We start from the raw sequence: 46,269 nt of genomic DNA, 5'->3' as shown, positions 1-46,269 counted from the left end.
TAATCATAGCGCTCGCCGGTCGCCTGTGCCTGGGCCGCAACACCATAGAGGGCCTTGATGCCCGGGATGGAGGTCTGCACCCGGATGGATTTATACCCCTCCTCCAGATGCTGGCGGATCGAGTCGAACAACTCCGGCAAATCCCGGCCGGAGGCATGCCCGTAGGTGCGCAGGGCCGTCCGGGAGGCGCCGCCGAGCAGCTGATACACCGGCAAACCCGCGACCTTGCCCTTAATATCCCACAACGCCATATCCACCGCCGCGATCGCCGCCATCGTCACCGGCCCCCGACGCCAGTAGGCGCTCCGGTACAGGAACTGCCAGGTGTCCTCGATCCGGTGCGGATCCCGCCCCACCAACAACGGCACCACATGCTCGGTCAGGTACGCTGCAACGGCGAGCTCACGCCCATTCAACGTCGCATCCCCCAACCCCGTAAAACCCTCATCCGTGGTGATCTTCAACGTCACAAAATTCCTCGACGGACTACTAACAACCACATCAGCAGCGGTGATTTTCATGGAGATTCCTTTCAACGAAAGCGGGTGGGGAAATGCAGGGTCGACGCTTCCGGTTGCAGCAACACTGCCTGAAACCACCGGTCACGGTTTGTTTGGACTTAGGGGGCCGCGGGGCCAGGGACAGCGTTGGACAATCTTTCGGCTAGTTTCTGCACGCGATTCCGCACTTCGACGTTGGCCGCAAGAGTTGGATCCAGCAGCTCCAGCAGCCCGCCGATGTCCTCCCCCGCAGGCAATGCCAGCGCCGCTTCAAGCTCGGCGGTCTTGGTGTCCTCCACTGCGGTTCCGGCGGCCCGGGAGGCGCGCAGGAAAGCGATCCAGGAACCGATCATCCGGGCCGCGGCCTCCCCGGAACGGCCCGCAGTCAACTCGGCTTTAAGGACCGGAAAGGCACGCATTCGCAATTTGCTGGAACCGTCCATGGCAATCTGCGCCAGATAATGTGTTATCCGGCTGTTACTGAAGCGTTTCAACAGGGCCTCCCGGTAATCCGGAATGCCCAGACCCGCCACCGGCAAGTCGTCCTGCGCCTCGTCCCAGAAGGCCGTCATCCATGCCCGGCAATCCGGATCAGCCAGCGCCTGAGCGACGGTGCTGTGTCCGCGCAACTGACCGGCGTAGGCCAGCAGCGAATGGGCACCATTGAGCAGCCACAGCTTGCGGTTCTCAAACGGTTCAATGTCGTCCACAAAAACAGCCCCGGCACGCTCCCACTCCGGGCGGCCTGCGGGGAAGTCTCCGCTGAGCACCCAGTTCCTGAACGGCTCGGTGACCACCGGGGCAGCATCGCGCAGTCCCGACGACGCCGCCACCAGCTCCAGCTCGGCATCCGTGGTACGAGGCGTAATCCGGTCCACCGAGGTACTGACAAAGCTCACATTTTCGTCAATCCAAGCGGTCAACTCCGGATCAGCCGCAGCGGCGAGGCCCTGCACGGCCGTGCGTGCAGCGGCGCCGTTGTGTGCCAAATTGTCGCAGGAGACGATTGCGATGGGCCCCGCGCCGGAGCGTCGCCGGGCGTCCAGCGCCTGCACCAGCCGTCCCGTCGCTGTCCTCGCCCACCGGCGGGACTCGCCGCCGTCATCGTTCACATCGTCGTCATTCATTTCGTCGTCGTTCACGAAAGGGCCGCCGGCAGCCGTCCGCGCCGCGAGCAATTTGATGTCAGCTGCTACGGCCGGATCGCCGGCATCCAATTCGCCGTCCGCGCCGAGATGGTAGGCCGCCTCGGTTATTGTCAGGGTCACCAGTGCCGTCGACGGTGCTGCCACCAGTTCGAGCAGCCGGGCTACATCGGCACCGTCATTGGCCTCGACAATGCTCGTGATGACTTCGAAGCTGTCACCACTATCCGCGCGTTCGATTAGCGTGTAGAGCCCATCTTGGGCAGCCAGGGTTAGCGCGGCGTCCGGCCTACGTCCGGTGAAAGCCGCAATTCCCCACTCGCCTTTCGGATCGGCGTGCTGGGTGTACCAGGCCTGGTGGGCGCGATGAAAGGCACCGAGCCCCAGGTGCACGATCCGCACCGGGGCGGGCGGCGGCGCATCGAAGGTTTTGCGACTCAGCAACGGGCCGCTCACGTCCGGGACACTGACGGGTGCGTCGCTCACAGCTTGAACGCCCTGCGCGGCGCGCCGTCCACCACGTCGACAATGATCTTTCGGGCGCGTTCCTGCGAGACCCGGTGCTCCACCACCAGCCGCGCCAGGAAGCTCGCCTCGATCCGGCGGGAGGTATTGTGCCGCGCCGGGATGGAACAAAACGCGCGGGTGTCGTCAATGAACCCGGAGGACCGGGAGAAACCGGCGGTCTCCGTCACGGCGGAGCGGAACCGCAGCATGGCGTCCGGGGCGTCCAGGAACCACCACGGAGCTCCGATGAATACGGAAGGGTAAAAGCCGGCCAGGGGTGCGATTTCCCGGGAAAATACGGTCTCGTCAATAGTGAACGGAATGAAGTGGAAACCGTGGGCCGTGCCAAAGTCCTCCAGCATCGGCCGCAATGCCTCCGTGTAGCTGACCGGGACGGGAATGTCGTGTCCCATGTCGGCGCCGAAGGCTTCGAAGGTGGGAGTGTGGTGATTGCGGAAGACGCCGGGGTGCATTGTCATCACGAGCCCGTCGGCCACGGACATCCGGGCCATTTCGTACATCATGTGGGCCTCGAAGACGTCCGCGTCGGCGGCGGTTGCCTTTCCAAGCCGGGCCTTGTCAAATAGCTCCTGGGCTTGGGCCGCGGACAGCTTCAGCGTCAGGGCCGTCTTCGAGCCGTGGTCTGCTGACACGGCGCCGTGCTCCACAAAGTACTGGCGACGGTTTTCCAGGGCGCGAATGTAACCGGCGTAACCGCTCTGCCCGTCTCCCGCGGCGGAAATCAGCAGCTCCACCCGTGCCGCCCAGTCCGGAGTGTGAAATTTAAGATATGCATCCGGCCGGAAAGTCGGAAGGACGCGGGAAGAGAACGTCGGATCCGCTGCGAGGGCCGCGTGCGCGGCCAAATCATCCAGCGGATCATCGGTGGTGGCCAGCACCTCGATGTTGAAGTCCCTAAACAGCCGACGCGGGCGGAAGTCCGGATCCGAAAGGCGCGCATTGAGCTCGTCATAGATTGCATCGGCAGTCGCCTCGCCGGGCTGCTGGTCAAGCCTGGAAATATCGACGTGGAAAACGTGCTCAAACTCCTGACGGAACCAGTAACCGGACGCTGTTCCCTCAAACAGCGGCCAGGCCTTAATGAACTCGCGCCAGGTGTCCCGCGGCGTGGTGCCGTGTGCTCCGGGGGTGCCGCTGCCGGCGGCACCCAGCCGGTCCAGTGGAATTCCGCTGGAATGAATCAGACGCGTCACGTAATGGTCCGGCGTCACGAGCAGCGTGGCCGGATCAGGAAACGGTGTGTCCTGTTCAATCATGGCCGCGTCCACGTGCCCGTGCGGGGACAGGATCGGCAGCTCCTCGACCAAGCTCAGGAGATTGCGCGCGATGCTCCGCGTGCCTGGATCGGCCGGCAGAAGCCGGTTCGGGTCAGCTGCAATGGATTGTGACATAGGTCAATAGTCAAACAGGGTGTTGGTTTTGTCAACCGGTTGCCAAAGTTTGCCGCACCGACGTTCCGTGACTGTGCTGTCTATCCCTGCAAGGCCACGCTTGGCTCAAAGAGCGGCCGGTGAGTGCTGGCCGCTGGAACCCCGGATCACCAGCTCGGTCGCCAGCTTCGCGGCTTCGGCCCGAAGCGCAGAGTCATCTGCTCTACCGGGCTCGATGGAGGCAGCCAGTTCCGCCAAGATCAAAGTCAGCGCCGTCGCCCCGGTTTCCCGTAGCGGTGATTTAACCGTAGACAACGGCGGAGTCGTAAAATCGGAGCCAAAGATGTTGTCGAAGCCGACGATGCTGAATTCGGCAGGTATCCGGACGCCGGCTGACTGCAATTCCTGCATTAAACCGATTGCCATCAAGTCGTTGTAGCAGATGATCCCGGTTGCGCCGCTTTCCCGGATAGCCGCGGCCATCTCACGGCCGCCATCGACGGTGGGCGTACCGGGGCCAAATTTGCGCACCCGCAGTCCGGACCATTCACAGCGGCCACGGATACTGTCCCAGCGGTGCCCGGACATCCAGGATCTATCCGGTCCGGCGACATAGGCCAAGGATTCGTGTCCCAACGTGGCCAGATGCCGTACCGCTTCCGTCACGCCAGGCTGCACGTCAGCGACGACGCAGCCCACCTCTTCGACCATGCGGTTAATAACGACGACGGGCTTCTTCTTCGCTAATTCACGGATCTGTTCATCGGCCAGACGGGGGCTTGCGAGGATGATGCCATCCACCGTGGTCATGATGCGTTTAGCGGCCAGCAGCTCCGTCTGGGCTGATTCGGCCGATTCAGCCAGCAATAGGGTGTAGTCCCGCGCGGAGGCCGCGCCCTCCGCGCCCCGAATGACATCAAAATATGCCGGGTTGGTGATGTCGGAGACGATCAGCCCGACGGTGTTGGTCTTTCCCGTGGGCAAGGCCCTCGCGAACGGGTTGGCTTGGTAGTTCAGTTGGGCGGCCGCATCCTCGATCTTCTTTTGCGTCTTGGCACTGACTCGTCCCGGTTTGGTCAGTGCACGGGACACCGTCGAAGCATTAACTCCAGCGAGCGCGGCAATATCGTAAATCGTGGCAGGGCTTTGGGCTGTTCGCTGTTTCGCTGCGCGTTGAAGCATGCGCCCGGCTGGAGGCATGGGGCCACTGTCAGGCATAGGGCCACTGTCAGGCATGGGGCACCGTGTCTGGGTAGGACTGCGCATAAAGGGACTTCACGATCCGCAGGGATTTGAGCGCCTCGGCGGGCGAAATCCAGAACGGGCCCGGCCTGTTCAGTGCTGAATAGAAATCCTGGATGAGAAGTTCGTGTGAGAATCCCCAATAGGCGCGGCCAGTCGAGTGGGACGCACGTTCCGGGACCACATCCACGCGACCATCCGGATAGGTCACGGTTAGCCCATTGCGAAGGCTCAGCACGGCCTTCTCTGCCACGATATCCAGCGTTACCGGAGCGTTTACGGTGTTCGCCAATGTTGCGTAAAAAACACTCCGGGCACCGTTGACGTGCGTCAACGCAAGTTCCGCTGTGTCTTCGACCTCGATCACGTCGCCAAGCAGATGGCTCGCCGCGTGACCGCTAACCTCTGCTACTTCCCCCACAAGCCATTGCAGCAGGTCCAACGTGTGGATCGCCTGATTCATCATCAGTCCCCCCCCGCTGCCGGACCAGGTACCGCGCCATGGGCGGTCCTGATAGTAGGCAGCTGACCGGGACCACATCACCGTCGCGGCGCCGCCGGTCACCGCGCCCAGTTCCCCGCTGGAGAGCAGTGCATGCATCGCCTGCACCGGCTCGTTGTAGCGATTTTGAAAACAGACGCCGATTCTCGCTGAGCTGCGGGAGGCGGCCTGCACCAGCCTTTCGCCTCCGATCAGGGTGTGGGCCAGCGGCTTTTCCATCAGGACGTTGACGCCGCGTTCAAGGGCGTCAACGGCCATCGACGCATGTTGACTGTGCGGGGTGCAGATGTGCACCACATCCACGCGGACCTCATCCAACAAGGTCTGATGGTCCGCGTAGCCTTTAACCCCGTGGAACGCGGCAGCAGCGGCCAAACGCGACGGGTCGGCATCGCAGACAGCCACCAGCTCAATATCGGGGTTGGCGGCAATTGCCTCGAAGTGCACGGCCGAGACGTCCCCGCACCCAATCACCGCCGCTGTACGCATATTGCTCCTCTATCACTGGCTGCTGCTTTTTGCCCGGCCGCTGCCATAGCTCAGCTGCGGCCCGGTGTGAGGCGGGAATCCAACGTTTGCCGTGCCCACTCATAGGACATCCGGTGCGACTCAAAGAGCGAGTCGACGCTGGGCTGATCAACCTCAATCATGTAGTCGCCGTCGTAGTCCTCCGGCATCGCGGCAATCACCGCCGGCAGATCGAGCACACCGAGTCCAGGTTCCGCCCATAGCCGTTTGGTTGCCGACACTTCAAAGTACCCCATCCCCTCCCGGGACTGCGGATCCAGGTAGTCCGCAAAGACGTCCTTGAGGTGGATTCCGCCGATCCTGTCCGCGTAGCGGCCGATCATTGCCACCGGGTCAATGCCGGCCCAGCGGAGGTGTCCCGTATCCGGCCCGAAGCCGATAATGTCTTTGCCCAAGGTGTCCAGCAGCCGGGTAATCTCATCTTCTGTCTCAAAAACCCCGCCGATATGGGAGTGATGCAATGGCCGCAGACCTTCGGACTGCAAGGTCCTGCATACCGTCCCCACATTCTCTATGGCCAACTGCAGCCTGTCTTCACTGAAATCCGCGCCCACGGCGGGCTTGGCCAGGCGGGCGGGGAGCGACATGGAGGAGATCATGGTGCGATCCAGTCCCAGCGCCAGCTGGTCCGCCGCGAATGTCTTCGCCCGCTCCACCTCGTCGCCGATCCGGATGGTCTCGTCGAAGGCCGAGTTAAACAGGCTCAACGACGGGGACAGCCCGTAACCGCCGATCCATTCCGAGTAGTCCCCGGCACTCATCCCCTCCGGGACATCGGCTTTGACGGCCGTAAACCCGATTCGCTGGAAGTCCTTGAACGCCTGTTCAAAGACCCCTTTGGACTTATCCACCGACCCGCCCCTGGACCAGTACGGAATGGGGTTCGCTGCCACCTGCGGAACGTGCCGGCGCGGTGTCCCGGTCATGGGTGTCCCGGTCATCGCTGACCTCCCTTGTCCGCAGATGCATCCTTAACCAGGCTTACGGGCTTACCGGTACGTGCTGATTCGTAAACTCCCATGATGACGCTGACGGATTGCCGGTTTTCGGCCAGCCCGACCCGGATCTCCTCTTCGCCTCTCAGCGCGGCCAGGAAGTTGCGGTATTGGTGCCGGTGGGCGTCCGAGAGCTGCCCCGGGTCCGCCCCGGCCGCAGGGGCGGAACTGTCCTGCAGTTGGTAACGATCCAGCTGATTGCTCGGCTCGTTTGAACCGAAAAACTTCTCATCCTTCGCCGAGCCGGCCGCCGTCGTATGAATGTAGGTCAACTTGTCGTTGTCGATCACGGCCGAGCCCTTGTCACCGTGAACCTGCAGACGCGCACTCAGCCCCGGGAAGGCCGCAGTGGACCCGTGCAGAACGCCCAGCGCGCCGCTTTCAAATTTCACCACACCCGCCGCGACGTCCTCGACCTCAATGCGCTCGTGTGCCAGGCACGCCGTGTAGGCAAAGACTTCCACTGGTCTACCCATCGCGGCCACCAGGAGATCCACTGTGTGAACGCCTTGGTTCATCAAGGCGCCTCCACCGTCCATGGCCCAGGTTCCGCGCCAATCGCCGGAATCGTAATAGCTTTGTCCCCGCCACCAGTCAATGGATGCGATCCCCGATGTCAGTCTGCCAAGCTCGCCATTGGCGATTGCGGCAAGCACAATTTCGGTGGACGGATCGAAGCGGTGCTGGGAAATAACGGTGACCTTGGTCCCGGCCTTCTGTTGAGCGGCAATGATTTCGTCGGTCTTTTCCAGCGTCACTTCCGCGGGCTTCTCAATGATTACGTGCTTGCCGGCCTGTAGTGCTTCAATGGCGACCTCCGCGTGCGCTCCGGTCGGCGTGCAAACGGCGACGGCGTCGAACTCGCTCGCCGCGAGCGCATCCGTCAGCGAGGTATAAACGGTCCCACCGTACTGGGCGGAAATAGTTTCCGCCTTGGAACGTTCGACATCGACGACGGCCACCAGCTCCAACTCATCAGCGAGCTCACGCATGACCGTCCCGTGCTGATTGCCGATGATCCCCGCGCCAACGAGAGCGAACCGAATTTTCCTACTGCTGTCCTTAATGGTGTTTGTGCTCATGAAAGTGCCACTCCAATCTTGTTTGTCAGCTCCGCGAATGCGCGGGCGGCTTCGCCGAAGGCAAGCGGTCCGGAAAATCCTCCCAGGGCGTTGGTATCGGCCAGGTGCGGCTCCAGCGACGCATATCCGCGGTAGCCGTCGTCGCGCAGGGCCGTGAGCGTCTCAAGCAGCTGTCCGTCACCACGGCCGGCGGGAACTACCTGTCCGGTGGCCAGCAGCGCGTCTTTGACCTGCAGGTATTCCAAGTGCGGGCGCAGCATGGCATAGGCCTGGCTAAAGGGCCGCACGCCGACCTGGACAAAGTTCGCGGAATCCCAAGCCACTTTGAGGGCGTCCGAGCCTACCGATTCGATGATGTCCAGGACCCGTTCCGGGGTATCTCCATAGATTTCTTTTTCGTTTTCGTGCAGCAGAACGACGTTGGACTGCTCCGCCTCGTCGGCGAGCAGGCGCATCCGTACAAGCACGTCGTCACGAACACTCGCCGCTGCAATACCTGCTGCCCGATAAAAGGAAAAAACACGGACATACTTGCTGTCCAGCGCCTTGGCCACGTGGATGACCTTGCGCAGGCGCTCGACTTCGTGATCCGGGTCAAGGGAAACATCCACTTTGCCAATCGGCGAGGCGACGGCGGAGACTGCAAGCCCCCTGGCGTCCAATGTCTTTCGCAACGCTGCCGTCTGCTCCGCGTCCAAATCCACCACGTTGATGCCCCAGGCGCTGCGCACCTCAATGTTCCTTGCCCCCAAGGCCAGCAGCACGCAGGCCTGCAGCTCCGGGTCCGGATCGATCTCGTCGCCAAATCCGGAGAGCTTCCACTTCACAGCCACGTCGGTGTGCATCTATTTCTCCACTTCGAATGGATGGTTCCCCGTCTTCCGGACGGACAAGGTTAGTGCCGTCCCGTTCGGGCCGCGCACCGTTCGTGATGCAGAACACGTGGCGGGCTTCTGGCTGGAAGTCTACCGGTCGCTGGACAGTTTGACAACCGATTGCCAAAAGCAGCGAAAAGCCATTTTTAGCTGGGCATCGAATCGGTCCTGCCAGCTCCATGGGCTCGCCAGCCCAAGCGCGCCGCCTATTCGGGGCGGACGCCGGTGGACTCCCGGACCGTCAGATGCGTCGGCAACCGGGTCATCTGGTGTCCAGCGGGCGAGCCTCCGGCGATCCTGGCGAGCAGCATGCTGGTGGCTACCCGGCCCGCCTGCTCGATCGGCGCGGTAATGGTCGTCAACGGGGGATTGCAGAAATTCGCACCGAAAATGTCATCACAGCCTACAATGCTGATATCCGCGGGGACGTTAACCCCCCGGGCAATAAAGCGCTGCAGCATTCCGATGGCCAGCAGATCGTTGAAGGCCACACACGCTGTGGCACCGGTGATCAGCACGGCATCGGCCGCGGCCGCCCCGGACGTCGGTTTCGGCGCATAGGGTCCGATCCGCAGCGCCTGGACACCGTGCCGGGCCGCCGCTGCTTCGAACGCCTGCCAGCGCCACTGGTTAGTCCAGGATTTAGCCGGTCCGGAGATGAAGGCAAGCCGGGCGTGATTGAGCGACACCAGATGCTCCACCGCCTGCTGGACACCCATGGTGGTATCGATAAGCACGGTGGGGACGACGGCGTCGTTGCGGTTAACCGTCACTAAAGGGATCCGTGTCGCGGCCTCGGCCAGAATCGCGTCCGGGAGCCGGGAGGCCGCGAGAATCACACCGTCGGCAGCCGTCATCATGGACTCCAACGCGGAGCGTTCGACGTCGGCCGATTCCTCCGTGTCAACGAGCAGCTGGGTATAGCCGGCGGCCTTGAGCTGTTCCTGCGTCCCGTGGATGATGTCGAAATAGAACGGATTGGTGATGTCCGGAACCAGCAGGGCCACCGCTCCGGTTCTCGCACCCGGTGCCGGACGATTACGCGAATTGGGCACGTACCCCAGCTCCCCCGCAGCAGCCAGGACCAGTGCCCTGGTGCCGGCACTGATCCGTCCCGGATCCGACAGGGCGCGGGAAACGGTGGACGTCGCCACGCCCGCACGGGCTGCGACGTCATGAATAGTTGCCCGCTTCTGCGTCCGATCTATGCTCACGCCGATGCCCTCTCCGGGCGGAAAAGTATCCGCTGTAGGACCTTATCCAATACCTTTGGCAAATTTTTGGCAACTCCTTGCGCACTATTTGCCGCACTGGGTAGAGTCTGGCTCATTACCCGCATCGATGTGGCCGGGATCACTCCGAGCCACAGGGCCAGTTAGAGGAGGAACACGGTGGAAATAACCAGAAAGAAGTTTCTTACCGCGGTAGGAGGGGCCGGAGCGTTGTCCCTGGCCCTGGCAGCCTGCGGCGGGAACAGCACGAGCTCCAGCACCGGCAGTAACGGCAAGGTCGATGGCACGGGCAAGACACTGACCGTTCTGTTCAGTACCAAACCGCAGTACCCGCAGGAACAGCAGGCCTGGTTCAAGAAGACCGCCGATAAGTTCAAACAGGAAACCGGAGCTACGCTCCAGTGGGAAACCTTCCCTACTGCCAACGACGAAATGACCCGCATTCAGACCTCGGTGGTTTCGGGAACGGGGCCGGATGTCTACGGTCTGGGCACAACATTCACTCCCACCGCGTACTCGACGGGCGCGTTCGTAAAGCTCGGCGATGCCGAGTGGAACATGATCGGCGGCAAGGACAAGTTCGTTCCCGCGTCGCTGGGTATCTCCGGACCCGATGATAAGAATCAAATCGGTATCCCGTTCGTCAGCCGTCCCTTCGTAATGGCCTACAACACCGAGCTCCTGCAGAACGCCGGCATCGACAAGCCGGCGACAACGTGGGACGAATTCTCCGAGCACGGCAAAAAACTGACGTCCGGCGATCAATTCGGCCTGGCTATCGCCTACAAGGACAACTTCGACCCCTGGAAGTTCATCTGGGGCATGTCTATCCAGGCCGGAAACAAGCTGATCGACGGCAAGAGTGTGAAGATCGATGATCCAACCGTCAAAAAGGCCTACGAAACCTACTTCGGCTGGCTGACGAATGATCACTCGGTGGACCCGGCGTCCGTCGGTTGGGGCAACGCGCAGGCACTGGCCGCGTTCGCCGCGGGTAAGGCCGCTTATTTCCCGATGACCTCTCCACTGAGTATCCCCACCTTGGATAAATCCGCGGTGAAAGGCAAGTACAAGTACGCACTGATGCCCATGATCCCCCCCGGAGCCACCAGCCGGCCTCCCAACGGCGTTGAAGCCGCCAGCATCCTCTCCGGCGACAATCTGGTGGTCGCCGACTACTCCAAGCAAAAGGACCTGGCCTTTGCGTTCATCAAAATGATCACGGAAAAGGATGCCCAGTCCGACTACTACTCGATTTTTGGGGAACTGCCGACGAACGCGGACGCCGCCAAGGCTCTGAACAACGATCCGATGGTTGCTCCCGCCCTGGAGTCCGCTGCCAAATCGGTGGCGACGCCGTTCAGCGGCGCCTGGGGCGATGTGCAGCTGGCCCTGACCAACGTCGCCGTCCAGTCCATTCCGGATCTGGCCGCTGGTTCCGTCAGCGATTCTGATCTCTCCTCCCGACTCAAGGACGCCCAGTCCAAGTCCCAAGCGGCCCTGGACCGGGCAAAGTAAACCAGCCAGCGAAGCATCGGAAATAACTGCAGGCGTAAGGAAGCACAGTGTCGATTGAGGCAACACGCAAGAACCGGCGGACCGCCCCCGGGCGGTCCGCCGGTGACGGCCCTTCGCGGAAGAGTAGGAAACGTAAGGGCGTAACCGAACGGAACCGGCCGCTCTGGCTGCTGGCGCCCGGCGGATTGCTGATGACGCTGGTCATCCTCATCCCGCTGGCACTAGGCATCTACATGTCGGTTATTGATCTCGATCAATACACCCTGCGCAAGTGGCTCAGCACGCCGTTCATCGGAGTCGAAAACTTCATTGAGGCGATCACCAAGACCGAACTGCTGCGCGCGATTTGGATCAGTGTCTCGTTCGCCATCATTTCCACCGTGGTAACCGTCCCCCTCGGGGTGGCCGCCGCGGTGGTGACGCAGAACGCGTATCGGGGACGCGCCGTCGTCCGGGCAGTCTTCCTGATTCCATACGTCCTGCCGTCCTTCGTGGTAGCCACCGTTTGGAAGACCATGCTGCAGCCGGACGGAATCGTTAATACGGTGCTGCATAATGTCGGGATCGAGGGCGGTTTGTGGCTGAACGGGCCGCAGTCGTACTGGACGCTGATCCTGGTGGAGATCTGGGCGGCGTGGCCTTTCATCTATCTGCTCGCGCTCGCAGGCCTGCAATCGGTGGACCACGAGGTCCATGAGGCCGCGGCCCTGGACGGCGCCCTTTGGTGGCGCAAGCTGCGCTACGTGATCTTCCCGTATCTGAAGGGCCCGGTTTCACTGGCTTTCCTGCTGGGCACCCTGAACCACATTAACAACTTCACCCTGCCGTTCGTGCTGTTCGGCGCACCAGCTCCGGCGGACGTCAATGTACTGCCGATTCTGGTCTATGTGACCAGCTTCCAGAGCTTCCGGTTCGGTCTCAGTGCCGCGATGGCAGTGGTATCCCTGATCCTGATTCTCATTCCGCTGTTTATTTATCTGCGGGCGGTCAAGCTGGACGTCCACGAGGATGGAGTCAAAAAATGAGCACGCGCTTAAGCGAGAAACAACTCCGCAGTAAAAAACAACGCGTATCCGCGCGAACCGGCCGCAGCGCCCAAGTCACCCGGCTGATGCCAACACCGCTGATCGCTGTTCTGACGACGTTGCTGTGCCTGCTGGTGCTGGTTCCGATCGCTTACATTTTCCTGGCCTCCCTTAATACGGACGCCGGCGTAGCGGGCGGGGAATTTTGGCCGAGCCAGTTTTCCTTCGAAAGCTACACGAAGATCTGGACCACCGTTGGGTTGGGCCGGGGCATCACGAACAGCCTAATTGTTGCCGGGTCCGTGGCAGTTGTTTCGGCCGTCATCGCCATCGGGACGGCCTACGTCCTGGTCCGCTTTACCTTCTTCGGCCGCCTGACCGTGCTGCGCGGGCTCCTCGGTCTGCAAAGCATTCCGGGAACGCTGATGGTGCTGCCGGTCTTCGTGCTCTTCTCCTCCGCGGGAACGTACTTCGGCATTTCCGTGATCGGCAGCCGCTGGGGGCTGTTCATCGCATACCTGACTTTTGCCTTGCCGTTCTCCACCTGGGTCATGGTCACCTATCTGCGCGGGCTTCCACGGGAATTGGAAGAAGCAGCACGCATTGACGGCGCATCCAATCTGGGCATTCTGTTCAAGATCATCATTCCGCTCAGTTGGCCGGGCATTGTGGTGTCCGGTATCTTCGCCTTTTTGCTCGGCTGGAATGACGTACTGTTCGCCTCCGTCCTTACCCGGCCCGATACGGCGACGGCGGCCATCGCCTTGCAGGTGTTCAGCGCCGGTCAGGAGGGCGGAGCAATTCCGGTCTACAGCCAGATGATGGCCGCTGCCTTGGTGTGTGCGGTGCCCGTGGTGCTGCTGTACCTGATCTTCCAGCGGTATCTGGTCGGCGGGCTCACCGCGGGGGGCGTGAAATAGGCCCGTCGGCAGGAAAACCATACAGTTAACGATAAAGAAAACCACATGAGCACGGCCGCTGGTGACGCCGTGCAGCGCGGCGGGGCTCCACAACGGCGGGCCACGATCAACGACATTGCGGCGGTATGCGGCGTGGCGGCCTTCACCGTATCCCGGGCATTTTCCACGCCCTGGCGGGTCAACGTCCACACCCGGGAGCGGATCGATGCGGCCGCCGCGCAGCGGCGCTACATTCCAGGTTCCCGGGACAAGGTGTCTGGTCCCGGCCGGGCGAACGCCGTCGCCGGTTATACCCAGTTGCTGGTGGACACCGAGGAGTCCGAAGAAGTTGAGGCACGTACCTTGGAACAGGTGCGCAGAACGGCCGACGGCGCCATCCTCACAGCGCCAGCTACGCGGGGAGGTGCTTTGGGCAGCTGCCGGCAAGCTGCCGATGGTCACAATTAACCGCCAGGTGGAAGGGATCCCGTCTGTCATTCTGGACACCCCCGCGGCCACCACGCAGGCTTTGGACCATCTGATTTCACTGGGCCATTCCAAAATCGCCTTCATCGCCGGCCCCGATGCCGCGCGTTCTGGCCAGCCCCGCTGGCAGACGCTGGGCGCCGCTGCGCAGGATCGTGCAGTTGACGTCCGCAGACTTGGACCCTTTGCACCACGCACCTATTCCGGTCCCGCCGCTGCCGACGCTCGAAGCCGCCGGCTTCAGCCCTTGGTCCGGGGACCGCTGACGTGGGCTGCCGCACCGGCCGGCAGACGTACGGTATCGATACTGCACAGCAATACCAGAACCGCCATGGCCAGGAACGCGACACGATATTTCATCAGGGGGTCGGAGCCGAATGCGAACACCGTTCCCGCCGCTCCCCCATTGCCCAGCCCCGCTCCCACCCGCACCGCCAGTGCGCCCACCGCAATACCCAGTCCCGCTCCGAGCTGGCTGATCGTGGCGGAAAGCGCATTGGCAGAGTTCATCTTCTCCGGTCCGATGTCGGCAAACTGTATGGAGTTGTAGGCTGTGAATCCGATCGAGCGGAACGCGCCGCTGACCACCAACAGGATAAAAATCAGCGGCTCCGCCGTCACCGCGGGCATCACGGCACAAACCACAAAGGTCGCAGCGGAACCAAAGATGGCCAGCAGCAGCACGCTTTTGAAACCCAGCCGACGAATCAGCGGGGTAGTCGCCGGCTTGATCCCGATGTTTCCCACAAAGACCGCGGCCACCATCAGCCCGGAGCGCACCGGATCCCAGCCGTAACCATCCTGGAACAGCAGCGGCAGCAGGAACGGGGCCGAGCTGATGGCGATCCGGAAGATGAAACCACCGGCGTTGGAGGCCCGGAACGTGCGCACGGTAAAGGTGGAGAGGTCAAAGAGCGACCGCGGCCTATGTCGCATCCAGCGGATCCCAAGACCGCCAATGACGGCGGCGAAAACCAGCAGGCCGACGGCGGCACTGAGCAGGGCGCCCCCGGTACCGTCTGCACCGCCACCACTTGCACCGGCGCCGGCACCGGCCGAGAGAAGCTCCAGCCCGATCACCAAGGCGCCGATCGCCGCGCTGGAACAGCCGAAGCCAACCCAGTCCAGACCGGTATGTGCCGCCGGTGCCCGCAGCGGCACCATCCGTGCCGCTGCCCGGAATGCGACCGCACCGAGAGGAATATTGATCAGGAAGATCCAGTGCCAGGACAAATAAGCGGTCAACACGCCGCCGACCAACGGCGCAATCACCGGGGCCAGCAGCGCCGGCCAGGTGAGGAAGGCAATCGCCCGCAGCAGGTCCTTCTTCTCTGTGCTTCGCAACACCACAAGCCGGCCCACCGGCACCATCATGGCCCCGCCGATCCCCTGCAGGATCCGGCTCATTGTGAGCAGCGTCAGGTCCGGGCTCAGCGCGCACAACCCGGACGCGAGTGTAAACACCGCAATGGCAGTGCAGAAGATCCTGCGGTCACCGAACCGCTCGGTCAACCACCCGCTCAGCGGGATGCACATCGCAACGGTCACCAAATACGCCGTCATGGTGATGTTCACATCGGCGGAGGCCACGTTGAAATCCCCGGCAATGCTGGGCACGGCGGTGACCAGGACCGTTCCGTCCAGATTCTCCATAAAGAACGTCGCCGCCGCCAGCAAGGCCAGCCCCCGGCCCGGGACTGAACGGCCAGTCGGATCTGCAGAATCCCCGGCCGGGGTCCAATCAGCGCGCACCGTACCTGCCGTGCCTGCCGGCTACCAACTCGTTCGCAGCGGGCGACCTTCGTCGTACCCGGCAGCGGACTGCACGCCCACTATGGCGTTGCGGTGGAATTCGGCCAGGTTCCGGGCGCCCGCGTACGTCATCGAGCTGCGCAGACCGGAGGTGATCAGGTCCAGCAGGTCCTCCACCCCGGGGCGTGCCGGGTCCAGGTACATCCGCGAGGACGAGATCCCCTCCTCGAACAAGCCCTTTCGGGCCCGGTCAAAGGCACCGTCGCGCTGCGTTCGGTGCTGCACGGCCCGCGCCGAGGCCATCCCGAAGCTTTCCTTATAGCGTCGACCTTCGCTGTCCGTATTCAGGTCTCCGGGGCTTTCATAGGTGCCGGCAAACCACGAGCCGATCATGACCTGGCTTGCGCCTGCGGCAAGGGCCAATGCGACGTCACGCGGATACCGCACCCCGCCATCGGCCCAAACCGAGGCACCCAGCTCCGCGGCGGCGGCGGCACACTCGTGGACGGCAGAAAACTGCGGGCGGCCGACGGCGGTCTGCATCCGGGTAGTGCACATGGCACCGGGCCCGACCCCTACCTTGATGATGTCGGCTCCCGCCGCCACCAGATCACGGACACCGTCGGCACTGACCACGTTGCCCGCCACGATCCGGGCATCACCGGCCACCCGGCGCACGGCCTGGACCGCCTCGATCATCTTCCGCTGGTGACCATGGGCCGTATCCACCACCAACGTATCGACGCCGGCTTCGAGCAGCGCACTGGCCTTCGCCTGCACATCACCGTTAATGCCGACGGCGGCCGCCACCCGAAGCGCGCCGGTGTTGTCCACCGCGGGCCGGTAAATCGTCGAACGCAGGGCCCCCGTGCGGGTCAGCGCACCAATCACCTTGCCCTCCCGGAGCACCGGGGCAAAATCGGAGCCGGCAGCGTCCAGCAGTTCAAAAGCATCCCGAAGGGCACCAGCTTGCTTGTCGGCCACCGCGGTGTTGTCAAAGGGACCGGCATGATCAAAGGGAGTCGCGTGATCAAAGGGAGCGGCATCAAGGGTCACGACGTTGCTGTGCAGCACTGACCGGAGGGAGGAAAAACGGTCCACGTCCACGCAGTCGGCGGCCCGGACCAGCCCCACAAAGGTGCCCGCGTCGCCGTCGTCCCCCTCGGGCCCTGCAATTATCAGCACGGCATTATGCGGTCGCTTGCTCATCAGGTGCAGCGCGTCGATCACCGTATCCTGCGGCGTTAAAGTCAGCGGAGTTTCGAACAACAGGTCCCGCTGTTTCACCCAACTCGTCACGTCGCGGACCACCGGCAGCGGAATGTCCTGTGGCAGAACCGCCAGACCACCCCGCCGCGCAACGGTCTCCATCATGCGCTTACCCGTCACGGCAGTCATATTGGCCACCACCAGTGGAATGGTGGTTCCGGTTCCATCACTGCTGGACAGGTCCACGTCCAGGCGGGAAGCCACTTCCGAACGGGACGGGACGAGGAAGACGTCCGAGTACGTCAGGTCTGTGCTGGGAGTGTTCAGGAACCGCATGGGCACTACCTTCGATCGAACGGAAAAAGAGAGAACGGAACACACTGCGAAAATTCTGCTGCGGCCAGAACGCCGTTACTGCAGATAAAAAGACCGTTGCTGACGGGCCCAGGGGCCCGTTCACGCCAACATGACGAGTCTAGCCAGAAACTCCCCGCAGGCCGGAGCCAGATTGGCCTGCGCCTTGTTCTTCTCACTAGACTGTCATGGGGCGAAGGTTTGAAAGACCCGGTCCGGGCAAGGCAGAACATGGCAGAAACCGCACGGCAGAACGCAGGAGCAGCTCCCGCGTGCGGCCAGGTCCTGTCAGCGGGCAACTAGAACTCACGGAAGAGGCGTATTCCACGTGCCAGATCAACCAATCCACCGTCTACCCGAGGACTTTGGCGGAAACGAGTGGCTCGTTGACGAGCTGTATGAGCGGTATCAGGAGAACAAAAAATCTGTCGATGCCAAGTGGTGGCCGCTCTTCGAATCCTTCGATTCAGACGGCGGAAATACGGCTGACGGACGCCAATCGTCAAATTCAGGCACCGGGAATCCGGTAACCCGGGAACTTCCCATCGTGCCGGCAGCAGCCGGTGCAGCGGCGGCGGTGCCCGCGAAGCCGCCCGCGACAACCAAACCTGCGGCCGCAGCTGCCCCTGCCAAGCCCACGAACACGCCGGGGGCAACCAAACCTGCCCCCACAGCCGGCAAGACCACAGCTGCCGCTGCCCCCGCAGCTGCCACTTCCCCTTCCGCGGCTTCAGCCGGCGGCGCCCGTGCCGCGGCTGCCGGGCCGTCGACTCGGCCGGCTCCGGCGAAGGATGCGGCCCGCAACAACTCGACGCCTATACCTGCCCAGCTCCCCCGCACCGCGAAGGACAACTCGATCCCCGAAGAGGACACGAAGACCGTTCTGCGTGGACCGGCGAAGGCCATCGCCACGAACATGATTACCAGTTTGGAGGTCCCCACTGCCACCAGTGTGCGGGCAATCCCTGCCAAGCTGCTCATTGACAACCGCTTGGTGCTGAACTCAAATCTCGCCCGGGCCAAGGGCGGGAAGGTTTCGTTCACCCACCTGATCGGCTATGCCGTGATCCGGGCGCTGGCCCAGTTCCCGTCCATGAACGTCCACTACGACGAGGCGGACGGCAAGCCCGTTGCGGTGCAGCCTGCACATGTAAACTTCGGCATCGCCATCGACATGCCCAAGCCCGATGGTTCCCGCCTTTTGGTAGTACCGAATATCAAGAAGGCGGAGACGCTGAACTTCTCCGAGTTCTGGCAGACCTACGAGGCCCTTATTAAGCGGGCCCGTAACGGTAAGCTGACCGCCGATGACTATTCCGGCACCACGGTCTCCCTGACCAACCCCGGGGGCATCGGCACCGTACACTCGGTGCCGCGTTTGTCCAAGGGGCAGGCCGCCATCATCGGGGTTGGTGCCCTCGACTACCCCGCCGAGTTCCAGGGCACCAGCGCTAAGATCCTTGCGCGGAACGCGATCAGCAAGGTCCTCACGCTGACCTCCACTTACGACCACCGGGTGATTCAGGGAGCCGGCAGCGGTGAGTTCCTGCGGCTGGTCCAGCAGCTTCTCCTCGGTGCGCAGAACTTCTACGACGAGATCTTCGAATCTTTGCGGATCCCCTACGAGCCGGTCCGCTGGAGCCCCGACCTGCAGGTTGACCCTGCGGAAGAGATCAACAAGGTGGCCCGGATCCAACAGCTGATCCACTCCTACCGTGTCCGCGGACACCTCATGGCGGACACGGATCCGCTGGAATATGTCCAGCGCAAGCACCCGGATCTGGACGTGCTGACCTACGGACTGACACTATGGGACCTGGACCGCGAATGGCCCACCGGCGGCTTTGGCGGCAAACCGATGCTGAAATTCCGCGACATCCTCGGCGTGCTCCGCGATGCCTACTGCCGTACGACCGGCATCGAGTACATGCACATTCAGGATCCCGAACAGCGCCACTGGTTCCAGGACCAGCTGGAACACCCGTACTCCAAGCCCAGCCGTGAAGAACAGCTGAGGATTGTTTCCAGGTTAAATGCGGCAGAGGCCTTTGAGACTTTCCTGCAGACCAAGTTCGTCGGCCAGAAGCGTTTTTCCCTCGAGGGCGGAGAATCGCTGATCCCGCTGCTGGACAACATCATCTCCGACGCTGCGGACGACGGTCTGGACGAGGTGGCGATCGCCATGGCACACCGCGGCCGCCTGAACGTGCTCACCAACATTGCCGGCAAAACCTACGCGCAGGTGTTCCGCGAATTTGAAGGAACCCAGGATCCGCGCAGTGTGCAGGGCTCCGGTGACGTGAAATATCATCTGGGCACCGAAGGCACCTTCACCTCGGACAAGGGCAATATAACCAAGGTCTACTTGGCTGCGAACCCGTCCCACTTGGAAGCCGCAGACGGAGTCATTGAAGGCATTGTCCGCGCCAAGCAGGACCGTCTCGATCAGGGCGAAGAGTTCCCCGTGCTGCCGATCATGGTGCACGGAGACGCCGCGTTCGCCGGGCAGGGCGTTGTCGCCGAAACGCTGAACCTGTCCCAGCTGCGCGGCTACCGCACCGGTGGAACCATTCACGTCGTAGTGAATAACCAAGTCGGATTCACCACGGCGCCGTCGTCCTCCCGCTCTTCTGTGTACTCCACCGATGTAGCGAAGATGATCCAGGCGCCGGTTTTCCATGTCAACGGCGATGACCCGGAAGCCGTTGTCCGGGTGGCTCAGCTGGCCTATCATTTCCAGCAGAAATTCCGCAAGGATGTTGTCATTGATCTGGTCTGTTACCGCCGTCGCGGCCACAACGAGGGCGATGACCCGTCGATGACGCAGCCGCTGATGTACAACCTGATCGAAGCCAAGCGTTCGGTCCGCCGGTTGTACACCGAGGCCCTGATCGGCCGCGGCGATATTTCCGAGGAAGAGGCCGAGCAGTTATTGCGGGACTACCAGGAGCGTCTGGAACGCGTCTTCGCGGAAACGCACGCCGCGCAGACGTCCCCTATTCCGGTCGTCCCCACCGATTCGCAGGCAGTATCGGATCTGGAGCGGCCGGCCGCGCAGCAGGCCGACGGCGGTGTGAACGAACCGACGTCCACAGCCATCACGGCGGAGGTACTGGCGCAGATCGGCCACGCGCACGTTAGCGTGCCGGAGGGCTTTACGGTCCACCCAAAGCTCAAGGCGCTGCTGGAAAAGCGCGATTTGATGTCCCGTGAAGGCAATATCGACTGGGGCTTTGGCGAGCTCGTCGCCCTTGGCTCGCTGCTGATGGAGGGCGTGCCGGTCAGAATGGCCGGTCAGGACACTCGCCGCGGCACGTTCGTCCAACGCCACGCGGTCTTCCACGACCGCGCCAACGGCAATGAGTGGACGCCGCTGACCGAGCTCAGTGATTCACAGGCGAAACTGTGGATCTACGATTCGCTATTGTCCGAATACGCAGCCATGGCCTTTGAATACGGCTACTCGGTGGAGCGCCCGGATGCCCTCGTGATCTGGGAGGCCCAGTTCGGCGACTTCGCCAACGGCGCCCAGACGGTAGTGGACGAATTCATTTCCTCGGCCGAGCAGAAGTGGGGGCAGCGTTCCTCCCTGGTACTGCTATTGCCGCACGGCTATGAAGGTCAGGGCCCGGACCACTCGTCCGCCCGGATCGAGCGCTACCTGCAGATGTGTGCGGAGGAAAACATGATCGTCGCCAACCCGACGACTCCCGCTTCGCACTTCCATCTGTTGCGCCGTCAGGCATACAGCAAGCCGCGCAAACCGCTGATTGTCTTTACGCCCAAACAGCTGCTGCGCCTGAAGGCAGCCGCATCGGCCGTCGAGGACTTCACGTCGGGTAGCTTCCGCCCGGTTATTGGTGACGAGGCAGTGCAGGATGGAAACGCCGTCGAACGCGTGGTTCTGGTCTCCGGCCGGCTCTACTACGATCTGCTGGCGGCCCGGCAGAAAGCACAGGACAGCAAATCTGCCATTATCCGGGTGGAGCAGCTGTATCCCCTGCCGCTGGCGGAGATTAGTGCCGAGCTCGCCAAGTACCCGAACGCGGACATTGTCTGGGCGCAGGATGAGCCTGCCAACCAGGGACCCTGGCCGTTCATGGGCCTGAATCTGGCGCCGAAACTGGACCGTGCGCTGCGTCTGATATCCAGGCCGGCCTCGGCCTCAACGGCCACCGGCTCGGCAAAGCGACATGCCGTTGAGCAGGCTCTGCTGCTGAAAAAAGCATTCGAACGCCAGTAGCAGCAGCGGATGTCCGGCCTGCACGGCAGGGAGGGCATCCGTTACGGCAGTAACATCCAGCACCGGGGCATTTAACCGTCACGGCAGTTCCTAACGCAGTACACGAGAGGTCAATAGTGGAGGACAGGAAACTGCGGATTGCCGCGGTTGGAGATGAGCTCATTGCGGGCGTGGGCGACCCGCGCGCACTGGGTTGGCTCGGCCGTGTACTGGCCCGGACCCCGCAGGAGGGGATGTCCTTGGAGGCGTACCCGCTACCGAGCCCGCAGGAAGGCACCGAGGCACTCGCCGGGCGCTGGCTGCAGGAGTGCGGCCGGCGCTTTGGCGACTTCCACGAAAATCGGCTGGTCATCGGGCTCTCCGGCCGCGACATAGATTTTGGTCTATCCACGGCCCGCAGCCGGCTGAACCTGGCTAACATCCTCGACGGCGCCGCCCAACTGAGCATCCCGGCCTTTGTCGTCGGCCCTCCGCCCAGCCTCGACCCGGCCTTGAACAAGAAGCTCGCGGACCTGAACACGGCCTTCGCAGACGTCACCACGCGGCGCAAGCACCGGTACGTGGATACTTTCTCCCCGCTGCAGAATCACGAGCAGTGGCGCACCGATCTGGCTGCGAATGGCGGCACACCGGGGCAGGCCGGCTACGGTCTCATGGCGTGGCTGGTCCTGCACCGCGGCTGGTATCAGTGGCTCAACATCCCCGAAGCTCTCTAGCCGGTCCTGGCAGAAAGTTCTCTAACCGGCACCCGGCAGGCAGACTTCCACGGTGCCGTCGATGATGCGTGTCTGGAAGACTGGTTGGGGTGAGGTTGCCGGGCCGTGCACGACCTCGCCGGTAAGAAGGGAAAAAACGCTTTCGTGCCAGGGACACATAACGCAGGCTGTGCCGTCGGCGGTCTGCAGCGTCCCCTGGCTCAATGGCCCGGAGAGGTGGCTGCAGGTGTCGGAGAGGACGTGCACTCCGTCGTGCTTTGTCCGCAGGACCAGCAGCGGAACCGTATTAAGCATCCGGCGCTCCATTTTGCCCTCGGTGAGTTCGTCCAGCGGCACCAGCTGCTGCCATCCGGGCCGGACCAGGTGCGGAACATCCTCGGTGTGATTGGCACCGGCTGCCTGCCGGTAGGCCAAATGCCCGCCCAGCCAGCCGCCGGCCATCACCACGGCAAGACCGGAATATCCGAGCACCTTCCCGCTACGTGATCTACCGCGCAGACGCTGCAGCAAAGATCCCGTGTACAGGCCGACGGCGGCCAGGTTGGCAGCCGAATGCAGCACGCCAACACGCTGCTGCTGTTCATGGAGCTCGGAAAAGTCCACATAGCCGGCAAGCGCTGACGGCCCGGCGGTACCCAGCCCGACCGCTACCAGAGCGGTAGCCGCAGGAGCCCCACCGGGCAGGGAATCAAGCACCGCCGCGCTGATCCATGCACCAAGGGGAACCTGCACCAGCAATGGATGCAGCGGGTGTCCCAGTGGTACTCCGTGCAGTACGTCCCGCAACCAACGCGGGCGGACGGCCCTGTTCACCACATCACGGACGGCACCGGCCACCGGGTCCAGCGCCTTTAAGTTCTCCAGACGGTCGACGGCGTTCAACAGCGGAAGCGTTTTCACGGTTTCTCCTGCTCTTACTGCTCTCGGGTACTTACTGGTCCTGCTGCTTGAGCTTCTCCTGCAACCTGTCGATGTGCTCGGAGGCATCCGCCTTACTGATGTCAGCAGGTATTTCTTCGCCCGCCTGACGCGCCAAATTGTCAAGGTAACTGCGCTGCGCCCCGGTCATAGGCTCATCCCCGGTAACCCAGTCCTGCGGATCTTTCGCAGCGCTGTCGCTGGGCTCCGGCGTAGGACTGCCAAGCATTTCCTCACTCATTGCTCTCTCCCGAACGGCTCTGCCGGGTCTTGCGTTCACGGGCCTTCTGCAACGCGTCGACCAGTTCGCCCTTGCCCATGCCCGAACGTCCCGGCACGTGCAGCTTCTTGGCCAACTCGTACAGATGCTCCTTGGAGGCGTTGGCATCGACGCCGCCCGCGGTGGGCAGGTCGGTGTCCTTGCCGCCCTTGGCCTGGCTGTCGGAGGGACCAGCCTGATCCTTCGCCTCCCAGCGATCGCCGACCTTCTCATAGCTGTGTTTGAGCGAAGCGTACGCGGTGCGTGCGGCACGTTCGGCGTCGTCGTACTCCCCCATCGCGGAATCATACGTCTGCGCAAACGTCGCCTGCGCATGTTCACTCGAACGCTGCAACGTCCCCGGCAGCTCACTGTTTCTCGGGTGTCCGCTCTTGTCTGATTTCGGCACCAGCTGATCCTCTCTCACTGATTGTGCGCAGTTATCTGCGCGGCCACCTTCGCCGCTGTAGTTCCGGACGTTTGCTCATTAAGCCCCTGTCCCCGGCCAATCGACCTTGCCTTCGTATTCCTCACGGCTGCTGACAATATCGGCGACAAAGGCACAGTGCGGGATGATCCGCTTCCCCCGGTTGACCGCATCCGCCAAGGCAAAAAGCGCCAGTTTCGTCGCCAGGCCCTGTCCTTGGAACTTCTCCACGGTTTCCGTGTGCAAAAAGTCGACGCTTTCCGGGCGCTCCAGGTAAGTGATGGTCACCGCAGGCTCCACACCGACGAGCCCCTCATAGTGCTTCCGGTCATCCCGGCGGGCCATGGAAACGTTTGTGCTGGCATCCTCGCTCATACCCTGAGCCTTGCACTTCTTCGCCGCGGAGACAACCGCCCGGTACGTGCCGGCCGGCCGGCCGAGACAACAAACCAGCGCGTGCTCCCTCAGTGCGTGAACACGATCTTTCCCTGCACGTCGCCAGTGAGCATCCGGGCAAATCCTTCCCTGGCCTGCTCCAGCGGCCGCACCGAATCAATTAGGGGTCGGGCACCGGAACTGACCAGGAACTGCGCCAACCGGTGGAATTGCGACCGGTTGCCCATAGTGGATCCCAATATCTGCAGCTGTGTGAAAAAGACCCTGCTCAGCTCCGCCGGTGGATTGAACCCGCTGGTCGCACCGCAGGTAACTATCGCGCCCCCCGGTTTGAGACTCTTAAGGGAATGATTCCACGTTGCCTGGCCCACGGAGTCAAAAACCACGTCTACCCGCTCGGGCAGTCGCGCTCCGGGTTCGAAGGCTTCCGCCGCACCCAGGCCCAGGGCGGCGGCTCGTTTGCCCTCGGTTCGTCCGGTCACCCAGACCCGAAAGCCCGCTTTCGCTGCCATCGTGATGAGGGCCGTAGCCACGCCGCCCCCGGAACCTTGAACCAGGATGGTGGAACCGGGGCCGACCGGAGAGACTGAAAAGAGCATCTTGAAAGCGGTCAGCCAGGCAGTTGACAAACAACCTGCTTCTTCCCAGCTCAGTTCGGCCGGTTTCGGCAGCACATTCCCCGCAGGGACCCAGACATAATCGGCAAACGTCCCGGGATGGACCTCGGAGAGCAGACTGCGCTTGGGGTCCAGTGTCTCATCGCCGCGCCAACCGTCGGTTGGAATCACTGCATGCACCATCACCTCCTGGCCGTCCTCGTCGATGCCTGCTCCGTCGCAGCCCAACACCATCGGCAGCTTGTCTGCGCTAAGCCCCATTCCGCGGAGCGAAAACAGATCGTGATGGTTCAGCGCTGACGTCTTCAACGTGACCTTGACCCAGCCGGGCGGACCGGCAACGTCGTCGAGCTCTCCAACCTCCAATCCGGACAACGGATCGTCGGCGGAAATGGCGGTCGCGAACACTGCACGCATAACAGGTCTCCTTCGGCTGGACTTACCTCGATACTATCGATCCACCCCACACGGGATGGTCGACGGGGCATCAACACCGGTTAGGTCAGCGGCCACGGCGTGTGGGAGACTAGAGGGCGAATCTTTTCCAAATCGTTTCAGAAGATGGGAGGCAGCTATGTCTAAGCGTGCACGCAAGCGTCGTGACCGGAAGCGTGGCGGCGCAAACCACGGTAAGCGTCCCAACGCTTAACCCTTGTGCTCAAAGCTGAAAGAGACCTCTTGAACCATTCGGTTTGGGAGGTTTCCTTTTGCCCGCGGACCGCGCTGACCGCGCCGGCCTGCAGCAGCAGCAAGATAAAATCGAGAAACCTCGTTTTTAATCGTAGACTGACAACGTGCCCCGATCCGCAGCAACCCGAACAGCCTACAGCGCCCTCGCTTCCGCGAGCCGGGTGCGTCTGCTCGACGCGATTCGTACCGGTGAGCAGGCCCTGACAGCGGTCGAATTGGCCGGCCGCCTGGGCCTGCAGTTGAGCACTGTCCGGTTCCATCTAAAGGAATTGGTCCGTGCAGCGCTCATTGAAGCTGTCCGGGATGCCGCACACCGCCGCGGACGGCCGCAATTGCGCTACCGGGCTTTCCACCGGGCCCCGGATTCGGGTGGCTATCATCTGCTGGCCGAGATACTGGCCCAGTCCCTCACGGATCATTCCGCCGATTCGCCGGGGACAAAGGCCAAATCCGCAGGGGTCCGCTGGGCCCGCCGGCAAATGGAGACCAGAGCCGCGGACCAGCGATATGAGGCCCCGGACGTGCGGCAGTCTGCAGCCGCCACCGTTGCCTTCTTCGCCGAACTTGGCTTCGAACCGGAACTGGATCCGTCCGCACCCTCAGACACCGCAGAATCGTTGATCCACCTTCATGCGTGCCCTTTCGCCGCCATGGCCAAGGCCCAGCCGGACATTGTCTGCGCGGCTCATCTGGGAGTTCTCGACGGTTATTTGGAAGGTCTCGGCGCCGACGGGGCCAAGACCCGCCTGCAGCCCTGGGTATCACCCGGAACGTGCCTGGCCGCAATCTCGTTGCCGACACGTTCTGCCGTCACTTTACCCCCGTCGAATTCCCCAGGTGAATGGAAATGATGTTCCAGTTGGTAGTCCTGAGCGCAATACCTTTTATCTGGTTCGGTATGGTGGGCGCAATTTCGTTTCCTGAAACTCCGCTGAAATTCCGAGCTCATGGCATGACCGTGGCACTGGGTGAAGGAATCGGAAAGATCGTCTTCAAGATCCTCAACCGCATCGAGGCCGTCTTCGCGATCGGCCCGCAGGTTCTGGTGCTCCGACCCAGCATGGCCAAACGAACAGCCGTTGCGGCACTGGATCCGGACCCCGCGGCAACACAGACAAGTTTCGCTGCAGCTGTGATTACCTTGGCGGCCCCTGCTCCTGTCGCTAAGAAAGCGACAGGAGCGCATTTGAGCTACGTGGCGACCGAGCTGATTAAGTTCGTGGCACTGCCCATTGCCGGTATCACCGTCTTCCCGGCGGCCCTCTGATGGTCCAGGCCGCTGCCGAAAATACCGACGACGAGTCAACAGTGAAAGCTGATCTCTGCGACCGCTCGGATGTCATAAGGCTTGTCAGCACCTTTTACCAGCGGGCCTTTGCCGATCCGCTGCTGGGACCGGTCTTTCTGGATGTGGCGCGCATGGACCTGGAAAAGCACATGCCAATAATGGCTGACTTTTGGGAAACCGTTCTGTTCCAGGCCGGCTTATACCGACGGAACGCGCTGGCGGTGCACTTGGACCTCAATGCCAAGGTGGAACTGACAGCAGGACACTTCGACCGTTGGCTTGAACTTTGGACCAGGACGGTGGACGATCTCTACGTCGGCGGGAAAGCAGAGCTGGCAAAACTCCAAGCGGGCCGAATCGCCGGGTCCATCCACCGCAGGGTCCGCGGTAAAAGCCCCAGCGATCTAACAACTATCAGCACGATCAGACCCACAGTGAGTACCACCAAGGCCGGGCCCGACGATTCCCTGCCGAGCGCCCCCGGCTACGCTGGCTAGACCTGGGCGGCCCGGCCGCTGTGGATTCTTTCCAGGATCGCGGCCTTGAGATTCTCCGGTGCCGCTTCCTTACAGGAGCGCCTGACCACGGAACGGATCACACACTCCAGGTCATATTCCTGTGCACAGTCCGGGCAGCTGTCCAGGTGCTCTTTGATTTCGGCAAGATCGTCACAGGACAGCGCGCCGTCCAGATATTCATAGATCCGCACCATGCGCGAATCGTCGCAATCACCCAAACTCCGGCAGTCGCTCATTTAATTTTCTCCTGATCATTGCTTCCCGTACCGCTGACGGTGCTCACCGGCGCAACGGCGGGTGGGGCCGCAGCGGTATCTGTAGTCTGGGCGTCCGCGGCCCTCCCGGCAGACCCGGGACCATTTGCGCGGAAGCCGCGCTCCTGCGCATAATCGCCGAGCATGTCCCGCAGAAGCTTGCGACCACGGTGCAGCCGGGACATGACAGTGCCGATCGGCGTGTTCATAATGTCCGAAATCTCTTTGTACGCAAAACCCTCAACATCTGCGAAATATACCGCCAGTCTGAATTCCTCCGGGATGGACTGCAGGGCACGCTTCACATCACTGTCCGGCAGATGGTCCATGGCCTCCGCCTCGGCCGAACGCAGCCCCCGTGAGGTATGCGACTCGGCCCGGGCCAGCTGCCAATCCTCAACCTGATCCGAATTGGACTGCAATGGCTCCCGCTGACGTTTGCGGTAGAGGTTGATGTACGTGTTAGTGAGGATGCGATACAACCATGCCTTGAGGTTGGTTCCGGGCCGGTATTGGTGGAACGCGGAAAACGCCTTGGTATAAGCCTCCTGCACCAGATCCTCAGCATCCGAGGGATTCCGGGCCATCCGCATGGCCGCCGAATACAGCTGATCCACATACTGCATGGCATCGCGTTCGAACCGGATGCGGCGCGCCTCCGCGGACTCCGTGGAGACATCAACGGATCCCTCGGCCAGCTGCGCAGGGGTCAACTCAGCCGCCGTACCCGTATCGTTTCCGGTGGCCAGCGTATTGGCATGTTCGGTGCTATTCATCAGGGCCAAGTCTACTGGTACCGGCTGTACAGTTGTCGGCCCGCTTGGTCCCGGCCACGCGCCGGCTGTCGGCCGGTCCGCCAAAACTAAAGTGCTCATTGGTCCTTCCCATGCTGGTCTCTTTTGTTTCAACCAGCCTGCGCCCTGCGGTATTCCGAGTTTTACCATGGGTGCTCCTTCACGCCAGGCGATTCCACCGGCAAAACCCTTGCCAAACGGATTCGGCGGGAGAAAGCTGGGCTCGGGGGCTCATCGAGGCAGGAGACGAAAATGCAGGACAACGCGAAAACCAGCAGCAACCGTCCCGAAGTGAAACTTAAGCGCCATTTGGGTCCGATCGGTTTGCTCTTTGCCGCGATCGGTTCGATTATTGGATCCGGCTGGCTGTTCGGGGCCTTTAACGCATCTGTGATCGCCGGACCGTCGGCCATCTTTTCCTGGCTCATTGCCGGTCTGATGATCATGCTGATCGGTCTGTGCTATGCGGAGCTCGGGCCGATGTTCCCAATCTCCGGCGGCGTGGTCCGCTACCCCCATCTGGTGTGGGGCTCCTTCGGCAGCTACTCGTTGGGCTTCATCACGTGGATTTCCTCCGCCGCCGTACCGGCCATCGAGGTTGAGGGTGCCCTGACCTACGCCACAAAATTTGGTGCATTCACGGTAAAGAACGAGGTCGGCGGCACCGTCGTGCACACCCTGACACCTATCGGAATTGTGATCGCCATCATTCTGATGGCTATTTTTGTGGTTATTAACTGGTTTGGCGTCCGACTCTTCGCCCAGGTCAATAACGTGTTGGTCTGGTGGAAACTCGCCATTATTATTCTGGTCATCGCGACGTTCCTGATCACCGCCCTGGGTACCACATCGATGGGCAGCCCGAACAATTTCACCTCCCACGGATTTGCCCCGGGCGGCATTGCCGGCGTATTCATCGCCGTTTCCACCGCCGGAATCACCTTTTCCTACCTCGGCTTCCGGCAGGGGATCGAGCTTGCCGGGGAGACTACAAATCCTAAGCGCAATATCCCGCTGGCCATCATCGGATCCGTGCTGATCACCTCCATCATCTACGCACTGCTCCAGGTTGCTTTCACCCTTGGCGTCCCGGAGCGAGTGCTCGGCGACTCCGGCAGCTGGGCCAATCTCGTGTTCCAAAACGACTTCGGACCACTCGCCGCGCTGGCAGAATTAGGTGGCCTGACCTGGCTCGCCTACCTTCTGTATGCGGACGCAATAATTTCCCCGGCCGACACCGGGCTCGTCTACACCACCATCGCTTCCCGCGTTTCCTACGCGATGGGCCGCAACGGCAACTCCCCCCGCTGGTTGGCCACAAACAACAAGCAGGGCGTGCCGTACTGGTCGCTGGTGGTCACCTTTATCGTCGGCATTATCCTGCTGCTGCCGTTCCCAAGCTGGCAGCAGCTGGTCGGCTTTATCACCAGCGCGACCGTCATTTCGTTCGGCTCCGGGCCGTTGGTCCTGGCGATCCTGCGCCGTCAGATGCCCGAGCTGGTCCGGCCCTTCCGTCTGCCCGGCGGGGACATCATCCCGCTGCTCGCGTTCTACAGCGCTAACATGATCGTTTTCTGGGGCGGCTGGTCAACGAATCTGAAGCTGTTCGCCACCATTATCATCGGCTACGTGCTGCTGGTGTTCTTCCAGCTGGTCGGTGACCGGAAGCTCAAACCATCCCTCCATTTCAAGACCGGAGCAATCTGGGTCCTTCCCTGGTTTGTGGCCATGGCGCTGGTCAGCTGGCTGATGGACCCCAAAACGCATCCCGACATGTTTGGCTGGGTTTTCCTTATCAATGCAGGCATCAGCGTGGCGATCTTCTACCTGGCGGTCCGGGTGCACCTGCCGATCGAGCAGATCCGCCGTTACATGGCGGAGGCTGAGAACGAGTCCGAGGAGGAAGAGGAATTGATGGGCACGGGCCTCTAAAAGCCCCATGCCCGGGCACATGGCCCGGGATGCCCGTAGGTGAGCGGCGGGAGAGTTTTGGTCGTACGCCAGCGAACGGCTTCTCATGGTCCAGCCGACGAGTCACCGCGCCCGGGGGAATGCCCCGACTCCTGCAATTGCGGAATCGGTCGTCCGGATCCCTCATTACGGCAGACCAGGGATAGCCCGGTCGCCACTCAGATACTGCCCCATCCGGATAAACCCGTTCTCTTCCAGGGCCTCACCTGAGCTGAAACAACGTCCCGGCAAGGGCTCTGCTCACACTGCAGCCCCGGCTACCTCTGAATTGGAAAAGAGCCGGGACCTGGCTAAAGGAATGTGGAGAGCAGCAGCGTCAGCAGCAGACCAACAGCGGAAATAATGGTCTCCATCACCGACCAGGTCTTGAGCGTTTGCCCCACAGTCAGCCCGAAGTATTCCTTGACGAGCCAGAATCCGGCATCATTGACATGCGAAAAGAACAGTGACCCGGCTCCCACAGCCAGAACCACCAGCGAAAGCTGTACCGGTGACAGCCCGGCAGCCAACGGGGCAATGATGCCTGCGGCCGTCACCGTGGCCACCGTAGCAGAGCCGGTGGCGAGCCGGATCAGGACCGCAACCATCCAGCCGAGCAGCAGCGCCGAAAGGCTAGCCGCGATGGCGATTTTCGCAATCGCTGTTCCCGTTCCGCCATCGACCAGTACCTGCTTGAAGCCACCGCCTGCGCCGACAATTAACAGGACCCCGACGATCGGCAGCAGACTCTGACCGATCTTCCTGGTCAGAGTCGACAGCGAGAAGCCCACTGCTGTCCCGAAGGTCACCATGGCCAGCAGTACGGCCGCCAGCAGCGCGAAGACCGGATCCCCCAATGAAGTCCAGCAGGGGGCGGATTGCAGCCCCCTTATCCAGCCAGATATCGGCGGCGGCCTTAATGAGCATCAGGACCAGCGGGGAGAGCAGGGTAATCAGCGTCCAGGTGAATGTTGGACTCGACGTCGCCTCGGGGTCCTGCGCCCGGGTCGCTGAGCCCGGCCCGCCGTCGCTCTCCTGCGGTAAGCCGTTTCCGACGGTTGTTGCAGGACCCTTTCGGCCGTTGCCGGCAGCGCCGGCTTTGACAGCGCCTCCATTGACAGCGCCACCATTGGCAGCAGAGGAGGTTCCGCCGGTGGAACCCGTCATTGCCAAGCCGGCACCGGCAGCACCTACCGGTACCATCTTCGCTGCCAGCCTGCCGAACAGCGGGCCCGCGATGATCACAGTCGGTATTGCCACCAGCAGGCCCGGGGCCAGGGTGATCCCAACGTTGGCGTGCAAAATCCCGATTGCGGCCAGCGGTCCCGGGTGCGGCGGGATGAAACCGTGCAGCACGGACAGTCCTGCCAACGCCGGGATTCCCAGCCGCATTGCCGGCCCCTTGGCCCGCTGCACGGCCAACATCACTACGGGAATCAACAGGACAAGGCCGATCTCGAAGAACATTGGGATGTCGATAATGCCGGCGATCAGGGCCATCTTCCACGGCAGTGTGGCCGGCCGGCCGTGCAGAAGGGTGTCCACCACTTCATCCGCGCCGCCGGAATCGGCGAGCAGTTCTCCGAGCATCGCACCCAGCGCGATCAGCACGCCCACATAGCCCAGAACTCCACCGACTCCGTTCTCATAGGAGGTGGTGACTTTTTTCCAGCGAGATTCCGGAACCAATGCCGACAAAGAGCGCACCAATGGTCAGGGCCAGGACTGCGTGCAGCTTTGCCCAGACAATCAGCAGGACCACTATGGCGATCCCGATCGCGGCAATAACAAGCACCTGCGTGTCATGGCTGCTCTACGGCTCGTTCATCTTATCCGTAGTGGCATCGGCCGCAACGCGGCCCAGCCGCGCAGCGCCCATGCCGCCGAGGGCGTGCAGAGTTTCGAGTCCTCCGCTAATGGCCATGATTCTCCTCATCCGCCCGGCCGGCCAGGCCAAGCTCCGCAATGATTTCCCCGGCAATGACACCCGGGGTTGGACCCACATTGATCCGAATTTCCGGTTCGTCCGACTCCGGTTCCTCCAGATCCGCGAACTGACTGTCCAGCAGACTCATCGGCATGAAGTGCCCGCGCCGAACGGCCAGCCGGGCCGTAATAGTTTCTTTGCTGCCGCTGAGAAAGACGAAGACGACGCCGGAACCACGCCTGTTGATCGCGTCCCGGTACGAACGCTTAAGGGCCGAACAGGTGATGATTCCGTCCTGTCCATCGTCAAGGGTCTCCTCGACCCAATCCGCAACCTTGGCCAGCCAGGGCCAGCGGTCCTCGTCCGTGAGCGGCTCGCCGGCCGCCATCTTCTGCACGTTGGCGTCCGGATGCAGCGAGTCCCCCTCCTCAAACGCCCAGCCGAGCTGTCCGGCCAGCAAGGCGGCGACGGTGGACTTGCCGCACCCCGCCACACCCATCAGCACAAGCACGATGGGCCTTCCGGCAGGACTGCCGGCAGCGTCCGGGGCAGGACTGCCGGCAGCATCCGGGGCAGGACTGTCGGGGGCAGACGGGACGAGCGGTAACGGAGCCATGGAACCATCCTGCCAGCCGGACATGACATTGTCAGCAACCTTCCAAAGTCATCCGGCCGCGATATTGCCGCATAAAGCGGCCAAAAGTGCCAGACTAAGAGAATGCAGGACCGCCGGTGGACTTTGCAGTGGTTTATGGCCACCTGCGGTCCCGTGGCGCCATAATATTGAATTCGTATCCAGGAGGTTCGTTTTGTCTATTGTCCGTTTACTTGCCCGCCCGATGCTCGCTTCGTCTTTTATCCTCAGCGGACTGGATCGGCTCCGCCATGCGGACCAGACTGCCAAGCAGCTCTCCCCGGTGCTCAGCACGGCCGTTGCGGCTCTGCCCTTCGCAACGGATGAGAAAATGCTGGCCCGCGTCATCGGCGGAACTCAGCTCGGCGCAGGAGTGATGCTCGCAGCTGGTAAGTTCTCCCGGCTCTCTGCACTCCTGCTGACGCTGACCTCAACCCTCAATGCCGTCGTCGAATACCGCACTGCGGATTCCAGCACGTCTGAAGGCCGCACCCAGCGCCGTCATCAGCTGCTGAAAAACGTATCACTGGCCGGCGGCATGCTCTTGGCTGCCGTCGATACTGCAGGCAAGCCGGGCTTGGCTTGGCGCGCGGGCCACTTGGCGGAGGCCGGGAAGAAGAACACCCGCAAGCAGCTCAAGCACGCCGACAAGGCCGTCCGCCGCGTGGCCAACGAAGTGACGGGCTCTTAGCTCTTCATGGCTTCCCCCTTCCCCGCCGCTCCCGCCGACCTGCACGCACAGCACTCCCAGCACGCAGTGTCGGACGCCAAACCCTCCGAAACCGCTGCGCCGGATGATGCTGCCGGCGCAGCGCGGATCGAGGGCCGTTGGACGGCCCCGCACGCGCTGCGGCCGGTGGACGCAACGCTGACGGTGCCGGGGTCCAAATCCCTGACCAACAGGTATTTGGTGCTCGCGGCGCTGGCGGACGGGCCGTGCCGGCTCCGTGCGCCACTGCATTCACGCGATTCCGCCCTGATGATCGCTGCGTTGCGCCAGCTGGGCGCCGTCATTGAGGAGCTCGACGGCGGCGGACAGTTCGGTCCAGACCTGCACGTTACGCCGATGCCCGCGGATGCCGTACTGACCGCCGGAGCGGCGATCGATTGTGGACTCGCCGGCACCGTGATGCGCTTCGTCCCCCCGGTTGCCGCGCTCGCCACCGGCAGCGTCGCGTTCGACGGCGATCCGCAGGCGCGCGAGCGTCCAATGGGTCCGGTTCTAAACGCTCTGCGGGACCTGGGCGTGGACATAGCCGGCCAGTGCGCCCCGCAGGCGATGCCGTTCAGCATCAATGCCACCGGCCGTGTCCACGGCGGCCACCTGCTCGTCGATGCCAGCGGCTCGTCACAGTTCATCTCGGCCTTACTGCTGGCCGCCCCCCGCTTCGAGGCGGGACTGCAGCTCGAACACGCCGGGAAACCTGTGCCCAGCCTCGATCACATTGCCATGACCGTGGACGTGCTGCGCGGTGTTGGCGTGGCGGTTGATGACTCCGTACCCGGCCGGTGGACGGTACTGCCCGGTCCGATCCGGGCCTTCGATGTCGTCATTGAACAGGACCTCTCCAACGCCGGCCCTTTCCTTGCCGCCGCCCTCGCCACCGGTGGAACGGTACGCATCCCCGGCTGGCCCTCCCCCACCGCGCAGGTAGGGGATAAATGGCGGGACATCCTGGTGAAATTCGGCGCCGCTGTTTCGCTCGCGGATGGTGTCCTCACGGTGACCGGCGGCGAAACCATCAACGGGGTGGAGCTGGCAGATACCAGCGAGCTGGCCCCCACCGTTGCAGCACTGTGCGCATTGGCCACCGGTCCATCCCGGCTCACCGGCATTGCGCACCTGCGCGGCCATGAAACCGACCGTCTGGCCGCGCTCGCCGCGCAGATCAATGCACTGGGCGGCTCCGTCGTGGAAACTCCGGACGGGCTGGGCATCACTCCCGCGCCCCTTCATGGCGGACTCTTCCACACCTATGCCGACCATCGGATGGCCACCGCCGGGGCCATCATAGGTCTGGTAGTACCGCGGGTCGAAGTGGAAGACATCGGAACCACAGCCAAGACGATGCCGGAATTCCCGGTCCTCTGGGAGGCACTGCTGACCCGTCCGGACCGCTCCATCCCCAGCGCCACCCGATGACCCGAAGCACGCGGGACTGGGACGAATCCGATGTCCGGATCCGCCCCAACAAGAAGGGCAGCCGGCCGCGCACCAAGGACCGTCCGGCCTACGACGAAGCCGTGGTTGGCCGCATCATCACCGTGGACCGCGGCCGCTATACCGCCATTGTGGATGAGGACACCAGCACCGAACGCACGCTGACCGCGGCACGGGCGAGGGAATTACGCCGTAATCCTGTGGTGGCGGGGGATTTTGTCGCCCTCGTGGGCGATACTACGGGCGCACCGGACACATTGGCCCGGCTGGTGCGGGTGGAAGCACGCCGAACCGTGCTGCGTCGCAGCGCCGACGACACCGACCCGATCGAGCGGATCGTGGTGGCGAACGCTGATCAGCTGGTGATCGTTGTGGCCGCCGCCAATCCGGAGCCACGCACCGGATTCATCGATCGTGCCCTGGTTGCCGCCTACGACGCCGGCATTGCCCCGCTGCTGCTGGTCACCAAGGCGGACGTTAAAGATCCCGCCGAGCTCTTAGCCAACTACGCCTACCTGGACATGACCGTAGTTGTGAGCCGCACTGCCGCGGACGCCGCCTCCGGGATTGATGCCCGCAGCGACGACGGCCTGTCAGCACGTCTGGCCGGCACGGCCGTCGGGCAGCTTCGAGGGCACCTCGACGGCAAGGTTTCCGTAATGGTCGGCCATTCGGGCGTCGGAAAATCCACCATGGTCAATGCCCTGACCGGTTCGCAGCGGGCCACCGGCGGCGTCAACTCTGTCACCGGCCGCGGCCGCCATACCTCCTCATCAGCACTGGCACTGCGGCTGGCGGGCGGCTCCCCCGGCAGCTGGATCGTTGATACCCCGGGCATCCGGTCCTTTGGCCTGGCGCACGTGGATCCGGACCGGATACTGCAGGCATTTGACGACCTCCAACCCGGAACTGACGCGTGCGAGCGCGGCTGCAAACACGACGACGACGCAGTGAACTGCGGCCTGGATCCGTGGGTGGCCGGAGGGCACGCAGGCGACGCCGGTCCGGCCAGGCTCGCGTCCCTGCGCCGGCTGCTGAGCACCGGCACCCGTACCGAAGGCAGGGCGCAGGCCAAAGAGCTGGGCAGCATCGGTTAGGGCGCTGGCTTTACGTCCGCCCAGCCTCCCCTGCTGAGGAGGCAAAGAACGATAGCGTGAACCCATGACCCATGCCCCGCAAAGCTACAATGACGATCTTCGCCTTGCCCATGTACTGGCGGATTCGGTGGATTCACAGACCATGTCCCGATTCAAGGCGCTTGATCTGCAGGTGGAGACCAAACCGGATCTGACTCCCGTGACGGATGCGGACAAGTCAGCGGAAGATTCCATCCGCAGCCAGCTCTCCCGGGCCCGCCCACGCGATGCAGTATTGGGTGAGGAATTTGGCAGCAGCGGGCACGGCTCCCGGCGTTGGATCATCGATCCGATCGACGGCACCAAGAACTTTATCCGCGGCGTTCCCGTCTGGGCAACCCTGATTGCGCTCGTCGACGAAGGGCGCCCCGTCGTCGGACTTGTCAGCGCCCCGGCACTGGGAAAGCGCTGGTGGGCTGCGCAGGGCACCGGTGCCTACACCGGCAAATCGCTGGCAGCAGCCAGCAGGCTGCGCGTTTCCAATGTATCCGAGCTCTCCGATGCCTCCTTGTCGTACTCGTCCCTGTCCGGCTGGAAGGAAAGGGGCAACAGGGAGCAGTTCATTTCCCTCACGGACAAGGTCTGGCGCGCCCGGGCATACGGCGACTTCTGGTCCTATTGCCTGGTTGCCGAGGGAGCGGTGGACATCGCCTGCGAACCGGAGCTGAATCTGTATGACATGGCAGCCCTGGTCCCGATCGTAGTCGAGGCCGGCGGCCGGTTTACCTCGTTGGAAGGAGCCGATGGCCCCTTTGGCGGGAATGCGCTGGCCACCAACGGCATTCTCCATTCCGAAGTACTCCAGACGCTGAACCCTGACCACGACGACCTGCTCTAACGGTTGACCTGGGCGCTGGACGGAACACCAGTTGCGTCCGGCTGAACGCAACACCGCCTGTGACACTGGACGTAACCCAGCCCGTAACACTGGACGTAACACTTGCCGTAACACTGGCGGCGGTCGGAGGAACTTCATAGTCTTGTGGGCATAGGTCACGAGTGCCAGCGTTAAACCCCGGTTTGCTGGCCGGCAACCCTCCTTTCGCGGCGGGGTGCCCCGGGTGACGACCTGGCCGGACCGAAGCGGTCCCGGCAAGCGCGGACCCCGGTTCCGGCCGGGTCCCTCCTTTTGTGAGGTCACCATGAGTATTGCCGTCGTTAAACCCAGCTATTCCTCCTCCCCCGCCAGCGCAGCGGCTTCCCGCACGGGGGCTGCCACGGCGACGGCCGGCACCGGTCCGCTCCTGGCGGTCACCGGCCAGAATCTGCAGGCCCCGCTGATTCAGGGCGGGAGCGTCCGCTACGCTAACCTCGATTACGCGGCATCCGCCCCCGCGCTGTGCGACGTCGTGGATTATTTGGCACTGGTCCTGCCGTACTACGCCAGCGTCCACCGCGGGGCAGGATTCGCCTCTCAAGTGAGCACCTCGGTATACGAAAATGCCCGGGACACCGTTCGGGCATTCGTCGGCGGCAGGGCCGATGATGCCGTCATTTTCACCCGCAACACCACCGATTCGCTGAATCTCCTGGCCGGCTGCGTTGCGGACATCGTTGCGGACTCGAGTGCCGACGTCGTCTACCTGGATATTGAACATCACGCCAATCTGCTCCCGTGGCAGCGCCTGCCGCATCGCAGCGTACCGGCGGGGACCTCATTGGCGGCGACACTGGCGCGCCTTGAAACCGAATTCCAGGCCGGGAGTGTCGCATTGCTGGCAGTCACTGGCGCCTCCAACGTCACCGGAGAGATCCTGCCCATAGCGGCGCTGGCGGCGTTGGCGCACCGCTACGGCGCACGGATCGTTGTCGACGCCGCCCAGTTGGCCCCGCACCGAAAAATTAATATCGCGGCCGATGGCATCGACTACGTCGTCTTCTCCGGCCATAAGCTCTATGCGCCGTTCGGCAGCGGCGTCCTTGTCGGGCGCCCGGATTGGCTCGACGCCGGGCCGCCGCACCTCGCCGGCGGCGGCGCCGTCAAAGAAGCACGCCTCGATTCCGTTAGTTGGGCTACCGGGCCCGCACGGCACGAGGGCGGCTCCCCCAATGTCCTCGGTGCGGCGACGTTGGCTAAGGCAGCCGAAATCCTCGCTGTGCTGGATCCGCAGCAGCTGCAGGACCACGAAACGAACCTGCACCGGGAACTCGTCAATGGTCTGGAAGGCCTGCCCGGGGTCACGGTGCACCGCCTTTTCACCGATTCCGGCAAGTTCCCCGGGAGCGGAACCATCGCAGTCGTGAACTTCTCAGTCGCCGGCTATGACTCCGGTCTGGTCGCTGCCTATCTCTCCGCCGAGCACGGGGTCGGCGTACGCGACGGCAGGTTCTGTGCGCATCCGCTGCTGCGCCGGCTCGGGCTTCCGTCTGGTTCGCTGCGGGCCAGCTTCGGGGCCGGCTCCTGCACCGAGGACGCGCAGCGGCTCATCGCAGGCGTTGCTGCCCTACTGGAATCCGGCCTCGGTTGGGACTACGTGGTGGATTCGGGGCGCTGGGTGCCGGCAGACGACGCCCGCAGTTTCCCGCAATGGGCGCCGAACACCCCCGGTACCGCCGGCGCAGCACCCTGCAGCACGCAATGACGGACCCCCTTCGGGATTCGGTGCTGCATGGTGCATGGGATAAGGTTTTCCCGCAGGTTTCCTGCGATTTCGGTGTTCTCGCCGCATTCCAGCTTTCCTAAAGGAGCAGCAGCGTCATGGCAGCAGGCAACGGCGGTCCTCGCCTGGACAGCACACGCCGCAAGGAGCTCGCTGACAGCTTCCAGGACGGTGCGGATCATTATGAGCGGGTCCGACCGGGATACCCGCCGGAATCGCTGGACTGGCTCCTTGCGGGCACCGGCCTGAACACCGTGCTGAACACGGAATTATTGACCCCTGACCCGAACGCAGACGATTCGATGCTCGACGTCCTGGATCTGGGGGCCGGGACGGGTAAATACACCGCCCTACTGCTGGCGCGCGGACTCAATGTCATTGCGCTGGATCCCTCCCGCGACATGCTCATGCAGCTTCAGCGCCGCTATCCGGCGGTGCGGACCATGGTCGGTACCGCCGAACGCATCGACCTGCCGGATAGTTGCATGCATGTCGTCACCGCGGCCCAGGCCTGGCACTGGGTAGACCCGTTGGCGGCCAGTGCGGAGATCAGCAGGGTCCTGCGCCCCGGCGGCGTGCTGGGCCTTGTCTGGAATCAACTCGACGTCAGTGTGCCCTGGGTTCACCGGTTATCGAGAATTATGCATGCTGGCGATGTCCACAAACCGGGCTTCCGTCCACTGCTGGGCCCGGAATTCGGCCTGCCCAACGTGTCGGTGTCGCAATGGATCCAACCACTTACCCCGCTGGACCTGATGGAATTGGCAAAGTCCCGCAGCTATTACCTGCGGGCCAATGAAGACACCCGGGCAAAGGTGCTGGCCAATCTGCGCTGGTACCTCCTTGACCACCTTGGCCATGCCCCGGATGCTCTGCTGGAATTGCCGTATCTCACCCAGACCTGGCGCGCCGGGCCCCGCCGCTGATTTCGACAGATCAGCCCGCGAACCAGTATGGTTTCGGTATGCCTAACTTCTACTCTTCGGGCGTGCGAAGTCAGCTGAAAGGCTGGGCGTGAGCGTCACAAAGCGTGCGGTCAAATTGAGCGGATCCTGGACCCTCCTCGGACCTGCCTTCGTCGCTGCCATCGCTTACGTTGATCCGGGCAATGTCGCAGCGAACCTCACCTCCGGGGCGAAATACGGCTATCTGCTTGTCTGGGTGCTGGTGATTGCGAACCTGATGGCCATGCTCATCCAGTATCAATCCGCCAAGCTTGGCGTGGTCACCGGAAAGTCCCTGCCGGAACTGCTCGGCGCCCGGCTGGGGACCGGCAGCAGACGGGCCTTCTGGCTGCAGGCCGAGCTCGTGGCAATTGCCACGGACGTGGCGGAAGTGGTCGGCGGAGCCATCGCATTGAACCTGCTCTTCAACCTCCCGTTGCCCTTGGCAGGGCTCATAGTCGGTTTAGTGTCGATGGCCATGCTGGCGGTGCAGAACCGACGGAGCCAACGGACGTTCGAGTTCCTGATCATGTTCCTGCTGCTGCTGATCACGATCGGGTTCCTTGCCGGCCTGGTCGTCAGCCCACCCGAGCCCGCGGGGATGTTCGCCGGTCTCGTCCCCCGCTTCCAGGGCTCAGGTAGCGTGCTGCTGGCGGCCGGCATGCTCGGAGCGACGGTCATGCCACACGCAATCTACCTGCATTCGGCGTTGGCCCGGGACCGCCACGTCGACGCACACCGCTCGCCGGCCGCACTGGCGGGCGTCGTCAGGGCCACCCGCTGGGACGTCATCGGCGCACTTTCCCTCGCAGGCCTGGTCAACATAGGCATGCTTCTGCTTGCCGCATCCACCCTGCACGGACCAACGCCGTCTGGGTCTATGCTCCCCGGTGGCGCTGTGGCAACGGACACCATCGAAGGAGCCCATGCGGCCATCGTCGCCGGTCTCGGTCCGGTCATCGGCGTCATCTTCGCCGTCGGTCTGCTGGCCTCCGGTCTGGCTTCAACGTCCGTCGGCTGCTATGCCGGAGCCACCATCATGGGCGGTCTGCTGAAAATCCAATTTCCCCTGCTCGCGCGGCGGGTCGTCAGCCTGATTCCTGCGCTGGCCCTGCTGGCCATCGGCGTAGACCCAACGCAGGCACTGGTGATCAGCCAGGTGGCCCTCAGCTTTGGCATCCCCTTCGCACTCATCCCGCTCTTCCGGCTCACCGGAAACACATCGGTGATGGGCTCCTACCGGGACGGACCCGCACTGCGCTTCGCCGCCGTCGTCGCCGTTGTCCTGGTCATTGCCCTCAACGGCGTGCTGCTGTTTCTCACGCTCACTGGTCAAGGCTAACGCCGCAGATGATGAAGGTAACGTGGTAACTGTGAAACCGGCAGCTGTGAAACCGACCCCCACCTCCTCCAGCGTCGAGGACTATGTGAAGGTCATTTACGCCTTTACCGAATGGCAGGACAAACCGATTACGTCTACCCAACTGGCGACGCGGCTGGGGGTGGCGAATTCATCCGTCTCGGAAATGGTCCGCAAGCTCAAGGACCAGGGACTGGTTGATCATCAGCCGTACAGTGCCGTCCGCCTGACCGCCGAGGGCCAGTCGCTGGCCCTGTCCATGGTCCGCCGGCACCGTCTGCTGGAAACATATCTGGTGCAGGAACTTGGCTACAGCTGGGACGAGGTCCACGACGAGGCCGAGCTGCTGGAGCACGCCGTCTCGGATACCTTTATCGAACGCATGGATGCCAAGCTCGGCCGCCCGTCCCGTGACCCGCACGGCGATCCGATCCCGGCCGCCGACGGCAGCGTGACGATGCCGGCAGCGCATCGGATGAGCCAGCTCGACCCCGGACACAGCGGCCGAATCACCCGAATCAGCGACCACGATCCGGAGCTGCTGCGGTATCTTGACCAGCAGCGCATCGGGCTGGATGCGCCGATTCGCGTGCAGGGGCGCAAACCCTTTGGCGGCGCGCTCGTAGTGCGCGTCGGCACCGGACCGGCAGCCCGTGATTTCGATCTGACCGAGGAGGTCAGCGAGGCCCTGTGGGTCTCCCCCGAGGGAACGCATCCGGGCTGCACACTGACACGGACTACGTTGACCTGAATTCCGGGGCCCGCCGCTGTATAGACAATCCAAGTCCGGCATTGACGGCACTGACGACCGCCAGCACAACAGCCGGCGTCTGAAGCCCCGCGTCCGCCAGCGCGAGCGCAGCCAGCAGGAAAATCAGCAGCGCCGCTGGCGCCACCAGCGGCAGCGGTATCCGATACAACGCTCTCGGGGCAAGAAGAAGACTCCACACAACGACGACGGCAACGGGTAGCGAAATGCCAACAATAATGTTCCACGGCGGCGGGACTTTAAAACCCCAAAAGCTGAAGGCCGCCACCATCACGACTTCCAGCAGAAAGGACACGCTCAGGTTCACCCCGGTGAGAAAAGCCGGAGGTGAGGCAGCCCTGCGTCTGCTCATGGGGAGGTCCTTCCGAATGCATTGGCCACAATCGCCAAGCTTAGCAATGCCCCACAGCCGGTGTACCTCCAGCCATGACGGTTCCCTCTCTGACCTTCTATTGTGGAGGGATGAGTGCATCCCTGAAAACCACCCGCACCGTCGGATTGATGGCCGATCCCGGGTTGCCGAGCGCGCTGGCCTACCGGGTCCAGGGGACCCTGCCCGGGTTGCTGGCCTCAGCACTGGACTCGGGCGTGGAGTGGACCGTTGAAGTCGACGACCAGTCCCTGCCGCTGGACGCCAACGGCGAAGTCGAGTTGAATATGCACGCCGGCAGCGTTCGGGACCGTACCGGCTGGGATTACCTGGTCTATCTGACGGATTTGCCCAAGTACTCCAACGGCCGACCCATGCTCTCCAGCACCAATGTTGGCTATCGGTCGGCAATGATCGCCCTGCCGGCGTTGGGTGTTTTGCGCCTGAGCCGGGCCCGCCGCACGTTGCTGCAGACCATCGGGGTCCTGCACGAAGCAGACGACGCCCGGTCCTTGGGACAGGGACGGATTTCACAGGCCACTGCGTCAATCTCCGCGGAACAAACGCTGATCTCGGACCACGTAGACGAGAACTCTTATGAGACGCTCAAAGGAATCCGGGGCCGGCTGCAGCTCCTTGCGGGAATGGTCCGCGGAAACCGTCCATGGCGAATTGTCCCGGGTCTTTCCGGGGCGATGGCCGCAGCAATTGCAACCGGCGCCTTCGGCATTTTCTACACCAGCATCTGGAGCATGGCCGATTACCTCAGTCCTGCGCGCCTGGCCCTGATCAGCCTGCTGTCGGTGACCATAATGACCGTGTGGCTGATCACTCACAATAGTCTGTGGGAACGCCCTGTTGGAAACAAGAAGATCGAACGAGGGCTAAGCTACAACCTGGCCACATCGCTGACCATATCGATCGCCGTGACCTTCATGTACCTGGGCCTGTTCGTGGTGATCTTCCTGGGCGGGTTGATTGTCATCGATGACCAGTTCCTCTCCTTGCAGCTCAAGCACCCTGCGGGAATCCGTGACTACCTCAATCTCGCCTGGCTCTCCGCATCGCTGGGGACAATCGCCGGTGCCCTGGGCTCCAGCCTCGACGACGAAGACTCGGTCAGGAAAGCCACGTTCAGCTCCCGCGAATACGCCCGCCGTCAATTATCAAAAGCCGAGTCAGCAAGCCGCGACGAGGGCTAAGCGGACGCCCGGGCCCAAAAAGCCCGGGCGGTAAAGCGTCCCTAGCCTTCGCAGTCCCGGCAGTACAGTTTGCCGTTCTTTTCCCGGGCGACCTGGCTGCGGTGCCGGACCAGGAAACAGGAGGAGCAGGTGAATTCGTCATCCTGGGCAGGAATTACCTGCACAATGAGTTCTTCGCCGGAGAGATCGGCACCGGGCAAATCAATGCCTTCGGCCGTGTCAGAATCCTCAACATCTATATGAGCGGTCTGTGCGCCTCCGCGCTGGACCTGCAGAGCCTGCAAAGACTCGGTTCCATTGTCATCGTCTTTATTGCGTGGTGCGTCGTAATCCGTTGCCATGCGGTTTCTCAGACTCCTGATGTGCTCGTTTTTTTCGGCAGGTAATTCAGCGCCCCATACTAGCCGCTTAAGTGGGGAATTCAAGCCTTCTGGTTCAAATAATTGTCCAGACACCCCTGTAGGGGTCCATACCCCCGTCTCAACGTCCGGCCAAGGCCAAAGATTCCCCCTGATATCCGTGTTTACACCGTTCGCCTGTGTCGTTGGTCACTGCGCACCCGATGACCGGAAAACACGCGCAAAATGTTTGATTGGAGGACAGGTTCCGCTACATCGTCCGCATTCGTCCCGTGCTGCGAAGTACGCTTAGCATTGCGTACAGGTGCCCCGCACCGGCAGCACCAGAATCGCCCCCGCGAAAGGAACACACACTCATGGGAGCCGTAGAACTGATGCTGATCAGGCACGGAGAAAGCGTCGGCAACGTAGCCGCCACTGCCGCGCAGGCTGCGGGAGCCAAAGTCATTGACATGGCGCTCCGCGACGCGGATGTCCCGCTCAGCCCCACAGGCTTCCAACAGGCGCGGGCACTGGGCAAGTGGCTGGCGGCACTACCCGAGACCGAGCGCCCACAATCTCTCTGGTGCTCCCCGTACTTGCGTGCACAACAGACCGCCGAGGGCGCCGGCGCTACCGGTTTCCCAGGGGTCCGCGCCGGTGCTCAGGCCGGCATCCGGACCGACGAACGGCTGCGTGATCGTGAATTAGGGATCCTGGATCTGCTCACGCCCGCAGGTGCCCGTTCCCGCTACCCGGAAGAGTCGCGTAGGCGACAGTGGCTCGGCAAGTTCTACTACCGACCGCCCGGCGGCGAATCCTGGGCAGATGTAGCGCTCCGCCTGCGTTCGCTCGTTGCCGACCTGGACCGGCTCGAAGATGGCCGCCGCGTCGCGCTCTTCTGCCATGACGCCGTCATCCTGCTCATGCGCTACGTATGTGAGGGCCTCACCGAGGGAGAGTTGTTGGACGTGGCAGCGCGGACTGTTGTCCTCAACGGCTCGGTCACACGCCTCGTCCGGCCTTCCGGCAGTGGGCTCTGGCAGTCAGTTTCCTTCAGTGAAGTGACACATCTGGAGGCCGAGGGAACACCGGTCACAGTCCACGCCGGGGATACTGATGTCCAACCGAAATGAGTTAATAACCCCCGCGCTGCAGCGCGGCTGGAGGCTTTCCCAAGACGTCGCCGGAAAGGACGACCGCGGCACCGTGCTGGTCATCGGCGGCCCGGCCAGGACACCGGCGCCGCCGTTCTGGCGGGCCTGGCTGCGCTGCCGGCGGGCGCTGGATGACTCACCCTTCCGGTGGCGGTCAAGTGCGCGACATATTGGAGCCGGAACTCGTCCGGGCTGACGTCGTGGTTCTCGAACCAGGACTCGACGACGCCGAGCGGACCGTAGCACTGCTGCAGAATATTGCACGGCTGCTACGGGATGACACGTCCTTGGTCCTGGATGCCTTCGCGCTCGGCGTGCTCGTTGGCTTGGAACCGCTGTGCCGCGCATTGCCGGGAAATATGGGGCTGTCGTCACGCGGCAAGAGCTGATTGCCGCTCCTGACGGCACGACATGGGAAGTGGCCGCAGGCAACCCAGAACTGGAAACTTCGGGCAGCGGCGACGTATTGGCTGATGCCATTGCCGGATTCCTGCCCCGCAAGGCAGAACCAACACAGGCGGCCTGCTGGGCAACATACCTGCATGCGACGGCTGGCGACAGATTGGCCGCTACCGTCGGCCCAGTTAGTTTTCTGGCCCGGGAACTGCGGGACGCAATGCCAAAGGTACTGGCGGAACTCACTGTGTAGCTCGAACCCGACAGAACTAAATTTTTGTCGATGCCAAAGTTAAGGTCCCGGCATTTAGCAGCAAAGTACCGGTTACAGGCGCAGGCTTCAATACGAACATGGGCAGACATCAGGGTCGTACTAGTTACAAGCACTGCGAAGTGGCGTATCTTACAAGGACGGGCCTGCGGGACCGGATTCCAAAGTCTAAACCAGGCCAGTCGACCGTAGAGCTAGGGAGCCAATCATGCCTGACAAATCGCCTCACCATCACACCAAGAAGGCCGCCAAGAGCATCAAGGAAAAACGCGCTGAAAAGCGGACGAAAAACGGCACGGATGCCGTTCCGGACGCAGTGGCGCATATTAAGAAGCACTAACGGGTCGTTACTCGTGTCTGCGCTCCGGCTCTGCTTTCTGGAAGAAACAGGGTAGCCGGACTTGTTGGTGCTGCCTTACGCCAGCCAGTGGTGACGCCACCGATTCCGCACCGGCTGCCATTAGCTCGTTACTGACGGCAGTATTGCCCTGCCATTCCTCCTCTTTGGCTCGTTGTCAGGCCAGGGAGAGTGCGTGCGCTGGGCGAGCTCGTCGCTGGGTGGTGTGACTTCGCACGGGTTGGTCTTAGAAGGGTGGGGGTTGGGGGTTTTTGGTGTAGGTCCGGCCGGTGGGTGAGGTGTGGATGAAGGTGCCGGGGCTGGGTTGGGTGACGGTCCAGCCGGTGCCGGGGTT

45 protein-coding genes, 1 pseudogene and 1 riboswitch are annotated in these 46,269 nt (G+C 62.8%); of the genes and pseudogenes, 24 read left to right on the top strand and 22 right to left on the bottom strand.

The features are described 5' to 3' along the window. The 9 genes from IV500_RS19695 to IV500_RS19655 form a co-directional block, all read right to left on the bottom strand. A partial coding sequence (locus tag IV500_RS19695; protein ID WP_512699642.1) for an enolase-like domain-containing protein occupies nucleotides 1-521 on the bottom strand: 521 nt, incomplete at its 3' end. 98 nt (nucleotides 522-619) lie between these two features. Continuing rightward, nucleotides 620-2,131 (bottom strand): mannitol dehydrogenase family protein, encoded by a 1,512-nt coding sequence (locus IV500_RS19690; protein WP_376770231.1) that lies wholly within the window; start codon nucleotides 2,129-2,131, stop codon nucleotides 620-622. Next, nucleotides 2,128-3,564 carry a glucuronate isomerase gene (uxaC, locus tag IV500_RS19685; RefSeq protein ID WP_196398516.1) on the bottom strand — a complete coding sequence of 479 codons (1,437 nt, stop codon included), beginning with the start codon at nucleotides 3,562-3,564 and terminating at the stop codon, nucleotides 2,128-2,130. The genes IV500_RS19690 and uxaC overlap by 4 nt, the downstream gene beginning before the upstream one ends. Before the next feature lie 105 nt (nucleotides 3,565-3,669). Further along, nucleotides 3,670-4,743, bottom strand: coding sequence for a LacI family DNA-binding transcriptional regulator (locus IV500_RS19680; protein WP_230855223.1), 1,074 nt, complete (start codon nucleotides 4,741-4,743; stop codon nucleotides 3,670-3,672). A 28-nt stretch (nucleotides 4,744-4,771) separates the two neighbouring features. Then, entirely contained in the window at nucleotides 4,772-5,776 is a 1,005-nt protein-coding gene (locus IV500_RS19675; protein ID WP_196398514.1) for a Gfo/Idh/MocA family protein, read from the bottom strand. A gap of 50 nt (nucleotides 5,777-5,826) precedes the next feature. Then, a complete protein-coding gene (locus tag IV500_RS19670; RefSeq protein WP_230855222.1) occupies nucleotides 5,827-6,756 on the bottom strand; it encodes a sugar phosphate isomerase/epimerase family protein in 930 nt (309 codons plus the stop codon). Then, nucleotides 6,753-7,892 (bottom strand): Gfo/Idh/MocA family protein, encoded by a 1,140-nt coding sequence (locus tag IV500_RS19665; RefSeq protein WP_196398513.1) that lies wholly within the window; start codon nucleotides 7,890-7,892, stop codon nucleotides 6,753-6,755. Before IV500_RS19665 ends, IV500_RS19670 begins: the two co-directional genes overlap by 4 nt. After that, nucleotides 7,889-8,737 (bottom strand): sugar phosphate isomerase/epimerase family protein, encoded by an 849-nt coding sequence (locus IV500_RS19660; RefSeq protein ID WP_196398512.1) that lies wholly within the window; start codon nucleotides 8,735-8,737, stop codon nucleotides 7,889-7,891. Before IV500_RS19660 ends, IV500_RS19665 begins: the two co-directional genes overlap by 4 nt. A 236-nt stretch (nucleotides 8,738-8,973) precedes the next feature. Further along, the gene (locus IV500_RS19655) at nucleotides 8,974-9,981 is read right to left on the bottom strand and encodes a LacI family DNA-binding transcriptional regulator (RefSeq protein WP_196398511.1); all 1,008 of its coding nucleotides are present in this window, start codon (nucleotides 9,979-9,981) and stop codon (nucleotides 8,974-8,976) included. A 183-nt stretch (nucleotides 9,982-10,164) separates the two neighbouring features. On the opposite strand from IV500_RS19655, the gene IV500_RS19650 reads away from it, so the two are divergent. The 4 genes from IV500_RS19650 to IV500_RS21725 all read left to right on the top strand — a co-directional run bounded on the left by IV500_RS19650 (nucleotide 10,165) and on the right by IV500_RS21725 (nucleotide 13,909). Further along, nucleotides 10,165-11,517, top strand: a complete 1,353-nt coding sequence (locus IV500_RS19650; RefSeq protein ID WP_196398519.1) for an ABC transporter substrate-binding protein — start codon at nucleotides 10,165-10,167, stop codon at nucleotides 11,515-11,517. A 47-nt stretch (nucleotides 11,518-11,564) separates the two neighbouring features. Beyond that, nucleotides 11,565-12,542 (top strand): carbohydrate ABC transporter permease, encoded by a 978-nt coding sequence (locus IV500_RS19645; RefSeq protein WP_312875997.1) that lies wholly within the window; start codon nucleotides 11,565-11,567, stop codon nucleotides 12,540-12,542. 86 nt (nucleotides 12,543-12,628) lie between these two features. Beyond that, nucleotides 12,629-13,462 (top strand): carbohydrate ABC transporter permease, encoded by an 834-nt coding sequence (locus IV500_RS19640; protein WP_230855232.1) that lies wholly within the window; start codon nucleotides 12,629-12,631, stop codon nucleotides 13,460-13,462. 45 nt (nucleotides 13,463-13,507) lie between these two features. After that, entirely contained in the window at nucleotides 13,508-13,909 is a 402-nt protein-coding gene (locus IV500_RS21725; protein ID WP_230855221.1) for a LacI family DNA-binding transcriptional regulator, read from the top strand. Nucleotides 13,910-14,167: 258 nt separating this feature from the next. Here the strand turns inward: IV500_RS21725 and IV500_RS19630 are convergent, their stop codons facing one another. Together IV500_RS19630 and guaB1 are read right to left on the bottom strand one after the other, a co-directional pair. Continuing rightward, a complete protein-coding gene (locus IV500_RS19630) occupies nucleotides 14,168-15,679 on the bottom strand; it encodes an MFS transporter (RefSeq protein ID WP_376770230.1) in 1,512 nt (503 codons plus the stop codon). A gap of 21 nt (nucleotides 15,680-15,700) precedes the next feature. Beyond that, nucleotides 15,701-17,224 carry a GMP reductase gene (guaB1, locus tag IV500_RS19625; protein ID WP_196398509.1) on the bottom strand — a complete coding sequence of 508 codons (1,524 nt, stop codon included), beginning with the start codon at nucleotides 17,222-17,224 and terminating at the stop codon, nucleotides 15,701-15,703. A 346-nt stretch (nucleotides 17,225-17,570) separates the two neighbouring features. Here guaB1 and IV500_RS19620 point away from each other — a divergent pair, with 346 nt between their 5' ends. Then, nucleotides 17,571-21,485, top strand: coding sequence for a multifunctional oxoglutarate decarboxylase/oxoglutarate dehydrogenase thiamine pyrophosphate-binding subunit/dihydrolipoyllysine-residue succinyltransferase subunit (locus IV500_RS19620; protein WP_196398508.1), 3,915 nt, complete (start codon nucleotides 17,571-17,573; stop codon nucleotides 21,483-21,485). A 116-nt stretch (nucleotides 21,486-21,601) separates the two neighbouring features. Next, complete coding sequence (locus IV500_RS19615) at nucleotides 21,602-22,201, top strand: GDSL-type esterase/lipase family protein (protein ID WP_196398507.1); 600 nt, start codon at nucleotides 21,602-21,604, stop codon at nucleotides 22,199-22,201. Between the two features lie 21 nt (nucleotides 22,202-22,222). On the opposite strand, the gene IV500_RS19610 is transcribed toward IV500_RS19615, so the two are convergent. The 5 genes from IV500_RS19610 to IV500_RS19590 form a co-directional block, all read right to left on the bottom strand. Beyond that, nucleotides 22,223-23,101 (bottom strand): Rieske (2Fe-2S) protein, encoded by an 879-nt coding sequence (locus IV500_RS19610; protein WP_196398506.1) that lies wholly within the window; start codon nucleotides 23,099-23,101, stop codon nucleotides 22,223-22,225. 31 nt (nucleotides 23,102-23,132) lie between these two features. Next, nucleotides 23,133-23,360 carry a DUF3072 domain-containing protein gene (locus tag IV500_RS19605; RefSeq protein WP_196398505.1) on the bottom strand — a complete coding sequence of 76 codons (228 nt, stop codon included), beginning with the start codon at nucleotides 23,358-23,360 and terminating at the stop codon, nucleotides 23,133-23,135. Then, on the bottom strand, nucleotides 23,353-23,787 hold the full coding sequence (locus tag IV500_RS19600) for a ChaB family protein (RefSeq protein ID WP_196398504.1): 435 nt from the start codon (nucleotides 23,785-23,787) through the stop codon (nucleotides 23,353-23,355). Before IV500_RS19600 ends, IV500_RS19605 begins: the two co-directional genes overlap by 8 nt. A gap of 78 nt (nucleotides 23,788-23,865) precedes the next feature. After that, nucleotides 23,866-24,180 carry a GNAT family N-acetyltransferase gene (locus tag IV500_RS19595; RefSeq protein WP_196398503.1) on the bottom strand — a complete coding sequence of 105 codons (315 nt, stop codon included), beginning with the start codon at nucleotides 24,178-24,180 and terminating at the stop codon, nucleotides 23,866-23,868. Between the two features lie 89 nt (nucleotides 24,181-24,269). After that, a complete protein-coding gene (locus tag IV500_RS19590) occupies nucleotides 24,270-25,235 on the bottom strand; it encodes a zinc-binding dehydrogenase (protein WP_196398502.1) in 966 nt (321 codons plus the stop codon). A gap of 157 nt (nucleotides 25,236-25,392) precedes the next feature. On the opposite strand from IV500_RS19590, the gene IV500_RS22355 reads away from it, so the two are divergent. From IV500_RS22355 to IV500_RS19575, 4 genes are all read left to right on the top strand, one after another. Beyond that, the gene (locus IV500_RS22355) at nucleotides 25,393-25,467 is read left to right on the top strand and encodes a 50S ribosomal protein bL37 (protein WP_104061284.1); all 75 of its coding nucleotides are present in this window, start codon (nucleotides 25,393-25,395) and stop codon (nucleotides 25,465-25,467) included. 145 nt (nucleotides 25,468-25,612) lie between these two features. Beyond that, the gene (locus IV500_RS19585) at nucleotides 25,613-26,359 is read left to right on the top strand and encodes a helix-turn-helix transcriptional regulator (RefSeq protein WP_196398501.1); all 747 of its coding nucleotides are present in this window, start codon (nucleotides 25,613-25,615) and stop codon (nucleotides 26,357-26,359) included. After that, nucleotides 26,356-26,775, top strand: a complete 420-nt coding sequence (locus IV500_RS19580; RefSeq protein ID WP_230855220.1) for a hypothetical protein — start codon at nucleotides 26,356-26,358, stop codon at nucleotides 26,773-26,775. The genes IV500_RS19585 and IV500_RS19580 overlap by 4 nt, the downstream gene beginning before the upstream one ends. Further along, nucleotides 26,775-27,293: a group III truncated hemoglobin gene (locus IV500_RS19575; RefSeq protein ID WP_230855219.1), complete on the top strand. Its 519-nt coding sequence runs from the start codon at nucleotides 26,775-26,777 to the stop codon at nucleotides 27,291-27,293. The genes IV500_RS19580 and IV500_RS19575 overlap by 1 nt, the downstream gene beginning before the upstream one ends. On the opposite strand, the gene rsrA is transcribed toward IV500_RS19575, so the two are convergent. Further along, on the bottom strand, nucleotides 27,290-27,550 hold the full coding sequence (gene rsrA / locus IV500_RS19570) for a mycothiol system anti-sigma-R factor (protein ID WP_196398499.1): 261 nt from the start codon (nucleotides 27,548-27,550) through the stop codon (nucleotides 27,290-27,292). The genes IV500_RS19575 and rsrA overlap by 4 nt on opposite strands. Next, nucleotides 27,547-28,344, bottom strand: a complete 798-nt coding sequence (locus IV500_RS19565; RefSeq protein WP_230855218.1) for a sigma-70 family RNA polymerase sigma factor — start codon at nucleotides 28,342-28,344, stop codon at nucleotides 27,547-27,549. Before IV500_RS19565 ends, rsrA begins: the two co-directional genes overlap by 4 nt. Before the next feature lie 270 nt (nucleotides 28,345-28,614). On the opposite strand from IV500_RS19565, the gene IV500_RS19560 reads away from it, so the two are divergent. Further along, a complete protein-coding gene (locus IV500_RS19560) occupies nucleotides 28,615-30,294 on the top strand; it encodes an APC family permease (protein ID WP_196398498.1) in 1,680 nt (559 codons plus the stop codon). 329 nt (nucleotides 30,295-30,623) lie between these two features. Here IV500_RS19560 and IV500_RS19550 read toward each other — a convergent pair. Both IV500_RS19550 and IV500_RS19545 read right to left on the bottom strand, forming a co-directional pair. Continuing rightward, a pseudogene (locus IV500_RS19550) lies at nucleotides 30,624-32,107 on the bottom strand (GntT/GntP/DsdX family permease). A gap of 118 nt (nucleotides 32,108-32,225) precedes the next feature. Beyond that, nucleotides 32,226-32,855, bottom strand: coding sequence for a gluconokinase (locus IV500_RS19545; RefSeq protein WP_196398497.1), 630 nt, complete (start codon nucleotides 32,853-32,855; stop codon nucleotides 32,226-32,228). A gap of 193 nt (nucleotides 32,856-33,048) precedes the next feature. Between IV500_RS19545 and IV500_RS19540 the strand changes: the two genes are divergently transcribed. The 8 genes from IV500_RS19540 (at nucleotide 33,049) to IV500_RS19505 (ending at nucleotide 41,825) form a co-directional block, all read left to right on the top strand. Continuing rightward, nucleotides 33,049-33,564 (top strand): DoxX family protein, encoded by a 516-nt coding sequence (locus IV500_RS19540; RefSeq protein WP_196398496.1) that lies wholly within the window; start codon nucleotides 33,049-33,051, stop codon nucleotides 33,562-33,564. 6 nt (nucleotides 33,565-33,570) lie between these two features. Next, complete coding sequence (aroA, locus tag IV500_RS19535; protein WP_196398495.1) at nucleotides 33,571-35,016, top strand: 3-phosphoshikimate 1-carboxyvinyltransferase; 1,446 nt, start codon at nucleotides 33,571-33,573, stop codon at nucleotides 35,014-35,016. Further along, nucleotides 35,013-36,131, top strand: a complete 1,119-nt coding sequence (rsgA, locus tag IV500_RS19530; protein ID WP_196398494.1) for a ribosome small subunit-dependent GTPase A — start codon at nucleotides 35,013-35,015, stop codon at nucleotides 36,129-36,131. The genes aroA and rsgA overlap by 4 nt, the downstream gene beginning before the upstream one ends. Nucleotides 36,132-36,195: 64 nt before the next feature. Further along, complete coding sequence (gene hisN, locus IV500_RS19525; protein ID WP_196398493.1) at nucleotides 36,196-37,008, top strand: histidinol-phosphatase; 813 nt, start codon at nucleotides 36,196-36,198, stop codon at nucleotides 37,006-37,008. 153 nt (nucleotides 37,009-37,161) lie between these two features. Beyond that, a riboswitch (SAM riboswitch) is annotated at nucleotides 37,162-37,275 on the top strand. A gap of 37 nt (nucleotides 37,276-37,312) precedes the next feature. After that, complete coding sequence (locus IV500_RS19520; protein WP_196398492.1) at nucleotides 37,313-38,752, top strand: aminotransferase class V-fold PLP-dependent enzyme; 1,440 nt, start codon at nucleotides 37,313-37,315, stop codon at nucleotides 38,750-38,752. 116 nt (nucleotides 38,753-38,868) lie between these two features. Then, entirely contained in the window at nucleotides 38,869-39,696 is an 828-nt protein-coding gene (locus IV500_RS19515) for a class I SAM-dependent methyltransferase (protein ID WP_196398491.1), read from the top strand. 88 nt (nucleotides 39,697-39,784) lie between these two features. Continuing rightward, nucleotides 39,785-41,056, top strand: a complete 1,272-nt coding sequence (locus IV500_RS19510; protein WP_196398490.1) for an Nramp family divalent metal transporter — start codon at nucleotides 39,785-39,787, stop codon at nucleotides 41,054-41,056. Nucleotides 41,057-41,102: 46 nt separating this feature from the next. Then, entirely contained in the window at nucleotides 41,103-41,825 is a 723-nt protein-coding gene (locus IV500_RS19505; RefSeq protein WP_196398489.1) for a metal-dependent transcriptional regulator, read from the top strand. On the opposite strand, the gene IV500_RS19500 is transcribed toward IV500_RS19505, so the two are convergent. After that, nucleotides 41,812-42,195, bottom strand: a complete 384-nt coding sequence (locus tag IV500_RS19500; RefSeq protein ID WP_196398488.1) for a YrdB family protein — start codon at nucleotides 42,193-42,195, stop codon at nucleotides 41,812-41,814. The two genes, IV500_RS19505 and IV500_RS19500, sit on opposite strands and share 14 nt — an antisense overlap. A 110-nt stretch (nucleotides 42,196-42,305) precedes the next feature. Between IV500_RS19500 and IV500_RS19495 the strand changes: the two genes are divergently transcribed. Beyond that, on the top strand, nucleotides 42,306-43,415 hold the full coding sequence (locus tag IV500_RS19495; protein WP_196398487.1) for a hypothetical protein: 1,110 nt from the start codon (nucleotides 42,306-42,308) through the stop codon (nucleotides 43,413-43,415). A gap of 41 nt (nucleotides 43,416-43,456) precedes the next feature. Here IV500_RS19495 and IV500_RS19490 read toward each other — a convergent pair whose 3' ends face one another. After that, nucleotides 43,457-43,756 (bottom strand): DUF4193 domain-containing protein, encoded by a 300-nt coding sequence (locus IV500_RS19490; RefSeq protein WP_196398486.1) that lies wholly within the window; start codon nucleotides 43,754-43,756, stop codon nucleotides 43,457-43,459. Between the two features lie 374 nt (nucleotides 43,757-44,130). On the opposite strand from IV500_RS19490, the gene IV500_RS19485 reads away from it, so the two are divergent. The 4 genes from IV500_RS19485 to IV500_RS22010 all read left to right on the top strand — a co-directional run bounded on the left by IV500_RS19485 (nucleotide 44,131) and on the right by IV500_RS22010 (nucleotide 45,917). Further along, on the top strand, nucleotides 44,131-44,889 hold the full coding sequence (locus tag IV500_RS19485) for a histidine phosphatase family protein (protein ID WP_196398485.1): 759 nt from the start codon (nucleotides 44,131-44,133) through the stop codon (nucleotides 44,887-44,889). Between the two features lie 152 nt (nucleotides 44,890-45,041). Further along, on the top strand, nucleotides 45,042-45,299 hold the full coding sequence (locus IV500_RS21720; protein ID WP_230855217.1) for a carbohydrate kinase family protein: 258 nt from the start codon (nucleotides 45,042-45,044) through the stop codon (nucleotides 45,297-45,299). Beyond that, nucleotides 45,248-45,559, top strand: a complete 312-nt coding sequence (locus IV500_RS21715; RefSeq protein ID WP_312875996.1) for an NAD(P)H-hydrate dehydratase — start codon at nucleotides 45,248-45,250, stop codon at nucleotides 45,557-45,559. The genes IV500_RS21720 and IV500_RS21715 overlap by 52 nt, the downstream gene beginning before the upstream one ends. Before the next feature lie 226 nt (nucleotides 45,560-45,785). After that, nucleotides 45,786-45,917 carry a hypothetical protein gene (locus IV500_RS22010; RefSeq protein WP_281064082.1) on the top strand — a complete coding sequence of 44 codons (132 nt, stop codon included), beginning with the start codon at nucleotides 45,786-45,788 and terminating at the stop codon, nucleotides 45,915-45,917. Nucleotides 45,918-46,269: the final 352 nt, after the last annotated feature.

Source organism: Arthrobacter terrae (assembly GCF_015708085.1).
Taxonomy (GTDB): domain Bacteria; phylum Actinomycetota; class Actinomycetes; order Actinomycetales; family Micrococcaceae; genus Arthrobacter_M; species Arthrobacter_M terrae.
The sequence above is the reverse complement of the archived record's forward strand: the minus strand, read 5'-3'. Positions and strand labels throughout refer to the sequence as shown.

Coding starts and splice junctions, on each gene's coding strand:
- uxaC (WP_196398516.1), bottom strand. CDS start 3,564: ATGTCACAATCCATTGCAGCTGACCCGAACCGGCTTCTGCCGGCCGAT.
- IV500_RS19680 (WP_230855223.1), bottom strand. CDS start 4,743: ATGCCTCCAGCCGGGCGCATGCTTCAACGCGCAGCGAAACAGCGAACA.
- IV500_RS19675 (WP_196398514.1), bottom strand. CDS start 5,776: ATGCGTACAGCGGCGGTGATTGGGTGCGGGGACGTCTCGGCCGTGCAC.
- IV500_RS19670 (WP_230855222.1), bottom strand. CDS start 6,756: ATGACCGGGACACCCATGACCGGGACACCGCGCCGGCACGTTCCGCAG.
- IV500_RS19665 (WP_196398513.1), bottom strand. CDS start 7,892: ATGAGCACAAACACCATTAAGGACAGCAGTAGGAAAATTCGGTTCGCT.
- IV500_RS19660 (WP_196398512.1), bottom strand. CDS start 8,737: ATGCACACCGACGTGGCTGTGAAGTGGAAGCTCTCCGGATTTGGCGAC.
- IV500_RS19640 (WP_230855232.1), top strand. CDS start 12,629: ATGCCAACACCGCTGATCGCTGTTCTGACGACGTTGCTGTGCCTGCTG.
- IV500_RS21725 (WP_230855221.1), top strand. CDS start 13,508: ATGAGCACGGCCGCTGGTGACGCCGTGCAGCGCGGCGGGGCTCCACAA.
- guaB1 (WP_196398509.1), bottom strand. CDS start 17,224: ATGCGGTTCCTGAACACTCCCAGCACAGACCTGACGTACTCGGACGTC.
- IV500_RS19605 (WP_196398505.1), bottom strand. CDS start 23,360: ATGAGTGAGGAAATGCTTGGCAGTCCTACGCCGGAGCCCAGCGACAGC.
- IV500_RS19595 (WP_196398503.1), bottom strand. CDS start 24,180: ATGAGCGAGGATGCCAGCACAAACGTTTCCATGGCCCGCCGGGATGAC.
- IV500_RS19590 (WP_196398502.1), bottom strand. CDS start 25,235: ATGCGTGCAGTGTTCGCGACCGCCATTTCCGCCGACGATCCGTTGTCC.
- IV500_RS19580 (WP_230855220.1), top strand. CDS start 26,356: ATGATGTTCCAGTTGGTAGTCCTGAGCGCAATACCTTTTATCTGGTTC.
- IV500_RS19575 (WP_230855219.1), top strand. CDS start 26,775: ATGGTCCAGGCCGCTGCCGAAAATACCGACGACGAGTCAACAGTGAAA.
- rsrA (WP_196398499.1), bottom strand. CDS start 27,550: ATGAGCGACTGCCGGAGTTTGGGTGATTGCGACGATTCGCGCATGGTG.
- IV500_RS19565 (WP_230855218.1), bottom strand. CDS start 28,344: ATGAATAGCACCGAACATGCCAATACGCTGGCCACCGGAAACGATACG.
- IV500_RS19560 (WP_196398498.1), top strand. CDS start 28,615: ATGCAGGACAACGCGAAAACCAGCAGCAACCGTCCCGAAGTGAAACTT.
- IV500_RS19545 (WP_196398497.1), bottom strand. CDS start 32,855: ATGGCTCCGTTACCGCTCGTCCCGTCTGCCCCCGACAGTCCTGCCCCG.
- aroA (WP_196398495.1), top strand. CDS start 33,571: ATGGCTTCCCCCTTCCCCGCCGCTCCCGCCGACCTGCACGCACAGCAC.
- rsgA (WP_196398494.1), top strand. CDS start 35,013: ATGACCCGAAGCACGCGGGACTGGGACGAATCCGATGTCCGGATCCGC.
- hisN (WP_196398493.1), top strand. CDS start 36,196: ATGACCCATGCCCCGCAAAGCTACAATGACGATCTTCGCCTTGCCCAT.
- IV500_RS19520 (WP_196398492.1), top strand. CDS start 37,313: ATGAGTATTGCCGTCGTTAAACCCAGCTATTCCTCCTCCCCCGCCAGC.
- IV500_RS19515 (WP_196398491.1), top strand. CDS start 38,869: ATGGCAGCAGGCAACGGCGGTCCTCGCCTGGACAGCACACGCCGCAAG.
- IV500_RS19500 (WP_196398488.1), bottom strand. CDS start 42,195: ATGAGCAGACGCAGGGCTGCCTCACCTCCGGCTTTTCTCACCGGGGTG.
- IV500_RS19495 (WP_196398487.1), top strand. CDS start 42,306: ATGAGTGCATCCCTGAAAACCACCCGCACCGTCGGATTGATGGCCGAT.
- IV500_RS19490 (WP_196398486.1), bottom strand. CDS start 43,756: ATGGCAACGGATTACGACGCACCACGCAATAAAGACGATGACAATGGA.
- IV500_RS19485 (WP_196398485.1), top strand. CDS start 44,131: ATGGGAGCCGTAGAACTGATGCTGATCAGGCACGGAGAAAGCGTCGGC.
- IV500_RS21720 (WP_230855217.1), top strand. CDS start 45,042: ATGACTCACCCTTCCGGTGGCGGTCAAGTGCGCGACATATTGGAGCCG.
- IV500_RS22010 (WP_281064082.1), top strand. CDS start 45,786: ATGCCTGACAAATCGCCTCACCATCACACCAAGAAGGCCGCCAAGAGC.